The 56,581-nt window shown below is 54.6% G+C and carries 55 protein-coding genes and 1 pseudogene (1 of these 56 only partly in view); 29 read left to right on the top strand and 27 right to left on the bottom strand.

The features are described from left to right. Positions 1-44 precede the first annotated feature (44 nt). On the top strand, positions 45-782 hold the full coding sequence (locus AC4LF3_RS24170; RefSeq protein ID WP_112297716.1) for an AraC family transcriptional regulator: 738 nt from the start codon (positions 45-47) through the stop codon (positions 780-782). Positions 783-1,029: 247 nt separating this feature from the next. Here AC4LF3_RS24170 and AC4LF3_RS24165 read toward each other — a convergent pair whose 3' ends face one another. The 3 genes from AC4LF3_RS24165 to AC4LF3_RS24155 form a co-directional block, all read right to left on the bottom strand. Continuing rightward, positions 1,030-1,572 (bottom strand): DUF4946 domain-containing protein, encoded by a 543-nt coding sequence (locus AC4LF3_RS24165; protein ID WP_112297717.1) that lies wholly within the window; start codon positions 1,570-1,572, stop codon positions 1,030-1,032. Between the two features lie 33 nt (positions 1,573-1,605). Further along, on the bottom strand, positions 1,606-2,070 hold the full coding sequence (gene rloA3 / locus AC4LF3_RS24160; RefSeq protein ID WP_239383192.1) for a retropepsin-like aspartic peptidase RloA3: 465 nt from the start codon (positions 2,068-2,070) through the stop codon (positions 1,606-1,608). Positions 2,071-2,179: 109 nt separating this feature from the next. Then, entirely contained in the window at positions 2,180-3,073 is an 894-nt protein-coding gene (locus tag AC4LF3_RS24155; protein WP_112297719.1) for a cation diffusion facilitator family transporter, read from the bottom strand. A 179-nt stretch (positions 3,074-3,252) separates the two neighbouring features. On the opposite strand from AC4LF3_RS24155, the gene AC4LF3_RS24150 reads away from it, so the two are divergent. Then, entirely contained in the window at positions 3,253-4,149 is an 897-nt protein-coding gene (locus AC4LF3_RS24150) for a sterol desaturase family protein (protein WP_112297720.1), read from the top strand. 56 nt (positions 4,150-4,205) lie between these two features. Then, positions 4,206-4,415, top strand: a complete 210-nt coding sequence (locus AC4LF3_RS24145; protein ID WP_239383109.1) for a site-specific integrase — start codon at positions 4,206-4,208, stop codon at positions 4,413-4,415. Between the two features lie 206 nt (positions 4,416-4,621). On the opposite strand, the gene cadR is transcribed toward AC4LF3_RS24145, so the two are convergent. Further along, positions 4,622-5,068 carry a Cd(II)/Pb(II)-responsive transcriptional regulator gene (gene cadR, locus AC4LF3_RS24140; protein ID WP_239383108.1) on the bottom strand — a complete coding sequence of 149 codons (447 nt, stop codon included), beginning with the start codon at positions 5,066-5,068 and terminating at the stop codon, positions 4,622-4,624. Positions 5,069-5,251: 183 nt separating this feature from the next. Here cadR and AC4LF3_RS24135 point away from each other — a divergent pair, with 183 nt between their 5' ends. Then, a complete protein-coding gene (locus AC4LF3_RS24135) occupies positions 5,252-5,413 on the top strand; it encodes a hypothetical protein (RefSeq protein ID WP_181591842.1) in 162 nt (53 codons plus the stop codon). A 44-nt stretch (positions 5,414-5,457) separates the two neighbouring features. Here the strand turns inward: AC4LF3_RS24135 and AC4LF3_RS24130 are convergent, their stop codons facing one another. The 3 genes from AC4LF3_RS24130 to AC4LF3_RS24120 form a co-directional block, all read right to left on the bottom strand. Continuing rightward, positions 5,458-6,438 carry an arsenic resistance protein gene (locus tag AC4LF3_RS24130; RefSeq protein ID WP_447110442.1) on the bottom strand — a complete coding sequence of 327 codons (981 nt, stop codon included), beginning with the start codon at positions 6,436-6,438 and terminating at the stop codon, positions 5,458-5,460. Positions 6,439-6,543: 105 nt separating this feature from the next. Next, positions 6,544-6,906 carry a Tn3 family transposase post-transcriptional regulator TnpC gene (tnpC, locus tag AC4LF3_RS24125; protein ID WP_077527306.1) on the bottom strand — a complete coding sequence of 121 codons (363 nt, stop codon included), beginning with the start codon at positions 6,904-6,906 and terminating at the stop codon, positions 6,544-6,546. Beyond that, positions 6,903-9,917: a Tn3 family transposase gene (locus tag AC4LF3_RS24120; protein ID WP_112297725.1), complete on the bottom strand. Its 3,015-nt coding sequence runs from the start codon at positions 9,915-9,917 to the stop codon at positions 6,903-6,905. Before AC4LF3_RS24120 ends, tnpC (AC4LF3_RS24125) begins: the two co-directional genes overlap by 4 nt. A 456-nt stretch (positions 9,918-10,373) precedes the next feature. Between AC4LF3_RS24120 and AC4LF3_RS24115 the strand changes: the two genes are divergently transcribed. After that, entirely contained in the window at positions 10,374-10,682 is a 309-nt protein-coding gene (locus AC4LF3_RS24115; protein WP_019366375.1) for a hypothetical protein, read from the top strand. Positions 10,683-10,784: 102 nt separating this feature from the next. Here AC4LF3_RS24115 and AC4LF3_RS24110 read toward each other — a convergent pair whose 3' ends face one another. Further along, positions 10,785-11,816 carry a DNA-binding protein gene (locus AC4LF3_RS24110; protein WP_019366374.1) on the bottom strand — a complete coding sequence of 344 codons (1,032 nt, stop codon included), beginning with the start codon at positions 11,814-11,816 and terminating at the stop codon, positions 10,785-10,787. 178 nt (positions 11,817-11,994) lie between these two features. Between AC4LF3_RS24110 and AC4LF3_RS24105 the strand changes: the two genes are divergently transcribed. From AC4LF3_RS24105 to AC4LF3_RS24095, 3 genes are read left to right on the top strand one after another with little or no spacing between them, the layout of a single operon-like run. Then, positions 11,995-12,966 carry a site-specific integrase gene (locus tag AC4LF3_RS24105; protein WP_019366373.1) on the top strand — a complete coding sequence of 324 codons (972 nt, stop codon included), beginning with the start codon at positions 11,995-11,997 and terminating at the stop codon, positions 12,964-12,966. A 29-nt stretch (positions 12,967-12,995) separates the two neighbouring features. Next, positions 12,996-13,739: a phage Gp37/Gp68 family protein gene (locus AC4LF3_RS24100; RefSeq protein ID WP_019366372.1), complete on the top strand. Its 744-nt coding sequence runs from the start codon at positions 12,996-12,998 to the stop codon at positions 13,737-13,739. Positions 13,740-13,760: 21 nt separating this feature from the next. After that, the gene (locus AC4LF3_RS24095) at positions 13,761-15,074 is read left to right on the top strand and encodes a three-Cys-motif partner protein TcmP (protein ID WP_019366371.1); all 1,314 of its coding nucleotides are present in this window, start codon (positions 13,761-13,763) and stop codon (positions 15,072-15,074) included. 90 nt (positions 15,075-15,164) lie between these two features. Here AC4LF3_RS24095 and AC4LF3_RS24090 read toward each other — a convergent pair whose 3' ends face one another. Next, a complete protein-coding gene (locus AC4LF3_RS24090; protein ID WP_019366370.1) occupies positions 15,165-15,845 on the bottom strand; it encodes a heavy metal response regulator transcription factor in 681 nt (226 codons plus the stop codon). A 422-nt stretch (positions 15,846-16,267) separates the two neighbouring features. Between AC4LF3_RS24090 and AC4LF3_RS24085 the strand changes: the two genes are divergently transcribed. The 7 genes from AC4LF3_RS24085 to AC4LF3_RS24055 all read left to right on the top strand — a co-directional run bounded on the left by AC4LF3_RS24085 (position 16,268) and on the right by AC4LF3_RS24055 (position 23,236). After that, positions 16,268-16,477: a co-regulatory protein PtrA N-terminal domain-containing protein gene (locus AC4LF3_RS24085; RefSeq protein WP_019366369.1), complete on the top strand. Its 210-nt coding sequence runs from the start codon at positions 16,268-16,270 to the stop codon at positions 16,475-16,477. Positions 16,478-17,043: 566 nt separating this feature from the next. Then, positions 17,044-18,897, top strand: coding sequence for a copper resistance system multicopper oxidase (locus AC4LF3_RS24080; protein ID WP_150345762.1), 1,854 nt, complete (start codon positions 17,044-17,046; stop codon positions 18,895-18,897). A gap of 24 nt (positions 18,898-18,921) precedes the next feature. Then, positions 18,922-19,212, top strand: coding sequence for a hypothetical protein (locus tag AC4LF3_RS24075; RefSeq protein WP_181123821.1), 291 nt, complete (start codon positions 18,922-18,924; stop codon positions 19,210-19,212). Next, entirely contained in the window at positions 19,202-20,200 is a 999-nt protein-coding gene (locus AC4LF3_RS24070; RefSeq protein WP_026003893.1) for a copper resistance protein B, read from the top strand. Before AC4LF3_RS24075 ends, AC4LF3_RS24070 begins: the two co-directional genes overlap by 11 nt. A gap of 9 nt (positions 20,201-20,209) precedes the next feature. Further along, positions 20,210-21,019 (top strand): c-type cytochrome, encoded by an 810-nt coding sequence (locus AC4LF3_RS24065; protein ID WP_019365435.1) that lies wholly within the window; start codon positions 20,210-20,212, stop codon positions 21,017-21,019. Positions 21,020-21,494: 475 nt separating this feature from the next. Beyond that, a complete protein-coding gene (locus AC4LF3_RS24060; RefSeq protein ID WP_019365436.1) occupies positions 21,495-21,824 on the top strand; it encodes a four-helix bundle copper-binding protein in 330 nt (109 codons plus the stop codon). 377 nt (positions 21,825-22,201) lie between these two features. Continuing rightward, positions 22,202-23,236 carry an SDR family NAD(P)-dependent oxidoreductase gene (locus AC4LF3_RS24055; RefSeq protein ID WP_150345761.1) on the top strand — a complete coding sequence of 345 codons (1,035 nt, stop codon included), beginning with the start codon at positions 22,202-22,204 and terminating at the stop codon, positions 23,234-23,236. Between the two features lie 286 nt (positions 23,237-23,522). Here AC4LF3_RS24055 and AC4LF3_RS24050 read toward each other — a convergent pair whose 3' ends face one another. The 9 genes and pseudogenes from AC4LF3_RS24050 to AC4LF3_RS24010 all read right to left on the bottom strand — a co-directional run bounded on the left by AC4LF3_RS24050 (position 23,523) and on the right by AC4LF3_RS24010 (position 32,164). Further along, a complete protein-coding gene (locus tag AC4LF3_RS24050) occupies positions 23,523-23,978 on the bottom strand; it encodes a DUF305 domain-containing protein (RefSeq protein WP_019365438.1) in 456 nt (151 codons plus the stop codon). A 512-nt stretch (positions 23,979-24,490) separates the two neighbouring features. Then, positions 24,491-26,200: a hypothetical protein gene (locus AC4LF3_RS24045; RefSeq protein WP_019365439.1), complete on the bottom strand. Its 1,710-nt coding sequence runs from the start codon at positions 26,198-26,200 to the stop codon at positions 24,491-24,493. 105 nt (positions 26,201-26,305) lie between these two features. Next, complete coding sequence (locus AC4LF3_RS24040; RefSeq protein WP_019365440.1) at positions 26,306-27,679, bottom strand: heavy metal sensor histidine kinase; 1,374 nt, start codon at positions 27,677-27,679, stop codon at positions 26,306-26,308. A gap of 100 nt (positions 27,680-27,779) precedes the next feature. Further along, positions 27,780-28,010: a hypothetical protein gene (locus AC4LF3_RS24035; protein WP_019365441.1), complete on the bottom strand. Its 231-nt coding sequence runs from the start codon at positions 28,008-28,010 to the stop codon at positions 27,780-27,782. Between the two features lie 23 nt (positions 28,011-28,033). Continuing rightward, entirely contained in the window at positions 28,034-28,279 is a 246-nt protein-coding gene (locus AC4LF3_RS24030; RefSeq protein WP_232235685.1) for a DUF2933 domain-containing protein, read from the bottom strand. Between the two features lie 44 nt (positions 28,280-28,323). Further along, on the bottom strand, positions 28,324-28,641 hold the full coding sequence (locus tag AC4LF3_RS24025; RefSeq protein WP_019365443.1) for a co-regulatory protein PtrA N-terminal domain-containing protein: 318 nt from the start codon (positions 28,639-28,641) through the stop codon (positions 28,324-28,326). A 137-nt stretch (positions 28,642-28,778) separates the two neighbouring features. Continuing rightward, positions 28,779-29,135, bottom strand: coding sequence for a copper-binding protein (locus tag AC4LF3_RS24020; protein WP_019365444.1), 357 nt, complete (start codon positions 29,133-29,135; stop codon positions 28,779-28,781). Beyond that, positions 29,132-29,791, bottom strand: a pseudogene (locus AC4LF3_RS24015) (efflux RND transporter permease subunit); the annotation flags it as partial. The pseudogene AC4LF3_RS24015 and the gene AC4LF3_RS24020, both read right to left, overlap by 4 nt. Before the next feature lie 9 nt (positions 29,792-29,800). Continuing rightward, the gene (locus AC4LF3_RS24010) at positions 29,801-32,164 is read right to left on the bottom strand and encodes a heavy metal translocating P-type ATPase (protein WP_026003894.1); all 2,364 of its coding nucleotides are present in this window, start codon (positions 32,162-32,164) and stop codon (positions 29,801-29,803) included. Between the two features lie 309 nt (positions 32,165-32,473). Between AC4LF3_RS24010 and AC4LF3_RS24005 the strand changes: the two genes are divergently transcribed. Further along, positions 32,474-33,100: an HAD family hydrolase gene (locus AC4LF3_RS24005; RefSeq protein WP_019365447.1), complete on the top strand. Its 627-nt coding sequence runs from the start codon at positions 32,474-32,476 to the stop codon at positions 33,098-33,100. Between the two features lie 125 nt (positions 33,101-33,225). On the opposite strand, the gene tnpC (AC4LF3_RS24000) is transcribed toward AC4LF3_RS24005, so the two are convergent. Together tnpC (AC4LF3_RS24000) and AC4LF3_RS23995 are read right to left on the bottom strand one after the other, a co-directional pair. After that, complete coding sequence (gene tnpC, locus AC4LF3_RS24000; RefSeq protein WP_019365448.1) at positions 33,226-33,588, bottom strand: Tn3 family transposase post-transcriptional regulator TnpC; 363 nt, start codon at positions 33,586-33,588, stop codon at positions 33,226-33,228. Beyond that, entirely contained in the window at positions 33,585-36,599 is a 3,015-nt protein-coding gene (locus AC4LF3_RS23995; protein WP_150345759.1) for a Tn3 family transposase, read from the bottom strand. The genes tnpC (AC4LF3_RS24000) and AC4LF3_RS23995 overlap by 4 nt, the downstream gene beginning before the upstream one ends. 592 nt (positions 36,600-37,191) lie before the next feature. Here AC4LF3_RS23995 and AC4LF3_RS23990 point away from each other — a divergent pair. The 6 genes from AC4LF3_RS23990 (at position 37,192) to AC4LF3_RS23965 (ending at position 45,926) form a co-directional block, all read left to right on the top strand. Then, complete coding sequence (locus AC4LF3_RS23990) at positions 37,192-38,694, top strand: 3'-5' exonuclease (RefSeq protein WP_181123827.1); 1,503 nt, start codon at positions 37,192-37,194, stop codon at positions 38,692-38,694. Between the two features lie 9 nt (positions 38,695-38,703). Next, a complete protein-coding gene (locus tag AC4LF3_RS23985; protein ID WP_019364134.1) occupies positions 38,704-39,018 on the top strand; it encodes a hypothetical protein in 315 nt (104 codons plus the stop codon). Between the two features lie 18 nt (positions 39,019-39,036). Continuing rightward, a complete protein-coding gene (locus AC4LF3_RS23980) occupies positions 39,037-39,291 on the top strand; it encodes a hypothetical protein (RefSeq protein WP_019364133.1) in 255 nt (84 codons plus the stop codon). Between the two features lie 523 nt (positions 39,292-39,814). Further along, complete coding sequence (gene traF / locus AC4LF3_RS23975; RefSeq protein WP_019364131.1) at positions 39,815-40,816, top strand: conjugal transfer protein TraF; 1,002 nt, start codon at positions 39,815-39,817, stop codon at positions 40,814-40,816. Beyond that, entirely contained in the window at positions 40,813-42,249 is a 1,437-nt protein-coding gene (locus AC4LF3_RS23970) for a conjugal transfer protein TraH (protein ID WP_125889715.1), read from the top strand. The genes traF and AC4LF3_RS23970 overlap by 4 nt, the downstream gene beginning before the upstream one ends. Beyond that, positions 42,249-45,926, top strand: coding sequence for a conjugal transfer protein TraG N-terminal domain-containing protein (locus AC4LF3_RS23965; protein ID WP_447110438.1), 3,678 nt, complete (start codon positions 42,249-42,251; stop codon positions 45,924-45,926). The genes AC4LF3_RS23970 and AC4LF3_RS23965 overlap by 1 nt, the downstream gene beginning before the upstream one ends. 37 nt (positions 45,927-45,963) lie before the next feature. On the opposite strand, the gene AC4LF3_RS23960 is transcribed toward AC4LF3_RS23965, so the two are convergent. Continuing rightward, positions 45,964-46,560 carry a hypothetical protein gene (locus tag AC4LF3_RS23960; RefSeq protein WP_125912981.1) on the bottom strand — a complete coding sequence of 199 codons (597 nt, stop codon included), beginning with the start codon at positions 46,558-46,560 and terminating at the stop codon, positions 45,964-45,966. A 506-nt stretch (positions 46,561-47,066) separates the two neighbouring features. Between AC4LF3_RS23960 and AC4LF3_RS23955 the strand changes: the two genes are divergently transcribed. The 7 genes from AC4LF3_RS23955 to AC4LF3_RS23925 all read left to right on the top strand — a co-directional run bounded on the left by AC4LF3_RS23955 (position 47,067) and on the right by AC4LF3_RS23925 (position 52,290). Next, complete coding sequence (locus AC4LF3_RS23955) at positions 47,067-47,612, top strand: lysozyme family protein (protein ID WP_010799210.1); 546 nt, start codon at positions 47,067-47,069, stop codon at positions 47,610-47,612. Beyond that, on the top strand, positions 47,609-48,193 hold the full coding sequence (locus tag AC4LF3_RS23950; RefSeq protein WP_010799211.1) for a hypothetical protein: 585 nt from the start codon (positions 47,609-47,611) through the stop codon (positions 48,191-48,193). Before AC4LF3_RS23955 ends, AC4LF3_RS23950 begins: the two co-directional genes overlap by 4 nt. Position 48,194: 1 nt before the next feature. Continuing rightward, entirely contained in the window at positions 48,195-48,842 is a 648-nt protein-coding gene (locus AC4LF3_RS23945) for a FlhC family transcriptional regulator (protein WP_125912980.1), read from the top strand. A 515-nt stretch (positions 48,843-49,357) separates the two neighbouring features. Continuing rightward, positions 49,358-49,897, top strand: a complete 540-nt coding sequence (gene mobI, locus AC4LF3_RS23940) for a conjugative transfer protein MobI(A/C) (RefSeq protein WP_125912979.1) — start codon at positions 49,358-49,360, stop codon at positions 49,895-49,897. A 601-nt stretch (positions 49,898-50,498) separates the two neighbouring features. Beyond that, entirely contained in the window at positions 50,499-50,975 is a 477-nt protein-coding gene (locus tag AC4LF3_RS23935) for a hypothetical protein (RefSeq protein WP_125912978.1), read from the top strand. Beyond that, positions 50,959-51,288, top strand: a complete 330-nt coding sequence (locus tag AC4LF3_RS23930) for a hypothetical protein (RefSeq protein WP_019364389.1) — start codon at positions 50,959-50,961, stop codon at positions 51,286-51,288. The genes AC4LF3_RS23935 and AC4LF3_RS23930 overlap by 17 nt, the downstream gene beginning before the upstream one ends. 147 nt (positions 51,289-51,435) lie before the next feature. Then, entirely contained in the window at positions 51,436-52,290 is an 855-nt protein-coding gene (locus AC4LF3_RS23925; protein ID WP_019364388.1) for a DsbA family protein, read from the top strand. Positions 52,291-52,359: 69 nt separating this feature from the next. Here AC4LF3_RS23925 and AC4LF3_RS23920 read toward each other — a convergent pair whose 3' ends face one another. The 6 genes from AC4LF3_RS23920 to copD all read right to left on the bottom strand — a co-directional run. After that, positions 52,360-52,929 carry a cold-shock protein gene (locus tag AC4LF3_RS23920; protein WP_019364387.1) on the bottom strand — a complete coding sequence of 190 codons (570 nt, stop codon included), beginning with the start codon at positions 52,927-52,929 and terminating at the stop codon, positions 52,360-52,362. A 35-nt stretch (positions 52,930-52,964) separates the two neighbouring features. Continuing rightward, positions 52,965-53,261, bottom strand: a complete 297-nt coding sequence (locus AC4LF3_RS23915) for a hypothetical protein (protein WP_019364386.1) — start codon at positions 53,259-53,261, stop codon at positions 52,965-52,967. Between the two features lie 26 nt (positions 53,262-53,287). Next, positions 53,288-53,587, bottom strand: a complete 300-nt coding sequence (locus AC4LF3_RS23910; RefSeq protein WP_019364385.1) for a DUF5983 family protein — start codon at positions 53,585-53,587, stop codon at positions 53,288-53,290. A gap of 203 nt (positions 53,588-53,790) precedes the next feature. Next, positions 53,791-55,011, bottom strand: a complete 1,221-nt coding sequence (locus tag AC4LF3_RS23905; RefSeq protein ID WP_181123828.1) for an adenine nucleotide alpha hydrolase family protein — start codon at positions 55,009-55,011, stop codon at positions 53,791-53,793. Positions 55,012-55,247: 236 nt separating this feature from the next. Continuing rightward, positions 55,248-55,715, bottom strand: a complete 468-nt coding sequence (locus AC4LF3_RS23900; RefSeq protein WP_026003760.1) for a DUF411 domain-containing protein — start codon at positions 55,713-55,715, stop codon at positions 55,248-55,250. Positions 55,716-55,756: 41 nt separating this feature from the next. Next, a protein-coding gene (gene copD / locus AC4LF3_RS23895) for a copper homeostasis membrane protein CopD (RefSeq protein ID WP_125889720.1) crosses the window boundary here: on the bottom strand, positions 55,757-56,581 show its 3' portion. 114 nt of this gene lie beyond the right edge of the window; the window shows 825 of its 939 coding nt (coding positions 115-939); the start codon falls outside the window, past its right edge — the gene reads right to left on this strand; its stop codon occupies positions 55,757-55,759.

Below are 56,581 nucleotides of genomic sequence, written 5' to 3'. Positions count from 1 at the left end.
CCGACTGACAGAAATGTAAGGCCTGCCTTGGAAGTGAGGCACCCGTGGTAAAAAGCGATCTTGCTGTAGATTCGCTCAAGTGGTCTGGTCGTGCATGGCTAGCACCTGGACTGGCTGTCTTTGCTGGCCGTGCCGGCCATCAGGATTGGCATCACCATCAGGCTCATCAAATAGCCATCGGCCTCGATGTGCCTGTGACCGTGGAATGCCCGCAACGTCAGCACACCGGGCTCTCGGTGTTCATTCCAGCAGGAGTTCGCCATCGGCTCAGCGGGGCTCGTATCGTGTCGATATATTTGGATGTGCTGGCGGATGAGGCCAGGTGCTTACCACAAAGCATAACGCCGATCGTGATCGCCGCGCCTGAGGCACAGAGGGTTGCAGATTCCCTCAGTGAAGCTGCAGAAGACGTTCGGGATGCGGTGCGCAAAGCCCTTCAGGTGGTCGACGTCCTTCCCGCTCCCGACCCGCGCTTGTCGCTGGTAGGCACAGCGATTCAGGCGGGGCGGGTACAACGCAATGAGCTGGCTGCATTGGTGCATTTGTCGCCAACTCGGTTCTCGCACTGGTTCGTGGAGCAAACTGGCCTACCGTTGCGCAGCTATGCTAAATGGTTGCGCCTCAGTCATGCGATTCAACTCCTGGCCAGCGGATCATCTATGACCGAGGCCGCCCACGCGTCTGGCTTCTCCGACTCGGCCCACTTCTCTCGGACTTTCCGAGCGCTGCTGGGCATTGACCCGTCCTCTGCGCTCGCCGAGGTCTGCCTGCAGCAAGGCTAGCTGTTGTGGCTTGCGTTTGAAGACGGCTGCGCTGGCGAACAACACAAATCCTGACTTACTGGGAGCGAGCAGCAGTCACAGCCTGCATTCCAATCATCGGCTCACGCTTTTCTAACCTGCCATCCGCGCTGAGGCGATTGATACGCTGCTATGGCGGCCTGCTCTCCCAACAATACCGGGTTACTTGCCGCCCGCATATCCAATAGTGCCTCCGAGCATATCCTCAGGACCGGTTTCGGGCCTAATTTCAGTTGAGCTTCAACATCTTGCGCAGCTGGACAAACTCATGCAGATGCTCAGAGAAAGTTGCGGGTTCAGCCGCATACTCCAGTGAGTAAGTCGCATGGCTTCCTACGGCAGTGACCAGTGTGTGTGTTAAGACCTTGTCACTTTGAGCCGTCATGTTGCACGTAGTCTGCAATCCACTTAGATCACCAACTGAAGTTTCTGTCGGCCGGCTGCAACTCGCTAGGAGACCGAGTCGAGAATAGTGAAGCTGTAGCGCTTTGCGCATAGTGACAATGACGTTCTCGATGCTCACCGGGTGCTCGTTCAGCGCCGTTACACGAGTGACCTCCATTACCGCGATTTGCTTGCCATCCATGCCCTGCAATACAGCTCTTTGGCGCGAGCCGACAGTCTGCCCCTGTGCGTCTACCGGATTTGGCAGGATTGAGCTTTCCCAGCCAATTGGCCAGGGTATGTTGTGGTCAGCCGCCAGGGCCTGGAGAGGCATCACCAAAGAGAAGACCGCCAAAACCAAGGGCGAAGAGAATCTATCGAACGTCAATGGTGAGCTCAATTGTCAGTTTTCTTCTTCGGCTCAGGACTTACCGCAGCGCGGTTCCATGGTGAATGTCCGGGAGGCATCAACAGCACCTATATGCTCCAGTGTGCGACGGCCGATCAGGACGGGGTAATTCATTTTGCCTCGATCTTTCAACGAAAATTCCTCTGTATAGATACGAGACCCGATACACATCTGCATCACCACCACAGGCCTTTTTTCAGCGCCACCGGCACCGCGAACTTTCACGTTACGAACGACCTTGCGCTCAAATGATGAGTTGGCCATCTTGCCGGTTATGCTGTCTTTGACCTCCACATTGAAACGGACCCATCTCTCGCCGTCCCTTTCAAACCTTTCCAAGTCCTTCGCATCCATTGATGAGGTCAAGGCCCCGGTATCCAACTTGATTTTAACGGCGATGTTTTCCGGCTGAATCCGTCCTTCTTCCACCCAGCCAAATACCTTGGTGGGGGTTGTCGCAGCAAAGCTGGGGGCCATTGTCAGGGCTATAGAAACCGCAGACAGCCATCTGATGGTTCGATGTTTCACAGTGGAACCCTTATTCATAGGGAGATGAATTGCTAAAGTTATCTGCCGACCCGATTGGTCAGGCTTTCAACGCCAGTATGCGGCGTGCACCATTCAGTACGATGAGGCCCACGACAGTACCAATCACCAAGTCTGGGTAGGGAGATCCTGTCCATGCGACCAATGCCCCTGCAGCGATTACGCCAATATTTGCGAGCACATCGTTGGCTGAGAAAATCCAACTCGCTTTCATGTGTGCCCCACCTTCGCGGTGGCCATAGATCAGCAAGAGACAGCTGACGTTTGCCACCAGCGCGACGATGCCAATCCCCATCATCAGCATCGATTCGGGTTCACTGCCGTAGAGAAAGCGTCGAGCCACTTCAAAAAGCACACCCAGAGCCAATACGATCTGGAACAGACCTGCCAGATGGGCTGCACGTACCTGCATTCGTGCGCTGCGGCCGACCGCATAGAGAGCTAGCCCGTAGACGGCAGCATCAGCAAACATGTCCAGCGAGTCAGCAATCAGACCAGTCGACTGAGCGATTAAGCCAGCGCCCATTTCGGTGACAAACATTGCGGCATTGATGCCGAGCAAGATTTTCAGCGTGCCGGCTTCTTTCGAAGCATTCAGCTCTTCACTGGCACTGTTGGCCGAGGCCGACTCCCGGCTGGCTGGTTGAGTCTCTAGCAGCGTTGCTCCAAGGCCAAGTGACTCCAGCTTGATAGCAATCTGATCAACCGCCCCTTCGTGAAATACGCTTACCTGTCTGCTGGTTAGATCAAAGGACAATGAATCGATCTCGGACAAGCCATTCAGCGCGAGCCGAATCATCCGCTCTTCGGAAGGGCAGTCCATTTTAGGCACCGAAAAGTTGCTGACCCAGGCCCCCTCATTCAAAGGCGTAGTCGCCGCCTCTGGGCCCGCCGAAGCGGGGCCACAGCCACAGGATTTATCACAAGAGCTCATGAGCCGCGTCTCCAATTGGATTTAGTCTTCTCCATTACAAACCATGTAGCAGGTATAGGGTCAAGCATGGTATTGGCCTCCGCGAGGGGTAAATCTTCAGGATTACCGTAGCTCTTTCGTTCAAGTCGAACGCTAGCCTCTCTTCGTACTGTCATGGTTCTCGATACAGGAGCTGAGCGATGCCTACTTTCTTTCGATGTGCCATACGCTGGATGAGCTATCCACTCGTATTTGGCGGCAGTGCCGCCTTCATGATCTGGGCGCTGTATACCGGCGTACCGTCTTGGCCCACCACGCCCCTGGTCGCCGCGGTGGGCTTGTTAGTCATCGCAGGTTTGGAGCGACTCCAGCCTTTTCGCGAAGCCTGGCTCGACGATCATCAGGACACCTCGACAGATCTATTGCACATGCTGGTCAACCTTTCCGTCATTCAATTCACTGCTGAAATCCTGGCCAAGCTTGGCGATGCGGTGCCGGCTTCGGTTCGCCTCTTCCCGATCGAGAGTCCTCTGTGGTTGCAACTGGCTCTGGTCGCCGCCGTGCTCGATCTGAGCCTGTATGCCATGCACCGCATCAGCCACCGGGTGCATTGGTTGTGGCGTTTTCACATGATTCATCACAGCGCAGAGCGGCTCTATTGGATGAATGGGGAACGCCGGCATCCTCTGCATGCAGCGCTGATGGCCGGACCAGGGCTGGTGGTTCTGCTCGCATCAGGGGCACCGTCTGCCGTAGTCGCAACTTGGTTCGGCATCCTGACCGTCCACCTGGCCTTTCAGCATTCGAACCTGGACTACAGCGTGGGCTGGTTGCGGCATCTGCTCGGGGTTGCCGAGATCCATCGTTGGCACCATAAGCGCGACTTCGAAGATGCCCAGGTCAACTTCGGTGAGTTTCTAACAGTGTGGGATCGGCTGTTCGGTACCTTTTACGACAGCAGCGGGAAGCTGGGCGAAGCCGAGGTGGGCCTGCACGAAAAGGACTACCCCAAGAACTACTTCGAGCAACTTATTGATCCTCTTCGTCCAACATCTGCACGCCCAGCCGGTCACGACTATTCATTGAAGGATGAATAACGCAGCAGTAGCTCGAACGGGTGGATCTCAACGGAAAAGCATCAACCGGTGCTGGGATGCGCCTGTTCTTGCCGCAGAGCAAGGGAGATCGGGAGAACCTCGGCACGAGCCATTACGCACCGGCCTTGAAACGTCTCTTTCCGGTACAGGCCTATCTCGACTGGATCAGTGTCACCGGTATCGCTCGCGGCGCTGGCCTGGATCACTGGGGGCACCTGAGCGATGAAGCTTTGCACCCCGGCAGTTTGATAAGCCTGCTGCGCTAGATCCTGCAGCGTGCCGGTATTCCTGCCGAGCTGTACACCAGTCACTCGCTGCGCCGTGGCTTCGCGTCAATGGCCAATGGCTGGGATATCAGAGCACTGATGACCTATGTGGGCTGGAAAGACATCAGCTACATCGACCTCGCCATCTCCTTTGGCGGCTTGACGGCTAATGGTTAGCCTCACGCTTCACTTTGTCCGTCCAGGCTTCAGTGGTTGTGGCTTCGCCCTACGTGTGACGAAACCTCTTCACCGAGATGATTGCCGCCAACGTTCAGTTGATGAAGTATCTGACAGTCAGCAACTTCGCGGCCCTCGGTACAGCTTTTCCTTAGGTCCATTAGTTGCTTCTGAAGTACCTGAAGACTCGTGATCCTGGCCGCCAAATGCTCGATGTGCCCATCGATCAGCTCATTCACTCCCGAGCAATCACTCGCAGGATTATCTCGGAGGCTGAGTAACTGCCTTACCTCGTCCAGAGTCATATCGAGGGTTCGGCAGTTGCGGATGAAGGCCAGCCGCTCGGCGTGCACGAGGGTATAAACACGATAGTTCCCCTCGCTCCGGTCGGGCGGTGCCAGCAACCCCGCGCGCTCGTAGTAGCGAACGGTCACAACTTGGCAGTTGGTCATTTTCGCAAGCTCACCGATTTTCATGGCAACTCTTCCTCACATAGGGACTTACTCTATAGTCGCTATAGGGTGATCAGTGCGCAATAGCAAAGGAGCCCAGCTATGACCAATTGTTGCGATGTCACCCCCAAGCAGGTGCCGGTGAAATTCATCTGTGTCGAGCTGCTGCGCAGCCGCCTGTTCCGCCCCAGTTGAACGGCCAGCCTGTTGAGTGCATTTCGTATTGTTCAGATGGATTGCCCCGCGGAAGAGGCGCTGATTCGCTGCAAGCAGGAACAACTGCCACAGGTGCAGGGACTGGAGTTCAATCTGCTGAATCGCACCCTTGGGGTTGGAGTTTGGGGAGCAACGGAACAGAAGTGCACTTAAGCCCTAAGTAATCACGTGTGCTTGTCGCCTGGTAATTGAAAGGTTTATGGGGCAGCTACGGTCGAGCGAGTCCGCCAAACGCAAGCTGGTATCGCCCGGATGTAGATCACTTCCCCAATCAGCTCCACCAGTGTTTGGGTAATCACCGCCGCTGCAGCGAGGCCGCGAACCTCTTCTGGGAGGGCAAGAGCCAGTGGCAAAACCACCAGAGAGTTTCGGGTTGATGCACTGAAGGTGACGGCTCGGGCAGTGGCTGATGGCAACTTGAAGAGCCGCGATGCGAGAGCTCCCATTAGCGGAGCCAGAAGCAGAAAGCCAATGTACACAGGAATAACCGGCGCTAGCTTATCGATATCGCGCACCACGGGCGTGATTTGCGAACCCACCACCACGATGAGCACTGCGGCCATCGCGGGTACCGGTAACCACGCCCAGGCGACGCTCCAGGCTCTGGCGATAGCTATGCGCTTGGATAGGGCCTCGGTGACTACAGCCAGCAGCAAGGGAACAACGATCAGCACCAGGAACGCCTCGATGAACGGACCCGCCGATACCACGACAGCCGATTGGCCACTGAGCATGATGCCCAAATAGAGGGGCAACAGTGCGAGTTGGAGCAACAGCAGGATGGGCGTCGCAGAGAGAATAAGCCGGGAATCGCCTTTTCCGATGTGGGTAAATACCACCACATAGTCGATGCAGGGCGTCAGCAACACTAACAGCGCGCCTGCGAGAATTGCAGGATGCTCGGCGAGCACTCGGGTTAGCCCCCATACCAGCAGGGGGATGAACACGAAGTTGGCGATCAGCAGTGCCGCCATGAACGGCTTATGGCTCAGCCCTTCCCGCAGATTCAAGAAGGGAATTTGCAGGAACATGGCATACATGAGAACGGCAATGGCTGGTGTGACCAATAGCTCCAACCCTTGTCCGGTTGAGGGAGCCATAAGCCCGCCTATCGCTGCCGCTATCACGGCGACGAAATAGATCGGAATCTGGTTCCGCTCAAGTGCATCCCTGTCCATAGTTTCCCCTCACCAATCAAAAGTTCGCCAGCCTAAGTAATGCCGGGCAACACGTCGAGCGCCCATGAGCAACGCAGGTGGTACCCGGCAGGCGCTCCAAACGCCTCATTGTTCATGGGCTGGCACAAGGTCTACCAGAGGTGCGATCCCAATCTGAGCGGAGCGTACCCAGGACGCCAGCGCCTCAAGATCCAGCTGGACCGATTCGGCCTCTGCCCATATGCAGGCATTCTCGGTTGGGACTGTCGGTGCGACGCCCTCGACGAGCGTCAGCGCCATTGCATGCAACCGCAGTAGCTCGTCACGCATGGCGGTAATCCCCCCTAGTTCAGCGAGGCAGGCGTCCAAACGATCTACCAGCCGCAGCAGCTGCGAAGTGTCGAAGCTATCGCGCAGCTGTTCCAACGCTGTGGCGTCTACTTCGCCGTACGGTGTGACGCGAAAGGATGCCGGGGGAATATCGATCATGTGGTTTCCTCGGTACCGACCTTGCCGGTTGTTATGACGCGTAGCGAGCCGGCAGCTTGCTGGAACACCGAATCTTTGATCCAGGACTCCGGCGGACGGTTCAGCTTGAGGTTGAACTCGCCGAAGCGCTTGACGTTGCTGGTCAGGTAGGGACTGAGGAAGGACACATCCTCATCGGTGAACTGCCAGCCATCGCGGGCCAGCTTCTGCAGGATGCGCATCATGTCCACGGTGTTCTGCAGAATCACCGACGAGGCCACCATGTCGTTGTAGCGCAGGCGCTTCTGCTGCTCGTCCGGATCGTTTTCGGCGATCACGTCACCGCCAAAGGACAGCCACTTAGAGAAGCCGTTGTAGGACTCGATCTTGTTGGTGTTGGCGGTGACTTCCTGGCGCAACTCGCGGCTGCCGATCCAGTTGAGTAGGAAGATCGTCCGGATCACGCTGCCCAGCGCTTGCGCGGCATGATAGAGCTTGTTGCGCCGGCTGTAGGAGCCGAGCTTGCGCAGCAGCATAGGCGAGGAAGTCTTGCCGGCCTGGATCGACAACGCGACCTGCATCAGATCCTGCCAGTGGGTTTCGATCAGGTGCCAGTCGGCGGTGTCGGTGAACAGACGGTTGATGTGTTTATACGAAACGCCACGATCTGGCCGGCACATCACCAGGTCGCGCCAGTTGCGGATACGCGGCATCAGATTGATGCCCAGCAGATGGGTGAAGGCGAACACCGTGGCCGACTGGCCTTGGGTGTCGGGGTACACCGTATCGGGTTCGACGCTGAGGTCGGCCTTGAGCAACCCCTCGATCACATAGATTGCCTCCCAGATACCAGGCGGGATGAAATGCTGGAACACCGCGATGTAGTTATTGGCCACGTGTCGGTACGCCACGGCTCCCATCTTGCGGTAGCGGAAGTGGTAGCCGGCCAGCAGGTTGTCATCATAGAAGTCGAACTGCGTGCCGTCCGCGGCCACCGCCTTGCCGTCACCCCAGAGCTTGGGCAGGTCGAGCTGCAGGTAGAGTTCCACCAGCTCGCGGTTAGCTTTGTCCAACTTCTCCAGCGAGAGGTGACGGCGATTGGTATAGGAGAGCATGTGCGGCGTGACATTACCGGCCAGATGCCGCGCGGCCTGGTTATGGCCTAGGTTGCAGCCCATGGCGAAGATCGTCATCAGGTAGCGCTCGGCAGGCTCTTTGAGCTTCGGCTCGTTACCGGACATCGGCCCGAAATGCCGTGTGAACTGAATCCAATGCTCGATGTTAGCCATGATGTCGAGCACATGCCTGGCCGGCATGCGCTGCATGAGCGCTGTCTGCAGCGAGATAGCCGAAGGCGGGATGTCCCGCGCGATTACTCGGCGCAGCACCGGCTCGCCGGCTTCATTGATCGATACGTCACCTCGGCAGGAGGGGAATTTTTCATCCAGCTGCTGCGCGGTTTCCTCCAGCTGGGCCTTGAGAGAGGCAACAAACTCCTTCGCCGTGCCAGGCAGTCCCACCTTTTCGCAGTAGGCCGGTAGTCGCTGGAGACATTCTTCCCAGGGCAGCAACTGCTTGCGATAGTCGGCGAAAGATTCCGACCCCAGCACGCACATATCACCCGAACGCAGCTCACTGGCTAGGTAGGAGAACACGCAGACTTCCAGATAGCGCCGGTTGGTCGGTGGCCCTTCACTGGCAGGACGACGCACGACCTTGACCCAGCGCTCCGACGCAAACGACAAGTCGACGTGCTCGTCGATCCATTCGCGGTGTAGATTTTCGCTGTCCTGGATGAGCTGAAGCGCCTGGATAAGTGAGCGATCCTGAGTCGTTGGTTCCAGTTGGAGAAGGTGGCTGAGACGAAACAACAGAGAGCGATGGGACTTGAAGTGCTTCCAGATCAGCGGCAGGTAATTGTTACCGCCCGTAGCCTGGACTTCGGCACAGGTCTCGCGCAACCGATCTAGGTTGCCATCGGGGGACAGGTACTCCCGAATCAGGCTGCCAGCCTCCTGGTTATCCGGTTCTTGAACCAGAATCTGCACCACGCCGTCCAGGGTGGCCGCCAGTTGCTCCAACTTCTGACGCTGCCGAGCCTGGATTTGCTCCAGCTCCTCCTTAGCGCGTTTGTGGATAGTCGAAATCCGCCGGATGAACATCTCGGCTAGGTGATCCCGAGTTCGCACCCGCATCCGATAGATCAAGGCCAGCATCAGCGTGTAGCGTTTCGGCAGCGAGCAGTCCTTCAGCTCGGCAACGTCCGACGCAGCGGCTTGGGCAGCGAAGTGGCGGATCTTGGTATCGACAATTCCCTCAAAAATGGAATCCATGTTCCCGAAGCTCTCTAGCCACGCTAGGTGGTCGATCAGCACCTCCAGGTGCTTGCGAGAGGGCTTCTTGGGTGCCTGCTTGAGTGCGTTGAAGTCACTCTGCCGCAGCCCGAAATCAGTGTCGAGCAGCTCCTTCAGTTTGTAGATCACCTCGATTGGCGTTCTGGTTACCACAAGGTTGAAGATCTTCTCCTGGGCTTCTGCACGAGCGGTCTCTGCCAGGTCATTCAAGGTCGAGTAGGCGGGTAGCTCGTAGTTCTGACCCAGTAGCTCGTCGATTACCGCGTTGATGATGTCAGCGCGCTGTTCGAGGAGAGGAGCCATCAGCTGTGCATGCGCGGCTGCAATGTCCTGACCATCTGAGCCATAGAATGGCTGAACACCAAGCCACTCCCGCACTACATTCATATGGCGGTAAAGCTGCATCCACTTGTACGGAGATAGCGCGACCTTGCTGCGCAGACCTATTTGTGTCCGGATGAAATCAACAACCGGCTCCGGCACCTCAGTGATCTCTGGGAAGTACCGGAGTACCTGGAAGGTCTTGAATAGAACAGCGAGATTCAGCCGGAAGGCTGCATTGGAGCGACTTTTGACCCAGATGATTTCTTCCTCGGAGAAGGTGAAATCACGCTGCAGCTCGGCCCTCGAATAGGAACGCGACAAAATGGGATAGGCGGTACGTTCGGGGGATGCCATCGGTCACTCCTTTCCTGGAACCAAGCGGAAAAGATAGACCATAGATCAGCAGCGGCATTCATTTGAGAAAAATCCATTTAGCAACAATAACTTAAAGACCAAATGAATGAATTTTACCCTTATCTCGGCATGACCCCTATGAGGGGCCATGCCGAGATAACGGGAAAATTCACTCGCATCCCTCCTACCTGATTGATTTATCAGGCATTTTCCATGATGGGGATTTTTATGGAAGCATGACGAGATAACGGAGAAATTAAAACAGTCAAACCATAAATGTTTGATTTCTAGGCTTTGTGTTGCTCTCACATGCTTGCGCATGTTCGCCCACCTTCAATTAATCTCAAGATATCCTTCTCCCCAGTGATGGTTCGAGGCGGCCTTCGCGACACCTTCCATTTCCGGTCTCGAATGTGGGCTCGATGGCAGCTGTAAACTTTCCTCTCCTCGGAGGTGATGATCATGCGGCACGTTGCAATGCAGCCAACGGAAACGACTTCAGACGTTACCTGTGACGCTTGTTGCCAAAGCACAAGTATTGAGGGCTATGGCCAGCAGTTTGGCGTTCTTCAAGCGTGTTGGGGCTATGGTTCCAAGCATGATGGTGAGCGTTATGAGGTTCACCTCTGCGAGCCCTGCTTTTTCCGAACGCTGGCCATGCTGCGTCGGGAGCGAATGGTTAACACCATGTTTGATGATGAGCTTGACACCAATCAGGATGAGTTCGGTTTGGTGCGCAAGGATGATTTTTGGGCCGAAGGTTGAGTATGCCGGCCAAAGACCGGTTCGTAGCATCTCATTCACGACGATGCGACCCTGACAAATCCAGTCCGTCGGCGGCGTTGCTCATTTGGCGCCCCGCCCAAGTTAAGGCGTGTCTGCTTCTGGCCCCGGTAACGGTTCATGGCTATCCGCACCGCCGTTGGCAGGCGGTGAATGCTCAATCAGCTTCAGTTGTAAGAGAGCTTCGGACAAACGCTCCTGTAAGGACTGCGCTTTTTGTGCCTGAACCTCGGCCCTTTCACCAAGCCGGGCTACTTCGGCCTGCAAAGTGTTACAGCGTTGCTCCAAGGCATCATTCGTACGCTCCATTCCGGTCAGCGAGCGCTGAGCGACCTCTAAGGCCTGAGCCTTCTGAGTGAGAAGCTGCTGCTGCGCATGTTGATCCTTATGTAACTGCCGCGCCTCGGCGAGCAGCCGTGCGTTGTCGCGGTTGAGCTGGGTCAGCTCATCCTGTTTGACGATCAGGGTCTGCTGTAACTGCCGCAGCTCCAGTTGCAGCTGTTGCACCTGAGACTCGTGCCGGCGCTGCTCCTGCTCACGCTGCTCCTTGGCGGCCTGGCGATAGTGCTCCAGGGCATCACGGGCGTGCTGATGTTTTTCCTCCAGCGAGCGAATCTGTCCATCGCGGTCCTTTAGGCGCTCCTCCAGGTCGCGGTTGGCCTGCAACAGACGGGCGTTCTCGATCTCGCTCTGTTGGCGGTGCTGCTGCTCCTGCTGTAACGCGTGCTGGGCAGCCTGGAGCTGTTCCGTAAGCCCGCTGCACTGACTTTCCAACTGCTGGGTTCGGCTTTCGGCCAGCCGAGCCTGGTTCTGAAAATCGAGCCGTTCGCGTGCCAATTGCTCCCGCTCCTGGGCCACGTCGGCCTGAGCCTCTTCCGTTAGCTGATCTGCCAACTGGGACACCAGATTGGCCAGCTGCTCGCTGAGCGGGATCGAGGCCGCGTCCCGGCCGCGCTCAGCATCTTCGAGCTCTTTCAAGTAGCGATGAATGGTGGTTTTCGAGCCGGTATTACCGAGCTCGACCCGCACCGCATCGATGCTGGGATTCTCGCCTCGCGCCAAGATGGTTTGGCGGGCCTTCCGAACCAGTGCTTTATTAATGCCGCCGCGGGCCATGGCTGCTCCTACGATTTCGTATCGTTTTACATACCACGTATTTACGTACTAAAACTTGCCGTTGTAAAGCGAGGTGTTATAGTTAAATTCAGATAAAATAATGACGCATTATTCAATATGAATGGCACAAACGGTCGTTCAGTGGCCGTTTTGCAGTACATAAAGGGCATCTCAGGCGATGAAAGAGGTCGGGCGCTACCTACAAGCCGGTACGCGGGAAAACACCCGCCGCTGCTATCAGTCGGCCATCGAGCACTTCGAAGTGTCGTGGGGCGGTTTTCTGCCCGCAACAGGCGATAGCGTTGTCCGCTACTTGGTGGACTATGCAGATACGCTGAGCGTGAACACGTTGAAGCAACGTTTAGCTGCTCTCGCTCAATGGCACATCACCCAAGGCTTTCCCGACCCAACGAAGACTCCGACGGTGCGTCAGGTACTCAAGGGCATCCGCACCCTGCATCCGGCACAGGTCAAGCAAGCCGCACCTATGCAGCTGCAGCACTTGGAGCAGGCAGCTCAATGGCTGGATCAGGAGTCAGAGCGAGCTCGGATGCGGGGCGATTTATCGAACCTGGCGCGATGCCGGCGCGACATGGCATTGCTGCTGATCGGTTTCTGGCGAGGCTTTCGCAGTGATGAGCTCTGCCGGCTGCAGGTCGAGCATATTCAAGCCGAAGCAGGAGCAGGCATGCGTCTGTTCCTGCCGCAGAGCAAGGGCGACCGAGAAAATCTCGGTACGACGCACTACACGCCGGCGCTCAAGCGACTATGCCCGGTACAGGCCTATCTCAACTGGATCAGTGTCGCAAGCATCGTTCGAGGAGCCGTGTTCCGTCGTCTAGATCGCTGGGGGCATCTCAGCGAGGATGCTTTACACCCGGGTAGCCTGATCAGCCTGCTGCGCCAGATTCTTCAACGCGCCGGGATTCCGGCTGAACTGTATACCAGTCACTCCTTGCGCCGCGGCTTCGCTACGTGGGCCACGGCCAATGGATGGGACCTCAAGGCCTTGATGACCTATGTAGGCTGGAAAGACATCAAGTCGGCCATGCGGTACATCGATCCCGCTGTTTCATTTGGTGGCCTGGCGGTCAGGCCCGCTGTTGAATTCAATACTGGCACTTTGACGCAACTGCCAGCTTCTCACTAACATCGCTGCACGACAGGAGTGACGGTGAAATGAGTGCGCAGACCAGCATCGAATGGACGGAAATGACCTGGAACCCCGTCGTGGGTTGCACCAAGGTGTCGCCCGGATGCAAACACTGCTATGCGGAAAACATGGCCTACCGGCTGCAGGCCATGGGAACGCCGGGTTATGAAAATGGCTTTCGCCTGAGCCTGCGGCCGGAGAAGTTGCAGGAGCCGCTACAGCGCAAGAAACCGACCATTTACTTCGTCAACTCAATGTCTGACCTATTCCACGAGCATGTACCGGACGAATACATCGACCAGGTATTCGAGGTGATTCGAAAGGCTTCCCAGCACACCTTCCAGATCCTCACCAAGCGTGCCGAGCGCCTAGCCGAGTATTTCAGTAAGCGGACACCTCCAGTCAATGCCTGGCTGGGGGTGTCGGTTGAGGACCGCGAATATGGTGTGCCGAGGATCGACTGCCTGCGCCAGGTAGATGCCACGATTCGCTTCCTCTCTGCTGAACCGCTGCTAGAAGATTTGGGTGAGTTGGACCTGACCGACATTCACTGGGTCATTGTCGGCGGTGAGTCGGGTCCCAAGGCCCGCCCGATGAAACAAGAATGGGTCGACAACATTCATCGCCAGTGCGACGCCTCTGGCTCAGCGTTCTTCTTCAAGCAATGGGGCGGATGGGGTGCCGATGGCGTGAAACGCTCGAAGAAAGCCAACGGTCGACTGTTGAACGGCCAGACCTGGGATGAAATCCCGCTGCTCAACCTCGCCTGATACCAGCACAAGGAATACGGCATGGCCAAGGATGACGAGAAGTACCGTTGGGATTGGGGCACACAGACCTTCCCGACCATCGATCCGCACAGCAAGATCAAACATCAAATCATCGATGAGTACATCCAGACGTACATCGACGTGCTGATGCGCAACCAACTGATGCCAGAACTGGGCTTGTCGATCGTCGATGGCTTCAGTGGCGGTGGTATCTACCATGACGGCGTAGGTGGGAATCACTTCGGCTCTCCCGTGATTGCACTGGAGGCGATTCAGGCTTCGGAGGTCCGCAACAACCTGGAGCGCATCAAGCCGCGCCCCATCCGCTCCCAGCACTATTTCGTTGATGTGAAGCCCGAGAACATTGCCTGCTTGCATTCGGTATTGGCCGCGCGTGGTCATGCTCCTCGGCTTGGCCAGGATGTGCATCTGCATAGCGCTGAATTCACAGAAGCATTGCCGACCATCGCTCAAAAGCTCAAGCATTTCGGCAAGGGTGAGCGTGTGCTCTTCCTGCTGGATCAGTACGGCTATGGCGACGTGCCGTTCCCCAAGATCAAATGGATTTTCCAGCACCTCAGCAATGCCGAGGTGCTGCTGACCTTCAACGTCGATTTTCTGGTCACGTACCTGGCTGACCGCCAAGCGAATCGGAAGGCCATCGCCAATATCGGCCTGGATCACCATGTGCCATGGAGCATGCTGAAAGAGCTGAAGGCCCATCAGCCGCGCAATTGGCAGTACCTGATCCAACGCCATCTGTCTGAAGGGATCAAACAGGAAAGCGGTGCCCAGTACATGACCGTGTTCTTCATCCGCCCTGCTGGCAGCAACCCGATGGCCTATTGGTTTATCCATCTGTCGAACAACTACCGCGCCAACGATGTGATGAAGAAGATCCACTGGAAATACGGCAACAACTTTTCCCATATGCTGTCGCCTTCCAGCTTTTTCGGTTACGACGCCAATCGGGATATCGCCGTGACAGGTCAGCACGATTTGCTGTTGGATGAGCATCACTTCGACGATGCCACCGATGACCGCGTCCGAGGAGAACTTTCAGAGCTCTTGCCCAAACAGGTCTACGAGGTAGAACGGCAACCTTTTTTGGGCCTGATGAGCGGATTGACCAACTACACCATGGCTGACGAGTTTCGCGTAAAGCAGGCGCTCGATATCGCTGTTGCGACCGGTGATTTGCTGGCGGTCGGTAAGGATGGCAAGACCAGGCGTCGCAAGGGCACTAGCATCAAATCCAGTGATATTCTGATAGCTCCCCCGCAGAGACCCATCTTCTTCGTGCCACAGCTGAAGAAATCCAGCTCGGAGAACTGAGGTTCGGCACCGCTCCTTGCTCGGTGGCTCGCCTTAACCGCATAGGTACCGGTAGCTTGGCCCATCGCGTGGAATGCCGAGCATTTCGCTCTAGGGGTCTGGCGCGTCGATCAAATAGCCCATCCCACGCGCGGTTTGTATGAGCTTAGGTTCGAACTCATCATCGATTTTTGCTCTCAGCCGTCGTACCGCCACCTCGATCACATTGGTATCGCTGTCGAAATTCATGTCCCATACCTGGGAGGCGATGAGGGACTTTGAGAGCACTTCCCCGCGACGCCTAAGCAATAGCTCAAGAAGTGCGAATTCCTTTGCGGTCAGGTCTATGCGTTTCCCCGAGCGCGTAACCCGACGTCTCAGCAAGTCCATCTCAAGGTCGTGGAGCTTGAGTATCGTCTGGTTGGGGGCATGGTTGCCGCGGCGAAGCAACGTACGAATCCTGGCTAGCAATTCGGAGAAGGCAAACGGCTTGATGAGATAATCATCAGCGCCCAGCTCCAATCCCTTTACTCGATCCTGAACCCCGTCTCTAGCAGTGAGAAAGAGCACGGGGACCTCATTACCGGCAGCGTGGACTTTCTGTAAAACCTGCCACCCATCCATGCCAGGCATCATCACATCTAAAATGAGCAGGTCGTACGCCGCATTAAGCGCATGCTGAGCGGCATCAGTCCCGTTCTCTACTCGGTCGACAGTGAATCCCGCCTCCGTGAGCCCCTGCTGTAGGTAGGTGCCCGTTTTCGGCTCGTCTTCAGCAACAAGAAGCTTCATAAAGGTACTCTCGCCAGCATTTAGAACAGTGTGCCGATTGTCTGGGCATGCAGCCAGTACCTTACAGAAACGTAATGCCCGCATCATCTGTCTGACAGCTAACAACGTTAACGTCTATTCAGCAGTTGCTCCCACACATGCTGCTCTTTTGGCCTTTCCATGCTCCTTTGGCCTATCGGCGCCTCGATGGCGCCTTTTTTTTGCCGGCTGGAAACGGGACCTATTTTCTAGAACGAAAGGCGCCAGACACGCATCCGGCGCCTTCGCAAGTGCTCACTGCTTGTCTGCATTACTGACGAAACCGTAATGTCTAGATCAGGGATCTGACAGGAACGCTCGGTTAGCTTAGACACAAGCCAAAGCCCAAGACTCTGCTTGGAGCGGCGCTGGGTATTCCATGTCTTTCAACGAGGTAACAAGCAATGAAACTTTTCAGATCTCTTCCTGTACTGCTCGCCATCGCAGCAAGCTCTTCCTATGCAATGGCAGAAGGTGGTGGTGACCGTACCTTTGCTCGTATGGAGCAGGCTCGCCAAGTAGCGATCGCTACTTATCAGGCTGACCAGAAGGACCAATCTCAGGAGGTAGCCTCAAAGGCAACTTCAGCGAAGCACGCTCACGCTAATTGCTGAAGCGAAACCTTATGCAATTTTGACCATGCCGCTGTCTGAACTGTGGCAGCTTCTACAAACGTTGTAGCTGCCATGGTGTTGGCACTTGCAACATTAGTTGGAAGAACCGGTGAAACCAGTATTAACAGCTCACATTTTTTTAAGCGGTTATTATCAAGTCTGCGGTCTAAATGAAAATAATATTAATCGCCGGAATATAATAATGGGAAGGCAGCGGTTAGAGGTTGCGGGTATTAGCCGTACATTGAGCAATCTTCGACTTCAATGAGCATCGTTGCAACCGGATCCTTGGATGAAAATCAAAAGTCCTTTTAGGGTAAAGCTATTGCGCAGCTTCCACCTGGAGATTGACATGCTCACAGGCGATTTCTTGGGCGCTTTCTGATGCGCTTTAAGCTTACAAAAATGTAATCACGCGTCTTTCTTAGGCATGCCATATTTACGATTTAAAGGCGAGTCTCTTGATAAGACAGACTGTGCGCGAGTTTCTAAGATCAATTAACGCTGGCAACACCACCCTTAGGGCTGGTTTCGGCTTGGCTCCTTAGCTTGATTGGAACGTACACATGCAACGTAAAACCTCTAGGCGAACCTTTGTTAAAGGCTTGACTGCCGCAGGCCTCCTTGGCGGTCTTGGCTTGTGGAGAGCTCCGGTCTGGGCAGTGAGTAGCCCGGGCCAGCCCAGCGTACTAACCGGTACGGAGTTCGATCTGCTGATTGGGGAGACGCCGGTCAACATCACCGGCGCGGCCCGGACGGCGATGACAATCAATGGGACTATCCCAGGGCCGCTTCTACGTTGGCGTGAAGGGGATACCGTCACGCTGCGAGTCAGGAATAAGCTGAGCGAAGATACGTCGATTCACTGGCACGGCATGATTTTGCCGGCCAACATGGATGGCGTGCCTGGATTGAGCTTCCACGGCATCGCTCCCGATGGCATGTATGTATATAAGTTTCAGGTTAAACAGAACGGTACCTATTGGTACCACAGTCATTCAGGCCTACAAGAGCAGCTTGGTGTCTATGGCCCGTTGGTCATCGATGCGAAGGATCCCGAACCGTTCAGCTATGACCGCGACTACGTGGTGATGTTGACTGATTGGTCCGATGAGGATCCCGCTCGAATCCTTTCTAAGCTCAAGAAGCAGTCCGATTATTACAACTTCCACAAGCGCACTGTCGGAGACTTCATTAACGACGTGAGCGAAGACGGCTGGGCCGCTACGATTGCGAATCGGAAAATGTGGGCTCAGATGAAAATGAGTCCCACCGACCTCGCCGACGTAAGCGGCTACACCTATACCTATCTAATGAACGGCCAAGCTCCCGACGGGAACTGGACCGGTATCTTTAAGCCCGGCGAGAAGCTTCGTCTGCGGTTCATCAACGGCTCGGCCATGAGCTATTTCGATGTCCGCATTCCAGGGCTGAAGATGACTGTAGTCGCAGCCGATGGCCAATACGTCAACCCAGTTAGCGTCGACGAATTCCGCATTGCCGTGGCAGAAACCTACGATGTGATTGTCGAGCCTGCAACCGAGGAGGCTTACACGATCTTCGCTCAATCGATGGACCGCACAGGGTACGCCCGTGGCACGCTAGCGGTTGCCGAAGGGCTGAGCGCTCCTGTTCCAGAAACCGATCCTCGACCACTAATCACCATGGACGACATGGGGATGGATCACGGCAGCATGGGCGGTATGGCGGGCATGGACCACGGCGGCGGCATGCAGGGCGACATGGGCGCGATGGACCATAGCAACATGTCCGGCATGAACCACGGTGACATGCAAGGGATGGGCGACATGGGCGACATGGCCGGAATGGATCACAGCAAAATGGCTGGGATGTCCGGGATGGACCACTCTGGAATGGCTGGGATGAGCGCAGGTATGCAGTCGCACCCGCCCTCAGAGTCAAATAACCCACTGGTGGACATGCAGACCATGAGCCCGACTCATAGGCTGAACGATCCCGGTATTGGCTTACGAGACAACGGCCGCCGAGTCTTGACCTATGGCGACTTGAGAAGCACTTTCCCCGATCCGGACGGCCGTGAGCCCAGTCGGACGATTGAACTCCATCTCACCGGCCACATGGAGAAGTTCTCCTGGTCATTTGACGGTATAGAGTTCTCTGATTCGGAGCCCCTGCGGCTCAAATATGGCGAGCGGGTACGCATCACTTTGGTCAACGACACCATGATGACCCATCCGATTCATCTTCATGGTATGTGGAGCGATCTTGAGGATGAGAATGGAAAGTTCATGGTTCGCAAACACACGATCGACATGCCTCCCGGTTCAAAGCGGAGCTATCGCGTGACAGCTGATGCGCTCGGGCGCTGGGCTTATCACTGTCACCTACTGCTTCACATGGAAATGGGTATGTTTCGTGAAGTCCGAGTGGACGAGTAAGAGGAACTTTATATGGGGAATTTTATGAAGCGTAAAACTCTTATCGGCAGCGCGTTTATATTCAGTTTGCTGGGCGTAATGAGCATGTCAGCTGCGTTTGCAGATCAAAAACATGATCAACACAAGCAATCATCGGCTTCGTCGCAGAATCCGGTCAACAAGCCGGCATCTCAGGCACCAGAAATTTCTAATTCCGAAATGAACCACGGCGACATGGATCATGGCTCGATGGACCATGGTGAAATGGACCACGGCAAAATGGGCCATGACCCGAAGGCTACTGGTACTGAGGTGGATTCACACCATGACCACTAGATCTTGTCGCTTTGCTCTGATTGCGCTCGGAGTTTCGTTGAGCGCAGCGGCTGGAGGGGTAGCTAACGCCGCCGAGATGATGGATCACTCGATGCATCAAACCCCTCCTACTCCGGCAGCTCAAGCCCCAGCATCGTCTGCCAAGCCCGCAGCTATGAATCATGGCCCCGGTGGGCAAATGGACCACTCCGCAATGGGTCATGGTGCGATGGACCACAGCAAGATGAACGATGGTCAGATGAAGCATGACGATACGCTCGAAATGCCGGGTATGGTTCATCCCTCGTTCATTCCAGTCTTGACCGATGCGGATCGGACAGCAGCATTCCAGAATCTTCAGGGACACACGGTTCATGACAAGTATCTGGCCTGGTTCCTTGTGCTAGATCAACTTGAGTACCAGAACGCAGATGAAGGTAGCACCCTCAGTTGGGAAGCGACCGCCTGGGTCGGTGGCGATATCAATCGGCTCTGGTTTCGCTCGGAAGGTGAGCGAACAAATGGCGTTACTGAAGACGCGGAAATCCAAGCGCTCTTCGGACGCGCCATCAGCCCATGGTGGGATGTGGTAGCTGGTGTTCGGCAGGACTTTAAGCCCGAGTCGCCGCAGACGTGGGCAGCCTTAGGCGTTCAGGGGATGGCTCTGTATGGCTTCGAAGCGGAAGCCACCGCCTTTCTTGGTGAAGGTGGGCAGACAGCAGCACGCTTTGAAGGGGAATACGACATTCTCCTCACTAACCGGCTGATCCTCCAACCGACCGCCGAGTTCAATTTCTATGGCAAGGATGACCCTGCGCGCGGAGTAGGGGCTGGTCTGGCAAACACGGAGGTGGGGCTCCGCCTACGATACGAAATCGTTCGTGAGTTCGCACCTTACATCGGCGTCACCTGGAGCCGGGCATACGGTAATACCGCCGATATGGCGAGAGATGAAGGCGAAGATATAGATGAAGCGCGGTTCGTTGCTGGCATTCGGATTTGGTTCTAAGGACCTTCGATGAAAAAAATAATTATTAGCTTCGCTGCCTTCTGCGCACTAGGCCTGTTGGTGGTGGCCGGAGTTGTTTTCTCAGGACTGATTAGCGTTGCCGCAGATGATCCTCATACCGGAGCCGTTCACGCTTTCCTGGAAACTGCTCGCAATCGCTCGATTGAGGTTCGCTCCGAAGACATAGCCGTGCCATCCCTCGACGATGAAGACCAAATCCGCGCCGGGGCGGGGAACTACGACTCGATGTGTGTGGGTTGTCATTTGGCGCCAGGCATGGCTGAGACCGAGCTAAGTAATGGCCTTTATCCTGCTCCACCCAACTTGGCTGAAGCGGGGCTATACGATGACCCAGCAAAGACGTTTTGGGTCATTAAGCATGGCATCAAGGCCACTGGGATGCCTGCGTGGGGTAAAAGCATGGCTGACCCGTACATCTGGGAAATGGTGGCTTTTCTGCGGAAGCTTCCTGACCTAGATGAAGGAGCGTATCGAGCGCTCGTTGCGTCTAGCGGTGGTCACCAGCATGGTGGTGGGGAGACCCCAGCAGGGCACGGTAAACAACATGGTGAGATTGCCTCGGACGACCACCATCAGGGCGACAGTGGCGGCTCGGATCACCACGGCTCTAGCGGCTCAGGTGGAGCACCCGGCCAGCCAGGCTCCGGGCATCATGATGGTAAAGAAAGCGATGACCATCATGCGTCAGACCAGCCACAGACGGCGGAAGAAAGCACTGACAATGACCGTGCCGATGCGGAAGGCAAATCTCCTTCAAAAAACCATGTACACGCAGACGGAAAGCAACACGAGCACTAACATCCGGTATGTGTGTGCCTAGTCGGTCCTGACTAGGCTCGTTGAAAGGCGCCTCAGCAAAAGCATAAGGGTCGGCTCTAGGCCATCCTAGTCGACGCAACGGTACCGGAGGGCTCTGCGATTGCTTCCTAAACGTTAGGCCGCAAGGCAAGTAGCTCAAAAAGTTAAGCGGCTTTCGCTCCGGCCGTTCCCCAGTAAGGGCTCCCAGTCGTGGCGACAGGGAGCTTGCCATACCCCACTAATCATCTAGACCAGACTAGCGAAGCCGGCCAGGCAATCTATTGGCTTGTCGCCCCCCAACTGCGCCCGCATAGCTCCCCGGTGCGGTTGGACGAACCTTACAGAATTGTAATGAAGTTGGACGAAACGGGTTAGATAGGAGCCTGTCGTATTTTTTGTGCCTGTTAATACGCTTATGGGTGTGTTCGGCTAGTAGGCACCGGCGACATACAACTTTCGAAACCTGGAGAACGCAATGACAAACTCAATGTTCGCTTCCTGTATCCAAGCTTGTTCGAACTGTGCCCTAGTATGCGAAACGTGCGCCTCTGCGTGCCTTCGTGAGGATGACGTAAAGATGATGGCTCGCTGCATCGAGCTTGACCGCGACTGCGCGGACATTTGTAGGTTGGCCGCCACACTAATGAGCCGCGAAAGTGAGTATGCTAAGGAGTTCTGTGCCCTTTGCGCCAAGATCTGCCGTGCATGCGGAGAGGAATGTGCGAAACATCAAATGGATCACTGCCAAGAGTGCGCGAAGGCATGTATGAACTGCGCTGAGGAATGTGAGCGGATGGCAGGATAACATCCGTAACTCACCGCTCTGGCACAACTAAATTGGGAGTGTCAGAGCCCCTTGAAGAGTAAGAAAAACCATGGTGCGCTTAATGTTCGTGCCTCCATGACATATCGAAAAAGCGCGTACGATACCCGCAACTGCCAAGAGCGAATAAATCCCTGTCCAGCAGCATTTCACTCCAAAGCGAAATACGCTCGTTACGCGCTAGCAACTCTTACTTAGCCACCGATGGTCGCCACCGTAACGGTCTATTATCTTGCTACTGTTTCCCAATTTAGCGCTGAAAACTAATTGAGTGAATTAGCATGAAAGCTCCTGGCAAAAGGCGGTCCTAGAACAACCAAGCGGGCCATGCGACTTTATTTTGCTGGGAAAAAACGAAAATGGTTTTGCGAATATTCCCATCGCAGCGATTGGCTTTGCTGCTAGTACTGCTCGCCGTTCTGCAACTCAGTGGCTGCGCCGTTTCCCCGCGCCTGAAACCAAGCGACCAGCCAAGCGTTGCTGGCAAAACCTTTGTCATCACTGGTGCCTCCAGTGGCTTCGGCCGGGGCGTGGCGCTCAAGCTTGCCGCTCTGCAAGGCGAAGTGGTGCTAGCGGCCCGTCGGACCGACGTGCTCGAAGAACTGGCCGCGCAGATACGCATGGCTGGAGGATCGGCACTGGTGGTGACCACCGACGTGAGCAACCCGAACGAGATACTGGACTTGGCACGAGCCGCCATCGAGCGTTTCGGCAGAATCGACGTTTGGATTAACAACGCTGCGGTCGGAGCGCTGGGTCGTTTCGAGGACGTTCCCGTCGAGGACCATGCGCGGATCGTGGATGTCAATCTTAAGGGCGTGATCTATGGCAGCCACGCAGCCATGCGCCAGTTCAGAGCTCAAGGCTTCGGCACGCTTGTCAACGTGGGCTCAGTCGAGAGCGAGATACCGCTGGCTTATCATGCCTCCTACGCAGCGACCAAAGGTGGCGTCATGAATCTCGGCGCGGCAATCGCTGAGGAGGTTCGCCTGAGCGGTAGCGAGACCATCAATGTCGCCACCGTCATGCCCTGGGCTGTGGACACACCGTTCTGGGAACACGCGGCCAACTACACCGGCGGCACCCCACGCATGGCCGCAATGGATGGACCAGAGCAGGTGGTCGAAGCCATCGCCTGGGTTTCGGTCAACCCGCGCAAACGACTACCGGTAGGCTGGAAAGCCCGGGGTGCGATAATCTCGCATTCACTGTTCCCCTCTCTCTCCGAGCGAGTCGCGGCGAATATCGCGCACCGTTGGCAGATTGAGAAAGCACCACCGGCATCGCCGACGACGGGTTCGCTCAACGAGCCAATGCAATCCGGCACCGGTGTGCATGGCGGTGTACGTGAACGTATGGAGCAGGAAGAAGCTACACGAGCGCAATCTAAATAGTCGGTTGCGTAAAGCTGCCTCGGTGCAGCCACAAGGGCGTTCGCAGCCGGCTCCTCTGTTCTGATGTAGCTCTTTAAGCAGAGCCTGATTCAGCACCGGTAAAACTTAGTTTCGATCCTATTTCTTACAACTGAACCATCCGATCGCCACTCTTCAGGCCCTTATCATGGCCGGCTTATCCCGGCCTTTACCAGCTGAATCATCACAAGGTGTGAGCAGCGATCGATAATCATGATGTTGCTGGGAAATACAAGCCTAGAGGCAACGAGGCGCTTCAAACCTTGTGTCAATTTGCCCTCTCTAGATCAATGATCAGGGACTTCATTTCTGCGATTTCTCGGCGCTGAGCGTCGATGATTTCGTCGGCTAATTTGCGGACGCGAGGATCTGAAATCTGAGCTCGTTCACTTGTCAGGATGGCTATCGAATGGTGGGGGATCATGGCCTTCATGTAGTCCGTGTCGTCTACCGTCGCTTGCCCACGTACAAGCCATAGTGCAATGGCAAAAGCTACTGCACTTCCTGCAAATATCGCTAGATTTACAGACTTACGCTTATACATGTTGAGCATGAATGCGAGCATGACTACTGCCATTACCGCGCCCATCACTAATGCCATCCAAGCGCGAGTCTCGCTCCAAAAAACATGCTCGAACGAGTAAGTATTTAAGTACATCACGCCATACATAATGATCGTAGACGTAGCTACCATCGCTGCAAAGCGCCAGTAAGACATTTGCATAGTTAGACCCCTTTAATGATTGCTGCTGGATCGGCGGCTCAACGTGTTCGCGCAGCCCTGCTTAGAAGTGGCTTTCGAATGCTCTCCTAAAAACGGACAAGCCGAGGATGATGAGGTTTCGATTTTTTGAGAAGCTTACAAAAATGTAACCATCGACCGTTTGAGACCGTCTTAAAGCGCTGTCAGCTGCGCGAATTCTCTGGTGTACTACGGGTGATGTTCCCCTGAAATAATCAATCGCTAATAGCTTATAAGCAGACAATACCAACGTCGCGCTATGGACCACTGCGCGAAAGAGCGGGCCCACTAAGATGGCCTTCGAGCCTTGAGGCCCGACTGCTCGGCATTAGGAAGCCCAGTTATCTTGAGCAATAGAACGCTCGGAAAGAACAATTCAGCACCTAGCATAGGCCACATTTTGTCAGGTGTGACCGCAGGGTTAGTACTCGCACATTAGACGTGTGACGGCTAAGACGGCTGGGTGTAGGTGGCCCCAGGACTGAGCGGCGAGCTTATTTCTGTCCCAAGCCGCACCTTTCGCGGCGCGCAGAACCACTGTCATTTTGAAACAACAGACCTTCGATTCGATCATGTTCCTCCGGTGTTGGCAGAGCAGATGAATCTACATTTCCAATGCTATTCGGCTGACCATTTTCTGGTGGGCCAACTTCAGGGTGGTAAGCGCCACCTGCGTCGAATGCAACCCAGCCGTACCATTCTCGGATGACTTTGGACGGATGGTTGCCCTCCATTGCAACATACCAGTCCGCCAGTCGGAAACGTTTACCCGCAAGTGTTGAGGTAGCCTTTTCGGTTCGAACCAACGCCAGATACAGCGGGTGCGGCAGTTCCTCCACGGCACCGTTTTCATCGAGCAAGAAAGTGAATGAGGCGTGCGACCGCTGCTCTGTGGAAACAGCTCGCTCCTCGTCCTCGCCTAAGGTAAACACCGGAGCAAAGCCGCCGCCCTCTGTTCGGAAGTTGGTCGTCTGGCCTTGGTAGATCCTGGCAGCGTTCCACTGCACCTCGCCAGCATAAGCGTATGCGCGCAGGTCAAACTTCATTGGTCGTACCTGAGGGTCCGCGACAGTCCTGCGCTCGCCAGGAGCCACAAGGGACTGAGCCAGGTAGTTTCCGCCAACGATTTCTTCCCATACACGCTTGGTAAGCTTGTCTCCTCGGTACGCCCCGCGACTACCAAACCCGCTGACGGGCTTGAAGAAGAGGCTACGGCGGTTTTGCCAGAGGTGCTCTGCGTTACCATGCCCGACAGGAACGGTAAGCGGGACGTATTGGGCCAATACGGCTCGGATTTGCTGATCAACGCCAATCTCTTCCAAAAAACGTGCGTTGGTTAGGTCAACCAACCGGCGTTTGTCGGCATAAAGGGCATAGGCCTGAGGGTGCGGCGTTACCGTCACGACATCAGCCAAATAAGCGCGGCGCAGCGCGCTGCAATTGTCACCTTCCAGATAGAAGTCGGTGAGTCGGTTGTAGACGAGATCCACAGGCTTTCCGTCGACCAAGAGGCAATCGTTGTGAAAGGCCAGATCGGCTGGGTCTGCAATTATGCAGTCGATTCCAGCTGACTCGAATAACTGCTGAAAAAGAAGAAACTCCGGATACAGGTATTGGGCTTGCGGGCTTTCATCCAAGATCACCATGCGCTTGAGCGGTCGTTGCTCGCCGCTCGCAGACCATTCCTGGGCGAACATATCCAGAATCGAACGCTCGAAGCCGCCGGGTCCTTCCTGACCTGGCGAAAGCCCGACTACGCTGCTGCAACAACTACGCTGCGCGCGGGCGAGCAATACGTTTAGCATCGCTCCGCCCGCATTTGTGTTTATTTCGATGAGCCCAAGCTTGTCATCATCCAGATGGAAGTCGTAGCCAAAGAAGACGCCGCGCGCGCCCCAAGGATTATGTCGTGCAATAGGAGGTGCAGAATCCAGAGCATGCTCACGCCAATCGGGCGAACTCACGGTCTGCTCGATGGCCTGAATAACCTCATTAACCTGGCGCAGCCGCAAGGATGAAACAAAAACCGGGCGTGCAGCAAACACATGGGGGCAACGTGACTTCAATAGCTCCGACAGCTCTGAATCCCCAAGCTGTTCGGTCAATGCGTTTACGAGCGCAGCTTGATCTAGGCTTACGCAGAAGCACGCTTCGTTGAGCGCTGCGGCTGTCGAACCGCATTTTCTTGATGAGGACGCTTGCACGTGAACCTCCAGAACCAAATATACAGGTTCGAAAGCCTTGGCCTCCTTCGGTTCAGCCGGGCATTTCTATAAGCGTAGAACAGCGTCGTTGCTAGCGCTCTGCCATTAACTAGACATCAGCCTTGGAAGCGTCATTGTGAAAGTCGTGTGCCCCTCAGCTGATTCGCAGGCGATGCGCCCTTTGTGCGCTTCCACGATCGAACGAGTGATAGCCATGCCGAGCCCTGCATTCATGGTGGTTCCTTCGCGCCTTGCGGTATCCACCCTGTAAAACCTGTCGAATATTCGGGTGTGAAGCTCGGCTGGAATAGTTATGCCTCGGTTGGATATGGCTGTAGAAACCGAGTTACCGCTCTGGCTTATTTCAACGCTGATAATGCTGCCTTCCTCTGCATACCGAACTGCGTTCGAGACTATGTTTGAGATGGCCCGTCTTAGCATTGATTTATCGCCATGTACCGACCCATCGCCTGAAAGCGCGATTTCAACTTTTTTGTCCTCGGCTGCGAGCTCGTAATATTCGATAACGCTCGCGGTAATCTCGGCCATGCTGGCATCTTCGGCACTGGGCGTAATCTTCCCGTTGTCCGCTTTGGCGAGGAACAGCATGTCATCGACCATTTTCGACATGCGCCTAAGTTCTTCGAGGGCGGAATACAAGATATCCTTATAGTCAGTATTCTCGCGGTCGCGCAAGAGCGCGACCTCTATTTGAGTAAGCATGCTGTTCAGGGGCGTTCTTAGCTCATGCGCAATGTCCGCTGAGAAACCTGACAACCTGAGGAAAGAGTCATCCAAGCGCGAGAGCATTTCATTGAAGTTGTCTACGAGCTCATGCAGCTCGCCTGGAACTGACTCGGTCGGAATTCTGGTATCCAAACAGTGGGCGGTTACCGTAGAAGAAGTCTTTGACAGTTCGTCTATTGGTTTTAAGCCTTTCCTGATCAGAACCACGCCTAGAGCGCCACTCAGAAGTGCACTGACCACCAGTGTATAAGCGAACCATTGCTGAATCATTTCAAAGAAGTGGACTCGATGCGTTACATCCAAAGCCAGATAGATGACTGTGTCCTGCCCTTCGACCCGTTGGTTTATTTTTCTGGTAATGCCGCTGTACTGGTGGCCATCGAAACTTACTGTCCAGCGTTCCTCTTGGAGGTCCGTGACAAGAGGTAGCAAGCTCTCAGACAGATTGTGATGGGAGTAGACCGTCTTACCGTCTACTACAAGCGCAGTTGCGAAGCCAAAGGAGTGCTCAATAACAGCATCGATCCTTGAAGCGGTCTCAGGCCCGAATGCTGAGCTGTTGAGTAGCGTACGCTCTACTGCAGTGGCCTTTTCATTCAGCACTTGTGCATCTTTGCGTTCGAAATGGAGCTGGCAAAAATAATTGAAGCTGATTGCGGCGGCCATCAGCACAACCGTAACCACGAGCATGAAAGCTATCGCCATTCTGCTCGTCAGTGACACTTTTCCCATCAGTACGGTCCTGGTTAGGCCATCACGCATAAAAAAGCAGGTGGGCGCCCAGAAAAGGTGCCCGACCTGCTTCGATCATGGTTGCTCGCACTCTCGTATCCTAGGAGGCGTCTGGATTTTCCCCATTTTGCGAGTGGCCGGCTTCGGCCGCCTCCATCATTTCACGACACTCTTTCATCATTCCACGCATGTCGCCCATCATTTCCATATGCTTGTCGCCGCTCATCATACCGGTTTCCGAATGGCTTTGGCCCGCTTTATCTGCCGCTGCGAAACTCAGTCCGCTCGCCAGGGTGATTGCGATTGCTGTAACGGTAACCGCCTTTCGCATGTTATATTTCCAAGTTCAGTGGGTTATTCGCTTTTGCTTAACAAGCTGTTTTCGCCAACGTTAGGCTCCTTGGGCTTGCCGCACTTACCGCTAGACATATGCTTCATGCATACGACCATCATTAACAAGCAGGGCAAGAGAAAGAGCAGGCTTGGCAGCGTTGTTGCCAACGCCGCAGTGCTTTGGTTCAGGAGAATGTAGCCAACTACAGCTGCGGCTAACCCCGTTACGATCGGATTGCGCTGCAGTACGCTTTTAATCTTGGACATCATGCTGCTCATCTAACTATCCCTCGGATATCAAACTTGGCAGATTAGCCGTTGTTCACGCCAACTGGGGTGCTCAAGAACTCTACCGTATGGATCTTCCCGTCAGGGGCCTTTACCGTCATCTCGTACGTTTGCACTTTAGCGCTAGTTCTATAGTTTTGAATAATTCCTGTCGCACCGGTCGCCCCTGCAGGTGCGATGCTCAGTACTTTGCCTTCTTTGACAAGCTCCTGAAGGGTGGGCTTTACTCCTGCCGAGTCATTTAGGCGATTCAGAGTACGTTCGCTTCCGCCTTCGGCCATTGCAAGCGAGGAAGCAACGGTCAGAATAAAAGGAACAATTACTTTGGTTATGCGGTTCATGGTTTTCACCTCTCGGTTAGTTGATGCCTGTAGATTAAAGGCTTACTACTTACAAGAAGCTGTTGCCAAGGTTACAAAGCCGTAATCGCTCATTTTTTGGTACGACCGCCGCGTCTGCGGCGGTCGCTTTCTGCTCTTTACTGCTTTTCGATGCGCGTTATGGTGGAATCCATGCCTTTCGAGGAGAATTCGAATTCGACCTGGTCCCCTTCTTTCAGTGTTTTGAGCTGATTAGGCTTTGCTTTGAAGCCCATCGTCATCGACGGCCAGCCCAACGCTTCGACCGGGCCGTGGGCAATGGTGACGGTTCCGCTCTCGGTGTTTACTTTCTTGACCGTACCTGTGGCTGTAGCGGTCTGTCCCGCCGACTTCTGGTCCATTGGCATGTTCATGCCTTTGTGATCCATCGGCATGCCGTCCATTGGCTCCTTGTCGGCGGCATAGGCGACTGGTACTAGGAAGAGTGTCGCAAGGGTGATGTGCTTGATGTTCATGGATGTTCTCCAGTGGGGTTGGTTGCTTGCTGGGGTGTGACACGCAATTGCCGGCGGCGCATCAGCAGGTAAGCTGCCGGCAGAACGAACAAGGAGAGCAAAGGCGCGGTGATCATGCCGCCTACCATTGGCGCGGCGATGCGGCTCATGATTTCGCTGCCGGTCCCGCTACCCCAAAGGATGGGCAGCAGACCGGCGATGATTACTGCGACAGTCATGGCCTTAGGGCGCACCCGTTGTACGGCGCCTTCGCGGATTGCGTCGAGGAGAGCGCCCTCACTTTGTGCTCCGGCATCAAGGCGCTCGATCCAGGCGTTCTTCAGATACAGCAACATGATCACACCGAACTCTGCGGAAACCCCTGCAAGCGCAATGAAGCCGATACCTGTCGCGACGGAGAGGTTGTACCCCAACAGGTACAGGAACCAGACGCCCCCGGTCAGGGCGAATGGCAGCGTAGCCATGATGAGCAGCGCCTCGCCAAAGCGGGAAAATGTGAGGTAGAGCAAGACAAAAATGATCAGCAGGGTAGCCGGCACGACGAGCTTGAGCTTCGCGTTAGCGCGCTCCATGAATTCGAACTGGCCGGAATAGCTGATGCTCATGCCGGACTCGAGCTGGACACCTTCGCTGATCTTTTCCCTCAGATCGCCAACCGACTGGCGCTAACCAACGCGCGCTTGACGGAGCCGGAGGGCGTTGAACACAACGGATGCTGAGCTGAGGCTCATGGCCAAGGCAGCAATCATCGGGGACAGCAACAGCCCGAAGAACGGATAGAGCAGGCCTGCGGCAATTGGGATGCTCAGCCCGTTGTACATAAAGGCAAACACAAGGTTCTGACGCATATTGCGAACAGTTGCCACCGAAAGCGTCCGTGCACGCAGGATCCCCATCAGGTCACCTTTTACCAGCGTAACTTGAGCACTGTTCATGGCCACGTCAGTGCCCGTGCCCATCGCTATGCCAACATCAGCCCTGGCGAGCGCCGGTGCATCGTTAATCCCGTCGCCTGCCATGGCAACTACCTTACCGAGGGCTTGTAGCTTAACCACCAGCGCTTCCTTGTCCTGCGGCTTTACTTCGCCATGCACGTCCTCGATCGATAGCTCACGAGCAACTGCGCGGGCAGTGGTAAGCCCGTCGCCGGTGGCCATGATGACTTGCACGCCCTCGGCCTGGAGCCGGGCTACAGCTTCTTTGGAGGTTGGCTTGATTGGGTCCGACACGGCCAGCAAGCCGGCAAGGGCTCCATCAACGGCCAGATAAATAATACTGGTCCCGCTCTCGCGTAGTTTTTCTGCCTGATCTTTCAAGGGCTCGACGCTCACGCCCGCATCCTCCATAAGCGCGGTATTGCCAAGCTGCAGCTGCCTGCCTTCCACCAGGCCACGGACTCCGATCCCTGACCCTGACTCGAAGGTCTCTGGCTTCACCAATTGGATACCTTCGCTCCTCGCATGGTCCACGATGGCGTGAGCCAGGGGATGCTCGCTACCCTGATCCAGACTGGCAGACAACCGGATAACTTCCTGAGCATCAAACGGCGTAACGCCTATCGCACGATCAAAGACAGGTCGACCCTCAGTCAAGGTTCCTGTTTTATCGACTATCAGTGTGTCTACCTTTCGCACATTCTCGATGGCACCTGCATCTCGAAAAAGCACGCCACTTCCAGCCGCCTTGCCTGTGGCAACCATGATCGACATAGGCGTTGCCAGGCCGAGTGCGCAGGGACATGCAATGATCAAAACCGCAACTGCATTGATCAGGCCGAATACCCAGCCCTGCTCGGGTCCGAACAGGCCCCATGCAAAGAAGGTCAACAGCGCAATCCCGATGACCGTCAGCACGAAATAACCAGCAACCGTGTCCGCCATTCGCTGCATGGGTGCTTTGGAGCGTTGCGCATTCGCAACCATCTGTACGATTTGTGAAAGCATGGTCCCGGAACCAACCTTAGTGGCTCGCATGACAAGCGAGCCACTCGTGTTCATCGTCGCGCCGATAAGCGAATCGCCTGTTCGCTTCGTCACCGGCACGGGCTCGCCCGTTAGCATGGATTCGTCGACGGCGCTCTCGCCCTCCAATACCTCTCCATCCACCGGTACCTTTTCACCAGGACGAACGCGCAGATGGTCACCCTCGTGAACGTGTGTAAGCGGAATGTCCTCCTCGGATCCATCCTTGGCGATACGGCGAGCGGTTTTAGGCGACAGACCAAGCAGGGACTTGATTGCCGAGGATGTCTGGGAGCGGGCCTTTAATTCAAGCAACTGCCCTAAAAGCGTCAGGGAAATGATGACCGCGGCGGCTTCGTAATAAACGCCTATCCGGCCACCCACCATGAAGGACGCTGGAAATATGCTCGGTAAGACCGTTGCCACGATGCTGTAGATATAGGCAGCCCCCGTGCCCAGACCGATCAATGTCCACATGTTGGGGCTGCGATGTTTGACCGAGGCGAGACCGCGCGAAAAAAATGGCCAGCCTGCCCACAAAACAACTGGGGCCGTGAGGGCAAGTTCAACCCAATTCTGGCTAGCTCCGTGAAACAGCGGAAGTGCATGTCCCGCCATGGCCAGCAATGTCACAGCAACTGTTAACGGCAACGACCACCAGAACCGCCTTGAGAAGTCCTTGAGTTCAGGATTTTCCTCCTCGTCGAGTTCAGGAATCAGCGGTTCCAGTGACATCCCGCAGATAGGGCAATCACCTGGCCCCATTTGGCGGATTTCAGGGTGCATCGGGCAGGTGTACTCGGTCGTTGCATCACCGGCGGGTGCCTTTTGCGCGAACGGCGCGGATGCATGAGACGATGACCCATGAGCCTGCTGTGCAGCGAGATATCGAGCAGGGTCAGAGCGGAACTTGGTCTGGCAACCCTGGCTGCAGAAGCGGAAAGTGCCTCCCTGATAGTGCTCTTGATGCTCGCTGTCCTCTTTCACCTTCATCCCGCAGACGGGGTCTGTGAGTGCTGCAGTATCTTTCGTTTGGTCGGGCTGGTGATGGCACTGCGGAGAAGACATACGGGCACCTTATGGATTGGTTAGCAACGAACGTGGCCTACTGCAGGGACGTTTGTGGTTTTTCCAATGCTTGCAGCGTCTGACAGCCAATATATGCAAAGCGTCCTGACCAAAGGCTGAAGTAACCATTACATTTCTGTCAGGTTCTCCGGTATGTCAGGTCGTATGAATGTTGAAGCGAGCAGCTGGAAAAAGTAGCTCGCGCAAATACCGCTTGCTGGCCTAGCCTATGCCTCCATTGTCCGATGCTCGGCCGCTTTCATTGATGAAATACCGAACCGTGCAAAGCCTAAGCGCAGGTACTCTGTTTTGATAGAAGCCGTAATTTTCGATGTCTATGGCACGCTCCTGCAAATCGGTGAACGACGGCGGCCATTTCGCAAGCTTTTAAAACAGGCACGCAGCCAAGGTCGTCAACCTAGGGCCGATGATGCCAGGACATTGATGACACGAAACGTGGGGCTAGCCGGCGCCGCCAGCCTGTTTGGTACACAGCTAGGTAACGATGAGCTTGCCACTCTGGAGCTTGATCTTTATGCGGAACTGGCCAGCGTACGTCCCTATGATGACGCCCTGCAGGCACTGGAAAGCCTTAGGAGAGCGGGGCTGAAAGTGGCGCTGTGCTCCAACTTGGCTACCCCCTATGCCATACCTGCCAAGTTGCTACTGCCTGAGTTTGACGCCTATGCCTGGAGCTTCGAGGTGGGCGCGATCAAACCGGAGCCAGCGATCTACGAACATCTGCTAAAGCGGTTGGATTGCAAAGCGTCTTCCATTGCAATGATCGGCGATACATTGGAGGCCGATGTGCTCGGTCCCGGTAGGCTGGGAATACATGGCTTCCACCTACAACGCGATGCCATCAGTGGTCCTGAGCGTTTCGCTAGCCTGAGCGAATTTGCAGACCACATTTTGGGGCATGGGCGCTCACGCTAGTTCGCGCATTGGCCGCAGCGGCTTTGATCACCCACTCGTAGAGCTGATTGGTGAGGTGATCCCTTTGCCGGCGATCCTATCCATGGTCAGGAACAGCTGAGTCTTGTCGAAATCGGCCAGAGTGCTCATGCATCATGGTTTGGTGCAAGCTTGATAAGTGGCGCAAGGAGGAGTTGAGCAGTGCGAGCCCAGGAAACAAGCCCCTCAAGATCCGTCTGCAGAGATCCGGCCTCTGCCCAGACACAAGCATTCTCGGCAGGCACCGTAAGGGCGATGCCCTCAACTATCGTCAGAGCCATCGCATGCAATCTCAGCAGCTCGTCGCGAATGGCGGTGGTTCCGCCCAGTTCCAGCAAGCAGGCGTCCAATCGATCAACCAGCCGGAGCAGTTGAGAGGCGTCGAAGCCGTCGCGCAGGTTTTCCAACGCCACCGCATCGACTTCGCCGTACGGTGTAACGCGAAAGGCTGCGGGAGGAACATTCATCATGTGGTTTTCTCGGTATCTAGCTGGCGAGGTGTGATCACCCGCAGCGAGCCGGCAGCTTGTTGGAACACCAAGTCCTTGATCCAGGGCTCCGGTGGCCGGTTGAGCTTGAGGTTGAATTCGCCGAAGCGCTTGACGTTGCTGGTCAGGTAGGGGCTGAGGAAGGACACGTCCTCGTCGGTGAACTGCCAACCCTCTCGGGCCAATTTCTGCAGAATACGCATCATATCCACAGTGTTCTGCAGGATCACCGATGAGGCCACCATGTCGTTGTAGCGCAGACGTTTTTGCTGTTCGTCCGGATCGTTCTCGGCAATCACGTCGCCACCGAACGAAAGCCACTTCGAGAAACCGTTGTAGGACTCGATCTTGTTGGTGTTCGCGGTGACTTCCTGGCGCAACTCGCGGCTGCCGATCCAGTTGAGCAGGAAGATCGTGCGGATCACGCTGCCCAGTGCCTGGGCCGCATGGTAGAGCTTGTTGCGCCGGCTGTAGGAGCCGAGTTTTCGCAGCAGCATAGGCGAGGAGATTTTGCCGGCCTGGATGGACAGCGCGACCTGCATCAGATCTTGCCAATGGGTTTCGATCAAGTGCCAGTCGGCAGTGTCGGTGAACAGGCGGTTGATATGCTTGTACGACGCGCCGCGATCCGTCCGGCACATCACCAGGTCACGCCAGTTGCGGATACGCGGCATCAGGTTGATGCCCAGCAGATGGGTGAAGGCAAAGACTGTCGCCGATTGCCCCTGAGTATCTGAATACACAGTGTCTGCCTCGACACTGAGATCAGCCTTTAGCAGCCCCTCAATTACGTAAATCGCCTCCCAGATGCCAGGTGGGATGAAGTGCTGGAACACAGCGATGTAGTTGTTGGCCACGTGCCGATAGGCCACGGCACCCATCTTGCGGTAGCGGAAGTGATAGCCGGCCAGCAGGTTGTCATCATAGAAGTCGAACTGCGTGCCGTCCGCTGCCACCGCCTTGCCATCGCCCCAGAGCTTGGGCAGATCAAGTTGCAGATAGAGTTCCACCAGCTCGCGGTTAGCCTTGTCCAGCTTCTCCAGTGATAGGTGGCGGCGAGTCGTATAGGACAGCATGTGTGGCGTGACATTACCGGCCAGATGCCGCGCGGCCTGGTTGGGGCCGAGATTGCAGCCCATGGCGAAGATGGTCATCAGATAGCGCTCGGCAGGCTCTTTGAGCTTCGGCTCGTTACCGGACATGGGACCGAAATGCCGCGTGAACTGAATCCAGTGCTCGATGTTGGCCATGATGTCGAGCACATGCCTGGCCGGCATGCGCTGCATAAGCGCCGTCTGTAGTGAAATGGCCGAAGGTGGGATGTCCCGCGCCGTTACTCGGCGCAACACCGGTTCTCCGGCTTCGTTAATCGATACGTCCCCTCGGCAAGATGGGTATTTGTCGTCCAGTTGTTGCGCGGTTTCCTCCAGCTGGGTCTTGAGGGAGCCAACAAACTCCTTGGCCGTGCCTGGCAGCCCGACCTTTTCGCAGTAGGCCGGTAGTCGCTGGAGGCATTCTTCCCAGGGCAGCAACTGCTTGCGGTAGTCGGCGAAGGATTCAGACCCATGTACACACATGTCACCCGATCGCAGCTCGCTGGCCAAGTAGGAGAACACGCAGACTTCTAAATAACGCCGGTTGGTCGGTGGCCCCTCACTGGCAGGACGACGAACGACCTTGACCCAGCGCTCCGACGCAAACGACAAGTCGACGTGCTCGTCGATCCATTCGCGGTGTAGATTCTCGCTGTCTTGGATCAGTTGAAGAGCCTGAACCAGCGATCGATCCTGAGTCGTGGGCTCCAGTTGGAGAAGGTGGCTGAGACGGAACAATAACGAGCGATGGGACTTGAAGTGCTTCCAGATCAGCGGCAGATAGTTATTACCGCCGGTAGCCTGTACTTCGGCGCAAGTCTCACGCAACCGATCCAGATTGCCACCGGGGGAGAGGTATTCCCGAATCAGACTGCCAGCCTCCTGGTCATCCGGTTCTTGAACCAGAATCTGCACCACGCCATCCAGGGTCGCCGCCAACTGCTCCAGCTTCTGGCGTTGCCGCGCCTGGATTTGCTCCAAATCCTCCTTGGCGCGTTTATGGATCGTCGAAATCCGTCGGATGAACATCTCGGCCAGGTGATCCCGGGTCCGCACGCGCATGCGGTAGATCAAGGCCAGCATCAGCGTGTAGCGTTTCGGCAGTGAGCAGTCCTTCAGCTCGGCTACATCCGACGCCGCGGCTTGGGCAGCGAAGTGGCGGATCTTGGTGTCGACTATTCCTCCAAAAATGGCACCCAGATCCCCGAAGCTCTCGAGCCAAGCCAGATGATCGATCAGCACCTCCAAGTGCTTGCGAGATGGCTTCTTGGGCGCCTGCTTCAGCGCATTGAAGTCGCTCTGGCGTCGGCCGAAATCAGTGTCGAGCAGATCCTTTAACTTGTGGATCACCTCGACTGGCGTTCTGGTTACTACGAGGTTGAATATTGCCTCTTGGGATTCGGCATGAATTCGCTCAGCGAGATCATTCAGGGTCGAGTACGCAGGGAGCTCATAATCCTGGCTGATCAGCTCTTCGATTACGGAGTTGATGATGTCGGCGCGTTGGTCAAGCACAAACGACATTGCTTTGGCATGCCGCTCGGCGAGCTCCATGGCATCAGAGCCGTAGAATGCCGTCACACCGAGGCGAGCTCGGATCGCGTTCATGTGGCGATATTGTTGGAACCACTTGTATTCCGCGAGTTTCACCTTGCTACGCTGACCCAACTCTCCGCGAATGAAGTCCACCAGTTGATTAGGTACGTCGGTGATATCAGGAAAATATCGGAGCACCTGAAAGGTTTTGAGGAGAACGGCGAGATTGAGGTGAAAGGGGGCCTTGGACTTGCTTCGTACCCACTTAATCTCATCATCTGAGAACGAAAAATCACGCTGCAGCTCAGCTTTTGAATACGCCTTTGGCAGAGTGGGATACGCCGTACGCTCTAATGAAGCCATAGGAACTCCTTTTCTGAGGAGTCAGAAAAGATAGTCCACGATCAGAGGCTGTGCGGTCGATTTGGTAAATTCTCTTGGCATCAACACGTTACGTGCGAAGTGAGTGAATTTTACTTATATCTCGGCATGACCCCTATGACGGTAGGGACGGGCGCAGCGATGGCAGAGAATGTGAGGCCCAGAGTAGTGATCAGATCGATTGTGCCTATCGCACCCGCATACACCTTGCTTGCGCTGCCTTTAAAACTGTCTGCCCTGTCGCGAATCGCGTCTCTTGCGGTAACTGCGCGTGTCTCTATCGTTAGGGCTGCCCGCTTTGCACTTGCGCTGGCGGTGCCCATTACCCGATCAAGCAATCTTTTCGTGTTGATGTCGTAACTCATCAGTAAGCCCTAATGATTTGGCATGTTCTATCTATGCTACGCGTAGGAAAGTGAGGTCATTCCTCGTGGTTGGTACCCGCGCGGGTACCAACCACGAGGTTTGGGTGCAAAAAAATTGGGTAAGCTGGCTGTTAAAGTCTTCCGGACTTGCATCCCGGAAGACCTGTGAGACGCTGGTTATATCTAGCAGCACTATTCAAGGACACCTTATGGCCTTCACGCCCACCTTCGAGCAGGAACCCATCATTGCTTCCAAGGCAAAAAAGCTGGTGGTCCGTGCCTATGCTGGTACAGGCAAGACGTCGACACTGGTAGCCTTTGCCAGGGCCAATCCCAGTGAGCAGATGCTTTATCTGGCCTACAACCGCGCTATTCGTGATGAAGCTACCAAGAAGTTTCCCCGTAATGTCACATGCAAAACCACGCACCAGATGGCCTTTACCGGCTATGGGAAAACACTCCAGCACAAGCTCAAGGGCAATCTGCGGCCCGTTGAAGTAGCCCGTGACTATGAGTGCAACTATCAGGTCGCTGCCGCCGCCATTGCTACCGTTTCCTGCTACATGAACAGCGCCGATCAATTCATTACGCAGGCGCACTACCGGCGTGCACAAGAGATGAAGTCGAAAAAGTCCAAAAAGAAGGACGATCCGCGGCTGGCCAGCGCTGCAATCAAAGTGGCCGAAGCGTTATGGAATGAGATGCAGGACCCGTACAGCAAGCAAATTGCGGTGCACGATGTGTATCTGAAGCAGTACCAGCTCTCCCGTCCGGATCTGTCTGCCCAGTACAGCGTGATTCTCTTTGACGAAGGGCAGGACAGCAACGAGCTGACTACCGATATCGTGTTCAGCCAGACCAAGGCGCGTGTCATTACAGTGGGCGATGAGCACCAGCAGATCTATCAGTTCCGGGGCGCTATTGATGCATTGAGTCATCCCCAGCTGCACGACGCCGAGCAACTGCGCCTGACCAACAGCTTTCGCTTTGGTCCCAATGTCGCGGCTATGGCAAACGTACTCTTACGTTATAAAGGTGAGGATGTACCGCTTGTGGGACTGGGAGGGGAGGACCGCATTGTGGTCTCGTCCGAGTTCAAGCTAAGCGATTCCAAGCCGCCCTTTGCCTTTATTGCGCGTACGGTAATGGGCGTGATTGAAGCTGCACTGTTCTTCTCTTCTCGTGGCTTGAGCATTGAGTTAGTCGGCGGTTTTGACGCCTACGACTTCAAGGGCATCCTGGATGTGTACTGGCTTTCAAAGGACGAACCGCAAAACATCCAGAACAAGCGCCTGCTTGAAGACTACCCGGATTACACCGCTTACCAGATAGTGGCGCAGGAAGCCCGTGACGTTGAGATGCTGCGAGCGGTGAAGGTCGTGGACAGTTACCCCAATCTTCCTGACAACCTTGCCATTCTCAAGAGCCAGCTCGTGAAGGGTGGACAGCAGGCGCAAATGGTCATAACCACAGCGCACAAGAGCAAGGGCCTGGAATGGGATCAGGTTTATCTGTGCGACGACTTTCCTGACCTCACGGACGATGAGATTCCCATGCAGGAGATGCTAGGGGAGGTGAACCTGCAATATGTGGCGCTGACGCGGGCCAAGAAGCTGCTGGTGATCACGCCTACACTTTTGAATCTGGTAAAACTGGTCAAGACCGGTTTTCGCCTGACGGATCTATACCGTTCAAAATCACTGAGCGCCTAGGAAAACATAATGTTTCAAGCCCTGCTCGCCGATATATCCATGCTGGCCGTACTCACCGCTGCCATTGTTGGAATAGTTGCGACCTTTGCAGCTGTCTGGAAGCTGGTAGAAACCCTACGCCTCCTTTTGCCTACTATCTTGCTGGCGCTCGGCATGGGAGGCTTCTGGGCCTCTCGCCATTTCTATGAGCTGCACTCGCATGCAAAAGCGCTCTCTGCCGGACAGGAAACCTGGATCGTCTACGTCTGGCTGTTGGGCTTTATCTTCATGGTCTTGTGCTTGTCCCTTCCATTCTGGACAAGAAAAGACATCAAAGACCATTGAGCGCCTGTTGAGGTGGGTATGCCCGATATCACCGGTGCTGTGCTGATAGGCGTAGTGTTAGCAAAGCTGGCCGCCACCCGGCGTCCCGTCTGGGTAGCCGCGTTGGTGGCATCCGTGTTCTTTAGCTGTACGTTTTCCTATTTAATGTATGGGCTGCATGTTGGGATTGAGCGCGGAGAAAGCTGGGTCGCCTATGCTATCGCCAGTATCGTGTTGTCTGTAGTGATAGTCCTGTCCCGCATGCTCAGTTTTGATCGCACTTTTAGCCATTAGTAAGTTGGGACAACAGCGCACCTCATCACCTACCACTGGTCGACTTCCTCTTAAACGTGCCCGCGCGGGCATCAACCACGGACATAGCCATGTCCAGCCTGGTTCTAATATCCAAGTCTCAATCCATTGAGGTCGAGACCATGACTAGGCAACGTGTTTTCCTTCTTATCAGCAAATCCCCAATGCTTTTGTTTGCTCTTTTTGTTTTGATCAACTGTCTCAGTATGGCCTTCTTGAAGAACCACCTTGAGATAGTGCCAAGCTCCATTCTCATAACCTATGTCATAGTCTGGCTCGCACTGCAAAAGACTCCTTGGCAATTGCCAAGTCTTTACCAGCTCTCTACCCGTGTATGGCAGCGTCTGAGGTTAGTGTTCCGCCGAAAATGACCCACCTTTTGTCTGCTTAGCAAATTATTTGCACCTAAACCTCGTGGTTGATACCCGCGCGGGTACCAACCACGAGGCTTGGCCAGTGGGCTTGCATCGTAGTATCGACGTACCGCCACTACGACGCTTACGCCATGAAACGACACGCCTTTGTCCCTGTTCTTTTGCTGGCCAGTGTGGTTGCTTCCAATGCTCCGGCCGACACCACCGACCCTCACTCTTTTTGGTCACAAAAGGAGCGTGGCTGGTTCTTTTACGAAGACCCTCCCGAGCCACCAGAGGAAGCACCAGCGCCTCCGCCTCCTGAACCTCAATCCCAGACGGTACAGACCATAACCGAGGCGCCAGCACAGGCAGCCCCGGCACCTCCGCAAGCCTTTAGTGCGGAATGGTTCAGAAAGAACCTGCCCAAGTACAAGGACGCCGCCTGGGATAACCCCACGGTCGAGAATGTACGGGCATTCATGATGCTCCAGCGCTACGCCATGGATCGTAGCTCCCAGTTCGCGGACGTTACTCAGCTGGCGGTGCAGGGTGATCCCCTGCTGGATGAAAACGCCCGCCGTCCCAATGCGACCTACGCGGCGCAGGCACTGGACAAGCAGGCAGGGGAGGCCAAGGCGCAGGTGCTTGATGAGCTGGCGCAAAAGGTCGGCGTGTTTTTCTTCTACGCCTCTGATTGTGACCTGTGCGAAACACAGGTTCCGGTTCTACGCATGCTGGAAAGCCGTTTTACCGTGACGCCTGTTTCTCTAGATGGCAAGGACCTGCCCGGTAGTCCTTTTCCAACCTTCAAGCCTGACGCTGGCCATGCCCGGCTGCTGGGGGTGCGCCAGCTCCCGGCGATTTATCTGGCCAGTCCTAACGGTGACTTTGCGCCTATCGCTCAGGGCGCGCTGGCGCTCGGTGACATCGAGCATCGTATTACCCTGGCGGCGGCCAGCAAGGGCTGGATTGACCAGCGCACGCTTAATCGCACCCGACCCTTGCGCAACCTTGATGACAACCTGAGCGAGCTGCTCCCCGCTGGTTTAGTCGAGGGCGATGAGAGCGGTTTTATTCCCCCTTCCGAACTGCTTCAGCACATAGACCAATCCCTTGGCCGCGCCCCCGTGGGCGGAGGAGAACTTCAATGAAAAAAACGCTCACCTCGGCAGCGCTGGCGCTATGTCTAGCTGCTGGCGCCACGCTGCCTGTTGCCTCCCAAGCCGGTGGCCTGCAGGACCAGATGGACAACCTCTTCAATCAGATGACCAACACCACCGATCCGGGCGTGTTCGAGACCCAGACGCGGGGTGCACTGGCTGGCGGGCGCTATATCGCCAAGAGTCCAATCATGAACACCAACTTTGCCAACCTCCAGATTCCGAGCTGGAAGGCTGGCTGCGGCGGGGTGGATCTGTTTGGTGGATCGTTCTCCTTTATCAACGCGGACCAGTTCGTCCAGCTCCTGCGAAGTGTGGCAGCCAACGCGACCGGCTATGCCTTCCAGCTGGCGCTATCCAATGTCTTTCCGGACGGCGCTGAACTGCTCTCCGAGCTTCAATCCCGCATCCAGAACCTCAACCAGATGATGGGCAACTCCTGCCAGCTGGCGCAGGGCGTTGTGAATGACTCGGTAGGGGCCATGGGGTTCAAGCTGGACAACGACGTGCGTACCAGCGCCACCATTACCGGGGCCATGACGGACTACTTTGCGACCTGGAGCGAAACCGATGGTGTCAGCTCTCGCGCCTCGCTCAAGCAGTCCAACCCGGCCGAGTATGAAAAGCAGATGGGCAATATTGTCTGGAAGGAGCTCCGGCGTAACCGGGTCGACCTGTGGTTTGCCACCACTACAAGCGGCACCAGTGGCTCACTGGATACCGACCTGCTTGAAGCCATCATGTCCATGACCGGCACGGTAATCGTAGGGGAGGGCAGTGATGACGACACCAACATCGCTCGCTCCCTGCCGGGCAACCTTGTCAAACTCAGGGATCTCATTGAAGGCGGGACCGTTAAGGTATACGACTGCGGCGGCGATACCGAGAACTGTGCCATCAGCAGCACCAGCCCCACCAAGACCATCACTCTGACCGGCCTCAGAAGCAAGATCAAGGAGGCCTATCTGGGCAATGGCTCAACCTCGGACGGCCTGATCATGAAGTACGCGACCGGCACCGAGGGTATGGCTGCCACCACGCAGGAGCAGGCGGTGTCGGCCAATGCTGGCTCAGCCGGTTCTATGCTCAGTCGCCTTTCCACCGTAAGCAGCCTGACTGCGCGCGAGTTTGCTGAGGAATCAGCCGGGGCCATGGCGCTCTCCATGATTCGTGATGCTGCACGTCGCATGATCACAACGGCCTACACGGCGGTTGCCACCAGTCAGAGTTCCCACGCCAACCTTGCCCGCGAGCAGCTGCGTGACTCTCTCGCTGAGCTTGACCGTGAAGCCGATGCGCTACGCGGTGACTACGGCGATCTTGGCCAGATGCTGGCGCGTTCCGAGACCACGCTGGGCCTGGTCGAGAAGAGCGGTTATGCGATGCAGGAACAGGTAACGATCACCGGTGGGGGGCAGAAATAATGTTTGAATTCGACTTGTACTCAATTGGCGATAGTGCCTTTCTGGAACAGATTCTCAACGCTGTAGCGATGATCTCCGGGGAGGACGACTTCATTCAGATCGTCTCGATCGGGATGGTGCTGGGAATGCTGGTGATGGGGTGGCAGGCATTAACGTCTGGCGGAAAAAACGGTGTTGATTTTCAGCAGCCTCTGGTCGCGGTAATGATCTGGATGCTCCTCTTTGCTCCCAAGGGAACGATTGTTATCGAGGATGCCTATACCGGTGCCGTGCGACCGGTAGACAATGTCCCCCTGATGGTGGGACTCGTTAGCCTCAGCTCAAAGTTCGGTTACGGCCTGACCCGAATGGCGGAGGCGTTCAATCCCATTGTTCCGGGCATAACCGAGACCTACTTTGCCGATGCGCTCAAGAGCATCAATGATGTACGTCGCAAGGTCTCTGAGCCCAAGGTGTTTCAGGCGATTAATGAGGCCCTGGGCGATCAGTCAGTTGCCAACATGCAAAGCGGGACAAGCACGGGCACGGTCAACTTTCGCCGCTCCTGGTACAACTACATCAAGGAATGTACGCTCAAGGGTATCGATACCAACCGCTATACCCTCGATGCGCTGCTGACACAGCCCGCCATGGAGGCCATGCAATACAAGTCCAGCATCCACCACACCCTGCTGTTCCTGGACGCTGGCAACCCTCTGGGCACGACCATGACCTGCTCGGCGGCCTATACGCTGCTTATCCAGCGCACCAACGAAGCGTTTGCCACGGATAAGGTCAAGCTGGCCCTGGCAGAATCCGCGGGGATCAAGCTCTATGAGGATGACGATCTCTACAACAAGCTTTCCAACAACTTTGGCTCGCTGGCCACTGCAGGTGCGGCGACAGTAGACGCTCAGAAGTACGTCATGGCCGCGGTACTGGATAACGTCTATCTACAGGCCGCTCAGGGCCGTTATCAGGACATGCGCGACTTTTCCAGCGCAATGATGATTGGACAGGCCTTGATGCAGCGAAACACGCAGTGGGCAGCTGAGCAGTCCATGTTTATAAGTATGGTCCGACCCATGATGTCGCTGATTGAGGGTCTGATGTATTCCATTGTGCCCATCATGGCCTTCCTGATGGTGATCGGTAGACTCGGCCAATCACTGGTCGGCAAGTACCTGCTGATGCTGGTCTGGATCCAGCTGTGGATGCCAGTGCTCTCCATTATCAATCTCTACCTGTATATGGTGTCCACGTCCCAACTGGAAGCACTGGCCGGTACAGGCAGTGGTACGCCAATCGCGCTGGACTCCTTTATAGGCCTGTACAAAACGGACGAGATCCTGGGCAACTGGCTGGCAACTGGCGGGATGCTGGCCGCGGCCACACCGGTACTGACCATGATGCTGATTACGGGGTCGACGTTTGCGTGGACTTCGCTTACCCAGCGCATGAACGGCGCGGACCACATCAACGAGAAGATCACGACGCCCGATGCGGTCAGCAATGGTCCGGCCCTGAACAACCTGGCCATGAACAGCAACACCAACGTAGGTGGGACCGCAGGAACCGGCGCCGACAGCCTGCTCCCGAATCTTGCTTTTGATGCAAGGCTCAGCAGCGCAGCCTCTTCGGCGCAAAGCTATGCCAACGACAAGCGCGAGCAGTTTACCCGCACGCTTTCCAATTCGTTTACCGATAACGTCTCGCAGCAGCAGATGACCTCGCTTTCAGAGCAGATCGGTCGCACGGTGATGAGCAGCAATAGCAGTGAGGCGCAGGCAATCAAGAGCGCCGCGGCGAGTTATATGAGAGATCATAATATTGGATCATCGCAGACAGCCGCTGTAACTGGATCAATGGCTATGTCGGTAGTAGGAGGAGGCTCGCTTGCTTTATCGTTCCCATCAATAAGTAAAGGCAAGCGTAGCCAAGGAGAGAAAGAAGATAGTAGTAACATTAGCGGTAACGCAACGGTTAATGGGCAGCTCTCAGACACTGACGTCAACCAAGTCCAATTTACTAAAGCTGACGGTGATAAATATCTGAAGCAAGCAGGCTTTAGCGAAAGCAGCAGGGCAGCCTTAAGCGACTCTCTGAGCCATGGCATTAGCAGCATGAGTACCCAAACCCTGTCGCATGCGCTTGGTTCTGAACGCGCTCAGTCCCTGCAAAATGCCGCTTCCGAAGCAGTAAGCGCCAATGAAGCCTATGCTCGCACCTCTTCCATGGCTGAGAGCTTTGGGTCGAATACCGGATTAACCATTAATGATCTGTCCAATCAGATGTCGCAAAACGATGGTGCAGCCCGGATGCTCACTGAGTTTGCCCAGTACCATCCTGAGCTTCGCTCCAAGGTTAGCAAGCTGATGGATAGGTACACTTCCAATGACGGTCCCTATCGCATGGATGAACGTAAGGCTCGGGTCGCTGCATCTCTTGTGCTCATGACTGACCAGAATACTTTCGGAAACGATACCAGCACATACCGCTCAGCGATGGATACAGTCGCCGCGGCTACAGGTATGACACTGGGACGTGACATGCAGGGTGCTCCGGAAATGTCTCATGAAGCTAATGCAGGACTGGTCGACAGAGCCGCAAATATTCCCGGTGACGTACGTGGAGAAGCTGAACGTATTCAAGCTCCCGCAATGGTCAATCGAGACCAGGCGGCCGCTGGCGCAGCCGCAGCTCCTGGCTATACACAAGGGATGGGCCAACTCAATAGTAATAGCCCAGAAGTACAGCAACATCATGGGGCAGGCCTGTCGGAGGCTCGTGCTCATGGTTCTAGCTGGGGTACCGAGGTACAAACAGAGCGGATGATGCAAACTGCTGAAAGCGTCAATAACGCACCTGAACTGACATCCGCACTCAGCACGATGGGTACAGCTCAAACTGCTGGTTCATTGGTAGAAGGAATCGCTAATACAGCGACAGCCTCTGCTACAGGTATGGCAAAAGATGCAGCGCAGAAGGTGATCAGCTTTCTCAGCGGTATGGATGATAAACAACTCGAAGAGGTTAGAGCCGCAGCAGAGGCAGGTGAGGACCTGTCACGCTTCAAGCTTCCAGAAGGTGTGAGGGGTGATCTGCTCAAAGGCGGCGCCTTTATAGCACGAGGGATAATGGGAGAGGGGATCACCAGCTCCATGTCCAACGAACAGGCTGCCGCTGTAATGGCCGGTCAATTAGCTGAGGCAGCAAAAGGAGATAGCTCAAGAGTAACACCAGAGGAGTTGGCACGTTCGGGCGAAATAATGAGGGAGCGTAAATATCAGCAGGCCCTTGGGGAAGGTCTTAGCGAATCGATGGCCCATGAGTATGCTGACCACTTTACCCTTGCTAATCAGGCTATTGGCTTAGCTAGCCAGCTAAAGGATATACCTCTGCCGAGTCCGTTACTTAAAGCAACCGGGTTCGTAGGTGATACGATTGATAATTACAAGAATGGTGATTTACGAGAGCAGCGTATTGAGACTGACAAGCAAGCTGCGGCCGAAGCGTTAGGGCACAGGAGCTTTACGGATCTGTCTCCAGTCGAGCAAGCAACTATAGGGCAGGCTATCGAAAAGACGTATGACTTGATTGGCAAGGCAGCACATAACCCAGACCTGGCACCTAGCGTGCTGCAGCATGCATCTCGCCTAAATATCGCACTTCATCCAAATGACATTTCTGACAATTGACTCAAATTCTAAAGGAGCCCGCTCTCAGCGGGTTCCTTTAGAACCTAATAGGTCGAGGAAGAGTTGGCTCGCTTTCATGCAGCATCTGCTGCTCTACGTATTGAAATGTCTTGTTTAGTTCTTTCAGGGCAACGTTACTATCACTCTGGTCGACGTGGTTGAACCATACATACTCGTCAGCACCTTCCTCATCTGCGAAGACTCTGGGCTTTGCCCTGTCAGCTCGTCTTGCCGCAAAGGCATTATCTATATTCTTGATTAGCATGATCAGCTTGGTAATAAAGAAAAATGGTACAGCCACAGCCAGCCAGGATAGTGAGATCATAAGAGCAGCAGCCAGATCCGAAAACCAGATCGTTGTAGCGATAGCTGCAGCCGACAATACGAAGAAAACAAGCTTTGCGAATTTCCCTCCCAGTGCTGCCCTTACGCCCCACAGAGCCAAAAAGCTAGCGGGTGGAAATACACATAAGCCAAAGAGAACAAGGTGAGTAACGCTGTAGCCTTTGCCAACCATCGTTAGGAAGGCAAACCATACGGCTGCGACTACAAGGAAGGCCAGCTGCGCCAGCAACCATGTCCTTATGAAGCCACGTTTTGTGACAGGCTTTTGTTCCGCATCGATCTGTGTCATGACCGTAGCCCTGAGGATGACATCGTTAAGGTTGGTGTCTGCGTGAAAATGATTTCATCCAGACAGTTGCTCAATCCATAAAAAGTAGTCTACATTTCATTCCTGAGGTAGCTGGCCTCGTTAAAGAAGCAGCCCATTAAGCGTCAATATTATTTCTGTACCCAGCTCGTAGTCTCTACCAGCTTATGCTTTATGCAAATGTTCAAACGAATGTTTGCTATTCACCAGAGCAATATCTCTCCGATCTCAGTGAATTTGCCTTCACTCTGATATCGCCCTGATATTAGCTGTCTCTATTACATAGACTCCCGCAAGTTGTACCTGCCCGTTTGTCTATAGGGATTGATTACAGAAAACCAATGAGCGCAATATTCGGACTCGCAGCCGAATAGTCTTCTCTGCGCAAGATTTAGCGTCACTCTGAATACGGCACTTGCATAATGGAATTTTTGTGGAAAATGGATATGTAGTTCAGACAAAGCTAAAACTTAGCAAGCGGGGAAGATATGAAAAAGGTTGCACTATTGGCATTCGCCCTCGGAGCGCTATCCGTAACTCATGCTCATGCAGATCTTGATAATTCACTGTTTGGTGAAATAGCAAGAGAGCATGGCTTGCCTGTCAATCTGCTCTACTCTGTTGCACTTGCTGAGTCGGCCTATTCTTCTTCGGAAGGTATAAGCCCGTGGCCGTATACCATACGAACTGCAACCAAAGCGTATTATGCAAAAACGTTGGAAGAAGCAGAGCATCTCCTGACTGACCTTTTAAGAAGTGCAAGATCAGTTGATGTCGGAATCATGCAGGTAAACCTGTACTGGAATTCCGATCGCATAAATGATCCGAAGTCGTTGTTAAGTGCTGAAAATGGCTTGAGAACAGGTGCATCCATACTAAGCGAGAGAATCAGATCTGCTCCTGGTGACTTGGAATTGGGTATCGGTAGGTACCACAACATAAAAAACGAAGCACTGGCCAGAAACTACGGTTCAAGAGTACTGGCTATATGCAAGAACATATCCTACGTCATAGGTGGAGTTTGCGAGCAATGAGCAGTTTCAATAACTACGAAAGTGGTTTTGCTAATGTAAGTTGTAAGGACACGGCAGATCTTAATTGTGACGTCTGGTCCTATTTATATCGCAGCGCCATGGATGGATGCGCGGAGACGCGCAAAGAGTTCAAGATCCAGGCTAAAGAATATTCATGGTTGGCCCAATTGGCTCAGCAAAATATCAGGTTACTTGCTGATCCAGTGGTATTGCATTTTACCTGTAGCCATGCAATTACAGATTTTAAAAAAGTATTACCTGTTGCGAGCCCGCAACCGAGCGCAACTCTTAATGAGTTTCAGGACTTAGCATACAGGTTCTGGCTATCGGTGAAACTTTGCTCACACCGGCAAAGTATCGGAGTGACCCGTATTCGGTATGGAGTAAAGAAGGAACATATCGAATATGTCAGAAAGCTATCTGATGCCCAGATCCGGCATCTGGTTGCGCATACCACTGCCGGAAAACTTGAACTCAGGTTTGACTCACAATTGATTAACGGCATCGGTAGAGCAGATCTATCTAAAGAGGCGTTGAGCCGAATCCAACTTCAGTGCTTTAACTCTTCCCTGGAAATCTGACATGACTGACAACAAAGGCGATAACTCAAACACCACTCACTATCAAAGTATGGCAGCCGGGCGCAAACTGGCTCTTGCCAGAGCTATGCTGATGCGAAAGTTTGTGACTCGCTTTATTGAGCTTGAGACGTCGCTCAGCAAAAAGACCCTGCGTAAAATACGGGATGAACTTGGACTTCCGCTTGAAGATCGCAAGGGAAAGCTTCAAAAGGGTGTGCAAACCATCATCAAGAATTCAACGGAGCGCAAAAACGCTGCGTTTTTTATTCTTCCTTACGCCGCTTTGAATGGTAAGAAGTGCGGAGAATTTGATGTCTATGATGTTATAGACGCCTATGATATTTATCTGGCCTCTATCAACTGGCACTACAATCAGTCCGAAAAACTACCACGCATCCTTACCATAAACGAGGCTTATTCCCTGGCGCTTGCCTACATCGCCCGGGAGGTTTCCCTGGAGGTTTGCCCCGATTGTGGAACCCCGTTTGTTGTCTTCTACAACACGTCCGTGACGAGCTCCAGCTGTCCTAACGATATCGCCCGTAAAAGGCTGCATGACACGGTTATGGACGAGCGAACTCCGGTCTGGCTAAAGATGAAAAAGGGACCGGTCTACGCGCCAGCTCTAGATGTCTCCCCAAGGATGTAGTCACGGTCTGAGCACATGAGAAGGGAGGGATAGGCCTCCCTTCTCATAGCAGGTAGACGGTGCTAGCGCCATGCATGGATAGCTGTCGAGGTAGCCAGGGGGACACAGCTTGACCATGACTGGATACCAGCGCAGGGCCTAACACACATGTATGTTGGATAGTGATCCATTCAAAGCGGTGCTGTCGTCAGACTGGATACCTAGGCACGCTTTAGCCCACGTGTATGTTGGATACCACGTCATCAAAGGGATGCGTCTTTCCAAGGCTGGATACCTCAATTTGGATTAACGCACATGTATGTTGGATACCTTGAAGCAACCCAGTTGAGGACGATCTTTATAAGACCCGGTTTTCGACGATCAGGTATCCCATAAGATAAGAACGAGATAACAGTGGTTTGGGTATCCACACGCCAATGCGCTGTATCCCTCTACAAAAAATGTACCTGCTTACGCCTCACGAACCGTGACCCTCAAGATCATTGATTGCCATGTCAAATAGCGAGGTTCCAACGATGACAAAGCACTACACAACGGCCGAGCTTCAAGAGCTGGCGTGGGGTGATACACGCATTGCGGATCTGAATCTTAATGCAGGGGACATCCTTGAGTTGACCGAGCAGGCGGTGGCGGGGCTCGAGGAGCAGATTGAGCGACTCAATGCACTCAACATTCTTCAGGCCAAGGAAACATGCGAGTACTTCTGGACCGTTGCCAGGCGCGAACAGGAGCGAAACAATCAGTTTCCTAGAATGGGGTCACGCGTACGCGTACTGAAAAACACCTTAACGATTATCTGGTATTACAGTCCCTTCTCCCTAAAACTGGGTCAGGCTGGTAAAAAGCTCTGGGTAAGTAAACATATTTCCAAACCTGCCGGAAAGACTCGATATAGCAATGCATCACTTTCCAGATGCCACGCCTGGGAAAAGGAGAATATCGAAGAGGCAGAAAACGATTATGAGATCATGCGCCGCCGGCAACTGCTGATTACCGAGGCGAGAAGTCGGATCAAGAAACTCAAGGAACTTACAGCCGCTCTTGTGCCTTCTTGAATATATCTAATCGTTTTGCCGACTGGTAGGTGCCAGATATGGTTTACAGCCGTAACGCGCAACTCCTGGAACTGCAACTCTGCGATCTTGAATACATAGAGGGTTTGGATTGTGATGGCTTTTCTGCCGGCGTGCAATATTTATTAAGGCAGGCAAATTATTCCTTCCAGTTAATGCTGGGCCACTGTGTTCAGGTAAGTACGGGCTATATCGTTATTCCTCACTATTGGATAGAACTCTCCAATCTTTCGTGCTTGTCTTGAACACCCTCAGGATGAACTGATAATCGACTCTAACCTGCGCAAGTGGTTATTTGAGGATGAAAGCGTGCCGTATGGTGTGTTTGCAAAAACCGCGAGCAGGATATGAATTATATTGGAAGGTGTATTGAGTCAGACTTCGGCCTGGACTTCTGGGATCTGGATTCAATGACAAATGGTCGGCTTTCCCGGAGGCAGATTGATATCTAGCAACTCTAATTATATGACCAGCGACTTCAGTTCTATTTTAGCACAGGGTTTTTCCTTGATCATCCAGCCGGACTTGCATTCTGAGATTTCCCTGTACCATGAAAGTAGGTTTACTTTCGGAGGGACTTGTTATGCACGTTGCAGCTAAAAACTTGCTTGAGGCACTACCTACTCGCAAAAGATATGTAATCAAAAATCTTCTTTCTACGCTTGAGCTGGATGAACTAAGAGCGCTGGTCTCGTATTTCAATGGGCATAGTCAGAAGGGTGTTGATGATACGGCGCGTATTTCCTTGCTGTGTGCTTACTCGTCGCATTTATCCGGCAGCTTTCCTACTTTCTCATTTGTCCAGTCCCATCTTGCCAATGGCCGCCCAGATATAGTTGAACTCAAGCCACGACACAAACTTACCCGATCACTGCTTGATATGACGGGGCACCCGGTTGATTGCCTTGATACGGCTGTCTTTCAATCGCTACTTGAACTCCTGCCTAATGGCTGGCTGGTCGCAATTCCTGTCCAACAGGGATACAAAGCCAATGTTTTTTCCTTCCCAACCTATCTGCCAGTGGCTGGCAAGGAAGGCACTCATGCGGTTTCAAAATAAATCGATTGTCACATCATTTATGTTCGCCTTAACCGCTTTAACCTGTGGTACGGTTTATTGGCTGGATATAAGTCGATCATTTCTTGATCTCTTCCTGGCCTGCTCACTGTTTAATTGCGTTGTAATGGGAGCATGGGGTTTTCTTCAGGGCAAACAGCTGGGCGCTGATCTTGGCAGGTGCTGTCAGAAAGGTATTGGAAGTTCAATTAGCGGATTACTGGGAACGGGCGCAGCAGGATATGCGATGGGATGCTATCTGATTCTTGTTATTAATATTCTGCCAAGGCTTTGCGACGCATTTCTCACGACTTGAACGCTTGTAATTATTTGTTACATTTGCTTAGCGCCTAGAACACATAGTTTGGTAAGTGTGGTCACGGGTAATTACGCCAATGTCTGTTCTTTATGTATAGCAAAGTTACATCAAAGCGCCACCATATATTAAAACGGAGGTTTTAAAATGAGTGACAAGAATTCGAACAAACTTGTAGTCATTGCGCTTGCTGTAACGTGCGCAACAGTTGCGGGCGGTATGTTTTATCAGTCTCACCAGACGCAAAAGAGAATGGATGAACTGGCGCAAACCGTACAGTCAGCCACCTCGCCCGAGCGCTTGCAGGCGTCGATCGAGACCACCCTGGCGGATATCCGTACCCGTGAAGCCGATCAGGCGCGCCAGCAGATGTTTGAAGGCTATCAGGCGGCGTCGGACAGCCTGGAAGGGCGCAAGGCAGGCCAGCACATCTATGGCAGCACCAGGGCTCGTTTTACGCTGGTGGAATTCGCTGATACCCAGTGCGGCTACTGCAAGCGCTTTCATGAGACGCCCAAGCAGATCGTGGACGCCTCGGGTGGTACGGTGAACTGGGAATACAAGAACATGCCTATCCTCTCATCCACCTCACAGGTGCAGGCCCATGCCCTGGAGTGTGTCTCCGAGGTAAAGGGCAATCAGGCGTTCTGGGTCATGCTGGATCAGCTCTACAAGCAACCCGGGCAGGAAGTAGACCTTAATGGCCTGGCGACTCGTCTGGGCGCTAACTCGGGTGCCTTCAAGCAGTGCATGACCGAGCGTCGGCACATGGACAAGCTCCAGCAGTCAGTGGCGCTTGCCAAGAGCAACGGCGCCAATGGCACGCCGGCCACCTTTGTCGTGGATAACAAGACCGGGCAGCGTATCCTCTTGGGTGGGGCACAGCCCATGGAAGCCTTCCTGTCAGTGATGCGTCGTCTGCAGATGCAGGACGAGGAGGGAGCTAAGGATCCAAAGGCCACCGGGGCGCTTTCGCAACCTTCAGCCAAGGGCGCCAGCTAGCAAGCGCTCCTGATCTCCATAGAGCCGACCGCCTCAAGGACCGTCGGCTTTTTTGTGCTCGCGTTTTTTTCAGCCCAACCGTCGGGTAAGGGCATCAAGCAGTGGCTTGAGCCGTGCTGAGAGCCTTGGGTGACGTACCAGGTATCTGGCAAGGGGGGGTGATAGCCGATAGTAACCCCTGACCAACAAACGTCCTGCTCTTGAAGGCAGGAGAGCTCGATCCCTGAATTGCCTGAGACGGACCACCTCTGGTGCGTCATAGTCTCCATAGATCGCCGTCGCGATAAAGCAGGGGCCGTCTGATCTGAAATCCCTGTAGGTTTCTGCACAGAAGGGACACACCGTATGGGTGACTGACCCCTGAAAGGTGATCAGCCTGGGCACCATCTTCTTCTTGCAGTGGGGGCACGTAACGCGGTCATCCTGTTTGATCTGGGACTTGAGTCTTGCGAGAATGACGACGGATGTTGCTCGTGATCCTTTCGGCCCGTTGTGGCTCTCAAAGCTCACGATATCCGCGTTGACGGGCAGGTCTGCGCCTTGAACATCCCTGACGCTGAAATAATGATCGACGCCCTCGTCGGAGCAAATGAAGCCGTACCCCTTTTCTTTTGAAAACCATTTGATCTTGCCCTGCACACTGAACCCTCTGGCAAATGTGGGAGAGGACGACGTTACGGCTGCGCGCCCTTGATCACAACGTATGTGCCCGCAATAAGGCCCAGCAGACCGCCCGTAAGCCCAGCGCTATGCCACGTCACCAGTGAGCCTTCGCTAGGATAGACATTGGAGACGACAAGGCCGATCAGGCCGAGTGCTATAGCAAGAACAGCCGCAAAGCCAAGGACGAAGCAGAGATTGCCTCGCACCTCGGCCCTGCGTTCAAGCTCAAGACAGCGAGCAACCTCCTCAGCCGTAGCATCACCGGCTGCCCATTTGGCGCGTAGTGTACGCAGCTCCTGGTACAACATGGTTGCTCCCCTGTCTCGCCTTCAGGTCAAATCCACTCGTACAGCGGCAGGTCCGGCTGAGGCAAACCTGATGCCTCCAGCATAACCCAAAAGGACATCTGCTGATCCTGACTCCAACGTCTGAGATCGAGCAAACACTGTGGAATGTCCTCATCCAGATCCATTTCGCTCACATCTAGAATAAGGCCGTATTTGTATACTGCACAACGGCACCATGGGTTGTCATCGCCTTCGGTTTCCAACCGGTTTGCAACGTCCTCGGTCAAGTGATGAAGTGCTATCAACGGAACGGAAAGCATTTCATAGGGGCGCTTTGTAGTGCTCATGTCGACTCCTTTAGGTCTTAACATCCTTGATGTCGAGGATGTACAGGGGTGCGCCAATCAGAGGGGCGCATCTTCTTTTTTCCCACGACTTTTCCATTATGCAAGTGCCCGCAAACAAACAATGGTAATAGGCCATCATTTGCGGGCTTTGTGTCTGCCTCCTGTCGCAATTTCGCCACGGCCCGCACACCTTCCTCATGCCCTCAACACGTAAACAGATCCAGCTGGCCTTGTTTGTCAGCGCATTTAGCCGCCATCGGTACGTCCCCTTTTTTCTGGCTCAACAGATTAAGCCGCTCGATCAGCGCCAGCGGGTCGTGCAGGACCGCTATCAGATCAAATCGCCAGATCTGGTTGCTGAGCCTGAGCATGCGCGACCATTCGGCATGCCCGCCCTTGCTTAACGATACGGTGCCGAGTCCTAACAGATAGTGAACGGCTGACGAGGGCGCAGCGTCGAGCGAGACGCGGTTCAGGGCGTGGTCAAGCTCAAGGGACAGGAACAGCTCAAGGCCTTCCTCGTCGATGGCGAACTCGTCGGTAGTCACGACATCAGTCACAGGCTTACCCTGGCGCGTCACGGTGAGCGATTCAGCGCCAGCCACCGCATGGTCAAGGTTGCGTAGCCCATCGTACCAAGACCCGTAGAACTCGTCGCACAGGACGGCCTCGGCGCGAAAGGCGACATCCTTCTCGGTCCATGTGGGCAGGTTCGAGATATCGGGTAGCGGATAGCGCGCGTCCTGCTCGTAGATCTCCAGATAGGTCCGCAACGCCATAAACGGCTCGTGATAGCCATAGCGGCCCCACAACATGTCGATAGCCACGATCTGGCGCATGGAAAGAACTGTGAAGCGTGGTTTGATACCCAGCTGGCGCGCGCTTTCCTCTTCCTGAATTTGGATGGTTAGGATCAGGCGCAGGAGCTCAAGCGTATACGCAGGGCTGTAGGCATTGGGACTGATCTTGATGCGGCCGGTACGCTCGTCTACCTGCCGGCTCAGCCAGCAACGGGCAGAGGGATCAAAGTGGCGGGCCTTCATGTACGAGCGCAGGTCATGGAGCGGCTTGAGCCAGCTGTACTGGCCGCCTTGCTTGGCAATCATGTTTTCGGCTGAGGCATCGCTGGTAACACGCAGGCACGTCCAGCAGCCCGTTCTGGCGCCACAACCGGGACGGCGGCGTGCATCGGCTCCGCTCAAGTACGAAAGAACCATGCAATCACCGCCGTTCATGTCGCGGTACACTTCGACCAGCGCATCAAAATTGTCGTAGCAGCGGATCTGTCCTGAGCGCACCTGGCCCAGATAGGCAAAGATGTCGTCGGTGGTGAAGTCGGCGATAGGGGACAGCACCCAATTTTCACCGCCCTCGCTGGCCGCAAGGTTTACCGGAGCAATCGCGTCTTCGTTTCGCTCGGCCATGCGGCGTGCGCGCTCGACGCTCTCCTCAAACCTAACCTAATCTAGGTCAAGGGAAAAAAGTGTTACGTCCTTGTGAGCAGAGGACAAACCGGAGGTAACACTCTTGGAGTCTATTGGATAGAGACGTGAGGATAATATCTCTTTCCAACAGCAGTAGTGTTACATCCTGCAGGTAGGCAATCAGACAATGCCTGTTGAAAAGGCAAGGAGCGGTTAAGAAGGGCTGGGGTAAAACCTTATTTCTGTGGGTACTGCGCGACAATCTGCTCAGCGCCTTGCTTGGTCAGACCAAGCACTTGATACGGCTGTTGCTGATCCCCGTACTCCATACCAGGCGAACCGACTACCATGCCCGGAACCGCCATTCCAGCCAGATCACTACGTTTAGCCAGTTCTTTTACCTGTTCTGCCGGCACATGACCTTCAACAAACTTTCCATTCACGACAGCTGTATGGCAGGACGCCAGGTTCGGCGTTACGCCTAAACGCTCCTTAACCGCACTCATATTGGTTTCGACATGGTCATGCACCTCAAAGCCATTGGCTTGCATGTGCTTGACCCAGCTCTTGCAACAGCCACAGTTAGCATCGCGATAAACATCAATACTTAGCTGCTCTCCTGCATGGCTAAAGGCCGGAAATAAAGGAAGCGCGATGCTAGCGGCCACCATCAGGCTCGCTAAACGGACACGTGTGTTTTTCATGATACTGCTCCGGTTGATTTTCATGAGTCCATAGCGTGAAGCTACTCCATGGCCATTTCTATCTCAGGACTCAAGGTACCCAACCAGGCAACCAGTCCAAGGATCAAAATGGCAGCGCCTATTTCTACAAACAGACTACGACGCAGGGCTGTTACAGCCTGTTGATGCTGATAATTCTGAATAGAACGCTCAAGCAAAGGGCTCAGGCGAAAGCGATTGGCAGCTGCAAGTACCAGCATCAAGGCGAACAAGGCCAGCTTTGCAAGAAGAAGTTGGCCATAGAGGCTGGATAACAGGCCATCAAGAGTAGGGCCAACGATGAGTCCATAGTTGATTACCCCCGTTATCGAGAGCGTTACGACAATAACGGTTCCGGTGGTAGCAAAGCCGTTCAACACGCGACTAAGCAGATGCATATGCTCAGACGCTACAAGGCTTCCTGGGCGTAGTAGCAGGCCAAAGGCCGCCAATGCTCCTAGCCAGGCACCTGCTCCAACCAGATGGAAGATGTCGCTGGTAAAGTGAACATAGCGACGGGTGCCTTCATCCATTGCGCCATGTCCCGCCCAGGCAAGCGTAGCCAGGGCTACTGCCCCAAAGAGGCTAACAAGCCCAAGGCACGCCAACGGCCAGCGCCTAAGTAGTAGGGCTGCCAGCAAGGCCAGCATCAGCGCGGCGATTCTGATAATCCAGGTAAAACCGACATCAGTACCTGAGATGATCATTTCGAATACATGTCGCTCCAGCTCCATGAATTGCGAGACGCCGCTCATGGACTTCGCCAGGACCAGCATGGCAAGCAAGGACAGCATGATTCCAAATACTGCTGTCCCTGTAATGAGCGACCCGAATCGTAACGCTGTACC

Source organism: Pseudomonas sp. C2.3V, from assembly GCF_058536325.1.
Note: the sequence above shows the minus strand (reverse complement) of the source record. Positions and strands in the feature narration are given on the sequence as shown.

What these genes read in the sequence shown, in the direction of transcription:
- rloA3 (WP_239383192.1), bottom strand. Translation starts at nt 2,070, where the DNA reads ATGGCCCCCAGCTTTGCTGCGACAACCCCCACCAAGGTATTTGGCTGG.
- AC4LF3_RS24155 (WP_112297719.1), bottom strand. Translation starts at nt 3,073, where the DNA reads ATGAGCTCTTGTGATAAATCCTGTGGCTGTGGCCCCGCTTCGGCGGGC.
- AC4LF3_RS24150 (WP_112297720.1), top strand. Translation starts at nt 3,253, where the DNA reads ATGCCTACTTTCTTTCGATGTGCCATACGCTGGATGAGCTATCCACTC.
- AC4LF3_RS24145 (WP_239383109.1), top strand. Translation starts at nt 4,206, where the DNA reads ATGCGCCTGTTCTTGCCGCAGAGCAAGGGAGATCGGGAGAACCTCGGC.
- cadR (WP_239383108.1), bottom strand. Translation starts at nt 5,068, where the DNA reads ATGAAAATCGGTGAGCTTGCGAAAATGACCAACTGCCAAGTTGTGACC.
- AC4LF3_RS24130 (WP_447110442.1), bottom strand. Translation starts at nt 6,438, where the DNA reads ATGGACAGGGATGCACTTGAGCGGAACCAGATTCCGATCTATTTCGTC.
- tnpC (WP_077527306.1), bottom strand. Translation starts at nt 6,906, where the DNA reads ATGATCGATATTCCCCCGGCATCCTTTCGCGTCACACCGTACGGCGAA.
- AC4LF3_RS24120 (WP_112297725.1), bottom strand. Translation starts at nt 9,917, where the DNA reads ATGGCATCCCCCGAACGTACCGCCTATCCCATTTTGTCGCGTTCCTAT.
- AC4LF3_RS24115 (WP_019366375.1), top strand. Translation starts at nt 10,374, where the DNA reads ATGATCATGCGGCACGTTGCAATGCAGCCAACGGAAACGACTTCAGAC.
- AC4LF3_RS24110 (WP_019366374.1), bottom strand. Translation starts at nt 11,816, where the DNA reads ATGGCCCGCGGCGGCATTAATAAAGCACTGGTTCGGAAGGCCCGCCAA.
- AC4LF3_RS24105 (WP_019366373.1), top strand. Translation starts at nt 11,995, where the DNA reads ATGAAAGAGGTCGGGCGCTACCTACAAGCCGGTACGCGGGAAAACACC.
- AC4LF3_RS24100 (WP_019366372.1), top strand. Translation starts at nt 12,996, where the DNA reads ATGAGTGCGCAGACCAGCATCGAATGGACGGAAATGACCTGGAACCCC.
- AC4LF3_RS24095 (WP_019366371.1), top strand. Translation starts at nt 13,761, where the DNA reads ATGGCCAAGGATGACGAGAAGTACCGTTGGGATTGGGGCACACAGACC.
- AC4LF3_RS24090 (WP_019366370.1), bottom strand. Translation starts at nt 15,845, where the DNA reads ATGAAGCTTCTTGTTGCTGAAGACGAGCCGAAAACGGGCACCTACCTA.
- AC4LF3_RS24085 (WP_019366369.1), top strand. Translation starts at nt 16,268, where the DNA reads ATGAAACTTTTCAGATCTCTTCCTGTACTGCTCGCCATCGCAGCAAGC.
- AC4LF3_RS24080 (WP_150345762.1), top strand. Translation starts at nt 17,044, where the DNA reads ATGCAACGTAAAACCTCTAGGCGAACCTTTGTTAAAGGCTTGACTGCC.
- AC4LF3_RS24075 (WP_181123821.1), top strand. Translation starts at nt 18,922, where the DNA reads ATGAAGCGTAAAACTCTTATCGGCAGCGCGTTTATATTCAGTTTGCTG.
- AC4LF3_RS24070 (WP_026003893.1), top strand. Translation starts at nt 19,202, where the DNA reads ATGACCACTAGATCTTGTCGCTTTGCTCTGATTGCGCTCGGAGTTTCG.
- AC4LF3_RS24065 (WP_019365435.1), top strand. Translation starts at nt 20,210, where the DNA reads ATGAAAAAAATAATTATTAGCTTCGCTGCCTTCTGCGCACTAGGCCTG.
- AC4LF3_RS24060 (WP_019365436.1), top strand. Translation starts at nt 21,495, where the DNA reads ATGACAAACTCAATGTTCGCTTCCTGTATCCAAGCTTGTTCGAACTGT.
- AC4LF3_RS24055 (WP_150345761.1), top strand. Translation starts at nt 22,202, where the DNA reads ATGGTTTTGCGAATATTCCCATCGCAGCGATTGGCTTTGCTGCTAGTA.
- AC4LF3_RS24050 (WP_019365438.1), bottom strand. Translation starts at nt 23,978, where the DNA reads ATGCAAATGTCTTACTGGCGCTTTGCAGCGATGGTAGCTACGTCTACG.
- AC4LF3_RS24040 (WP_019365440.1), bottom strand. Translation starts at nt 27,679, where the DNA reads ATGGGAAAAGTGTCACTGACGAGCAGAATGGCGATAGCTTTCATGCTC.
- AC4LF3_RS24035 (WP_019365441.1), bottom strand. Translation starts at nt 28,010, where the DNA reads ATGCGAAAGGCGGTTACCGTTACAGCAATCGCAATCACCCTGGCGAGC.
- AC4LF3_RS24030 (WP_232235685.1), bottom strand. Translation starts at nt 28,279, where the DNA reads ATGTCCAAGATTAAAAGCGTACTGCAGCGCAATCCGATCGTAACGGGG.
- AC4LF3_RS24025 (WP_019365443.1), bottom strand. Translation starts at nt 28,641, where the DNA reads ATGAACCGCATAACCAAAGTAATTGTTCCTTTTATTCTGACCGTTGCT.
- AC4LF3_RS24020 (WP_019365444.1), bottom strand. Translation starts at nt 29,135, where the DNA reads ATGAACATCAAGCACATCACCCTTGCGACACTCTTCCTAGTACCAGTC.
- AC4LF3_RS24010 (WP_026003894.1), bottom strand. Translation starts at nt 32,164, where the DNA reads ATGTCTTCTCCGCAGTGCCATCACCAGCCCGACCAAACGAAAGATACT.
- tnpC (WP_019365448.1), bottom strand. Translation starts at nt 33,588, where the DNA reads ATGATGAATGTTCCTCCCGCAGCCTTTCGCGTTACACCGTACGGCGAA.
- AC4LF3_RS23995 (WP_150345759.1), bottom strand. Translation starts at nt 36,599, where the DNA reads ATGGCTTCATTAGAGCGTACGGCGTATCCCACTCTGCCAAAGGCGTAT.
- AC4LF3_RS23990 (WP_181123827.1), top strand. Translation starts at nt 37,192, where the DNA reads ATGGCCTTCACGCCCACCTTCGAGCAGGAACCCATCATTGCTTCCAAG.
- AC4LF3_RS23985 (WP_019364134.1), top strand. Translation starts at nt 38,704, where the DNA reads ATGTTTCAAGCCCTGCTCGCCGATATATCCATGCTGGCCGTACTCACC.
- AC4LF3_RS23980 (WP_019364133.1), top strand. Translation starts at nt 39,037, where the DNA reads ATGCCCGATATCACCGGTGCTGTGCTGATAGGCGTAGTGTTAGCAAAG.
- traF (WP_019364131.1), top strand. Translation starts at nt 39,815, where the DNA reads ATGAAACGACACGCCTTTGTCCCTGTTCTTTTGCTGGCCAGTGTGGTT.
- AC4LF3_RS23970 (WP_125889715.1), top strand. Translation starts at nt 40,813, where the DNA reads ATGAAAAAAACGCTCACCTCGGCAGCGCTGGCGCTATGTCTAGCTGCT.
- AC4LF3_RS23965 (WP_447110438.1), top strand. Translation starts at nt 42,249, where the DNA reads ATGTTTGAATTCGACTTGTACTCAATTGGCGATAGTGCCTTTCTGGAA.
- AC4LF3_RS23960 (WP_125912981.1), bottom strand. Translation starts at nt 46,560, where the DNA reads ATGACACAGATCGATGCGGAACAAAAGCCTGTCACAAAACGTGGCTTC.
- AC4LF3_RS23955 (WP_010799210.1), top strand. Translation starts at nt 47,067, where the DNA reads ATGAAAAAGGTTGCACTATTGGCATTCGCCCTCGGAGCGCTATCCGTA.
- AC4LF3_RS23950 (WP_010799211.1), top strand. Translation starts at nt 47,609, where the DNA reads ATGAGCAGTTTCAATAACTACGAAAGTGGTTTTGCTAATGTAAGTTGT.
- AC4LF3_RS23945 (WP_125912980.1), top strand. Translation starts at nt 48,195, where the DNA reads ATGACTGACAACAAAGGCGATAACTCAAACACCACTCACTATCAAAGT.
- mobI (WP_125912979.1), top strand. Translation starts at nt 49,358, where the DNA reads ATGACAAAGCACTACACAACGGCCGAGCTTCAAGAGCTGGCGTGGGGT.
- AC4LF3_RS23935 (WP_125912978.1), top strand. Translation starts at nt 50,499, where the DNA reads ATGCACGTTGCAGCTAAAAACTTGCTTGAGGCACTACCTACTCGCAAA.
- AC4LF3_RS23930 (WP_019364389.1), top strand. Translation starts at nt 50,959, where the DNA reads ATGCGGTTTCAAAATAAATCGATTGTCACATCATTTATGTTCGCCTTA.
- AC4LF3_RS23925 (WP_019364388.1), top strand. Translation starts at nt 51,436, where the DNA reads ATGAGTGACAAGAATTCGAACAAACTTGTAGTCATTGCGCTTGCTGTA.
- AC4LF3_RS23915 (WP_019364386.1), bottom strand. Translation starts at nt 53,261, where the DNA reads ATGTTGTACCAGGAGCTGCGTACACTACGCGCCAAATGGGCAGCCGGT.
- AC4LF3_RS23910 (WP_019364385.1), bottom strand. Translation starts at nt 53,587, where the DNA reads ATGAGCACTACAAAGCGCCCCTATGAAATGCTTTCCGTTCCGTTGATA.
- AC4LF3_RS23905 (WP_181123828.1), bottom strand. Translation starts at nt 55,011, where the DNA reads ATGGCCGAGCGAAACGAAGACGCGATTGCTCCGGTAAACCTTGCGGCC.
- AC4LF3_RS23900 (WP_026003760.1), bottom strand. Translation starts at nt 55,715, where the DNA reads ATGAAAAACACACGTGTCCGTTTAGCGAGCCTGATGGTGGCCGCTAGC.